This window comes from Pandoraea bronchicola (genome assembly GCF_902459805.1).
In the GTDB taxonomy this organism is placed as follows: domain Bacteria; phylum Pseudomonadota; class Gammaproteobacteria; order Burkholderiales; family Burkholderiaceae; genus Pandoraea; species Pandoraea bronchicola.
The window spans coordinates 1-56120 of the sequence record NZ_CABPST010000018.1; the positions used below are offsets into that span (position 1 = coordinate 1).

Annotated in this window: 57 protein-coding genes and 1 tRNA gene (1 of these 58 running past the window's edge); 27 read left to right on the forward strand and 31 right to left on the reverse strand. The window is 64.1% G+C overall.

Going from position 1 to position 56120, the window contains the following annotated elements:
• Window positions 1-273 precede the first annotated feature (273 nt).
• The 4 genes from PBR20603_RS22880 to acs form a co-directional block, all read right to left on the reverse strand.
• A tRNA-Ser gene (locus tag PBR20603_RS22880) sits at window positions 274-364 on the reverse strand.
• 86 nt (window positions 365-450) lie between these two features.
• Window positions 451-2469 carry a sodium:solute symporter family protein gene (locus PBR20603_RS22885; protein WP_150561754.1) on the reverse strand — a complete coding sequence of 673 codons (2019 nt, stop codon included), beginning with the start codon at window positions 2467-2469 and terminating at the stop codon, window positions 451-453.
• On the reverse strand, window positions 2466-2954 hold the full coding sequence (locus tag PBR20603_RS22890) for a DUF4212 domain-containing protein (protein ID WP_217425998.1): 489 nt from the start codon (window positions 2952-2954) through the stop codon (window positions 2466-2468). Before PBR20603_RS22890 ends, PBR20603_RS22885 begins: the two co-directional genes overlap by 4 nt.
• Before the next feature lie 21 nt (window positions 2955-2975).
• Complete coding sequence (acs, locus tag PBR20603_RS22895; RefSeq protein ID WP_150561755.1) at window positions 2976-4958, reverse strand: acetate--CoA ligase; 1983 nt, start codon at window positions 4956-4958, stop codon at window positions 2976-2978.
• Window positions 4959-5200: 242 nt separating this feature from the next.
• Here acs and PBR20603_RS22900 point away from each other — a divergent pair, with 242 nt between their 5' ends.
• The 13 genes from PBR20603_RS22900 to hemP all read left to right on the forward strand — a co-directional run bounded on the left by PBR20603_RS22900 (window position 5201) and on the right by hemP (window position 15542).
• Complete coding sequence (locus PBR20603_RS22900) at window positions 5201-6190, forward strand: DMT family transporter (RefSeq protein ID WP_281356104.1); 990 nt, start codon at window positions 5201-5203, stop codon at window positions 6188-6190.
• Window positions 6191-6375: 185 nt separating this feature from the next.
• Entirely contained in the window at window positions 6376-6948 is a 573-nt protein-coding gene (locus tag PBR20603_RS22905) for a TIGR00645 family protein (protein WP_150561756.1), read from the forward strand.
• A gap of 15 nt (window positions 6949-6963) precedes the next feature.
• The gene (locus PBR20603_RS22910) at window positions 6964-8487 is read left to right on the forward strand and encodes a fumarate hydratase (protein ID WP_150561757.1); all 1524 of its coding nucleotides are present in this window, start codon (window positions 6964-6966) and stop codon (window positions 8485-8487) included.
• Window positions 8488-8751: 264 nt separating this feature from the next.
• Window positions 8752-9231 carry a bacterioferritin gene (gene bfr / locus PBR20603_RS22915; protein ID WP_150561758.1) on the forward strand — a complete coding sequence of 160 codons (480 nt, stop codon included), beginning with the start codon at window positions 8752-8754 and terminating at the stop codon, window positions 9229-9231.
• Between the two features lie 112 nt (window positions 9232-9343).
• The gene (gene murI, locus PBR20603_RS22920; RefSeq protein WP_150561759.1) at window positions 9344-10213 is read left to right on the forward strand and encodes a glutamate racemase; all 870 of its coding nucleotides are present in this window, start codon (window positions 9344-9346) and stop codon (window positions 10211-10213) included.
• Window positions 10214-10326: 113 nt separating this feature from the next.
• Entirely contained in the window at window positions 10327-10587 is a 261-nt protein-coding gene (locus PBR20603_RS22925) for a (2Fe-2S)-binding protein (protein ID WP_150561760.1), read from the forward strand.
• A gap of 363 nt (window positions 10588-10950) precedes the next feature.
• Window positions 10951-11655 (forward strand): energy transducer TonB, encoded by a 705-nt coding sequence (locus PBR20603_RS22930; RefSeq protein ID WP_150561761.1) that lies wholly within the window; start codon window positions 10951-10953, stop codon window positions 11653-11655.
• 39 nt (window positions 11656-11694) lie between these two features.
• The gene (locus tag PBR20603_RS22935) at window positions 11695-12432 is read left to right on the forward strand and encodes a MotA/TolQ/ExbB proton channel family protein (RefSeq protein WP_150561762.1); all 738 of its coding nucleotides are present in this window, start codon (window positions 11695-11697) and stop codon (window positions 12430-12432) included.
• Window positions 12433-12459: 27 nt separating this feature from the next.
• Window positions 12460-12885 carry an ExbD/TolR family protein gene (locus PBR20603_RS22940; protein ID WP_150561763.1) on the forward strand — a complete coding sequence of 142 codons (426 nt, stop codon included), beginning with the start codon at window positions 12460-12462 and terminating at the stop codon, window positions 12883-12885.
• A gap of 239 nt (window positions 12886-13124) precedes the next feature.
• The gene (locus PBR20603_RS22945) at window positions 13125-14021 is read left to right on the forward strand and encodes a pirin family protein (protein WP_150561764.1); all 897 of its coding nucleotides are present in this window, start codon (window positions 13125-13127) and stop codon (window positions 14019-14021) included.
• Between the two features lie 159 nt (window positions 14022-14180).
• Window positions 14181-14591, forward strand: a complete 411-nt coding sequence (locus PBR20603_RS22950) for an OsmC family protein (RefSeq protein ID WP_150561765.1) — start codon at window positions 14181-14183, stop codon at window positions 14589-14591.
• Window positions 14592-14660: 69 nt separating this feature from the next.
• Entirely contained in the window at window positions 14661-15143 is a 483-nt protein-coding gene (locus PBR20603_RS22955; protein WP_150561766.1) for an SRPBCC family protein, read from the forward strand.
• Window positions 15144-15290: 147 nt separating this feature from the next.
• Window positions 15291-15542: a hemin uptake protein HemP gene (gene hemP, locus PBR20603_RS22960; protein WP_150561767.1), complete on the forward strand. Its 252-nt coding sequence runs from the start codon at window positions 15291-15293 to the stop codon at window positions 15540-15542.
• A gap of 394 nt (window positions 15543-15936) precedes the next feature.
• Here the strand turns inward: hemP and PBR20603_RS22965 are convergent, their stop codons facing one another.
• Both PBR20603_RS22965 and PBR20603_RS22970 read right to left on the reverse strand, forming a co-directional pair.
• Complete coding sequence (locus tag PBR20603_RS22965; RefSeq protein ID WP_150561768.1) at window positions 15937-16344, reverse strand: GlcG/HbpS family heme-binding protein; 408 nt, start codon at window positions 16342-16344, stop codon at window positions 15937-15939.
• A gap of 119 nt (window positions 16345-16463) precedes the next feature.
• A complete protein-coding gene (locus PBR20603_RS22970; protein WP_150561769.1) occupies window positions 16464-17252 on the reverse strand; it encodes a YdcF family protein in 789 nt (262 codons plus the stop codon).
• A 241-nt stretch (window positions 17253-17493) separates the two neighbouring features.
• On the opposite strand from PBR20603_RS22970, the gene PBR20603_RS22975 reads away from it, so the two are divergent.
• Window positions 17494-18144, forward strand: a complete 651-nt coding sequence (locus PBR20603_RS22975) for a thiamine phosphate synthase (protein WP_246174950.1) — start codon at window positions 17494-17496, stop codon at window positions 18142-18144.
• A gap of 115 nt (window positions 18145-18259) precedes the next feature.
• Here the strand turns inward: PBR20603_RS22975 and PBR20603_RS22980 are convergent, their stop codons facing one another.
• From PBR20603_RS22980 to recG, 3 genes are all read right to left on the reverse strand, one after another.
• Window positions 18260-19711, reverse strand: a complete 1452-nt coding sequence (locus tag PBR20603_RS22980; RefSeq protein WP_150561771.1) for a catalase — start codon at window positions 19709-19711, stop codon at window positions 18260-18262.
• A 360-nt stretch (window positions 19712-20071) separates the two neighbouring features.
• On the reverse strand, window positions 20072-21016 hold the full coding sequence (locus tag PBR20603_RS22985; protein ID WP_150561772.1) for a LysR substrate-binding domain-containing protein: 945 nt from the start codon (window positions 21014-21016) through the stop codon (window positions 20072-20074).
• Between the two features lie 141 nt (window positions 21017-21157).
• Complete coding sequence (gene recG, locus PBR20603_RS22990; protein WP_150561773.1) at window positions 21158-23467, reverse strand: ATP-dependent DNA helicase RecG; 2310 nt, start codon at window positions 23465-23467, stop codon at window positions 21158-21160.
• A 102-nt stretch (window positions 23468-23569) separates the two neighbouring features.
• On the opposite strand from recG, the gene queA reads away from it, so the two are divergent.
• From queA to PBR20603_RS23020, 6 genes are all read left to right on the forward strand, one after another.
• Complete coding sequence (gene queA / locus PBR20603_RS22995) at window positions 23570-24652, forward strand: tRNA preQ1(34) S-adenosylmethionine ribosyltransferase-isomerase QueA (RefSeq protein WP_150561774.1); 1083 nt, start codon at window positions 23570-23572, stop codon at window positions 24650-24652.
• Window positions 24653-24797: 145 nt separating this feature from the next.
• Window positions 24798-25928: a tRNA guanosine(34) transglycosylase Tgt gene (gene tgt / locus PBR20603_RS23000; protein ID WP_150561775.1), complete on the forward strand. Its 1131-nt coding sequence runs from the start codon at window positions 24798-24800 to the stop codon at window positions 25926-25928.
• 225 nt (window positions 25929-26153) lie between these two features.
• Window positions 26154-26420, forward strand: a complete 267-nt coding sequence (yajC, locus tag PBR20603_RS23005; protein WP_233179920.1) for a preprotein translocase subunit YajC — start codon at window positions 26154-26156, stop codon at window positions 26418-26420.
• Window positions 26421-26555: 135 nt separating this feature from the next.
• On the forward strand, window positions 26556-28448 hold the full coding sequence (secD, locus tag PBR20603_RS23010; RefSeq protein ID WP_150561776.1) for a protein translocase subunit SecD: 1893 nt from the start codon (window positions 26556-26558) through the stop codon (window positions 28446-28448).
• A gap of 24 nt (window positions 28449-28472) precedes the next feature.
• Window positions 28473-29450, forward strand: a complete 978-nt coding sequence (secF, locus tag PBR20603_RS23015) for a protein translocase subunit SecF (protein ID WP_150561777.1) — start codon at window positions 28473-28475, stop codon at window positions 29448-29450.
• Window positions 29451-29643: 193 nt separating this feature from the next.
• The gene (locus PBR20603_RS23020) at window positions 29644-30330 is read left to right on the forward strand and encodes a cytochrome b/b6 domain-containing protein (protein WP_150561778.1); all 687 of its coding nucleotides are present in this window, start codon (window positions 29644-29646) and stop codon (window positions 30328-30330) included.
• Window positions 30331-30412: 82 nt separating this feature from the next.
• Here the strand turns inward: PBR20603_RS23020 and PBR20603_RS23025 are convergent, their stop codons facing one another.
• Window positions 30413-30862, reverse strand: a complete 450-nt coding sequence (locus PBR20603_RS23025; protein ID WP_150561779.1) for a c-type cytochrome — start codon at window positions 30860-30862, stop codon at window positions 30413-30415.
• A 135-nt stretch (window positions 30863-30997) separates the two neighbouring features.
• On the opposite strand from PBR20603_RS23025, the gene PBR20603_RS23030 reads away from it, so the two are divergent.
• Complete coding sequence (locus PBR20603_RS23030; RefSeq protein WP_150561780.1) at window positions 30998-33334, forward strand: fused MFS/spermidine synthase; 2337 nt, start codon at window positions 30998-31000, stop codon at window positions 33332-33334.
• 97 nt (window positions 33335-33431) lie between these two features.
• On the opposite strand, the gene purB is transcribed toward PBR20603_RS23030, so the two are convergent.
• Entirely contained in the window at window positions 33432-34805 is a 1374-nt protein-coding gene (gene purB, locus PBR20603_RS23035) for an adenylosuccinate lyase (protein WP_150561781.1), read from the reverse strand.
• A gap of 164 nt (window positions 34806-34969) precedes the next feature.
• Here purB and PBR20603_RS23040 point away from each other — a divergent pair, with 164 nt between their 5' ends.
• Entirely contained in the window at window positions 34970-35581 is a 612-nt protein-coding gene (locus PBR20603_RS23040) for a glutathione S-transferase family protein (RefSeq protein ID WP_150561782.1), read from the forward strand.
• Between the two features lie 2 nt (window positions 35582-35583).
• On the opposite strand, the gene PBR20603_RS24430 is transcribed toward PBR20603_RS23040, so the two are convergent.
• The 12 genes from PBR20603_RS24430 to PBR20603_RS23100 form a co-directional block, all read right to left on the reverse strand.
• Window positions 35584-36780 (reverse strand): lytic transglycosylase domain-containing protein, encoded by a 1197-nt coding sequence (locus tag PBR20603_RS24430; protein WP_246174951.1) that lies wholly within the window; start codon window positions 36778-36780, stop codon window positions 35584-35586.
• Window positions 36777-37937 (reverse strand): EscU/YscU/HrcU family type III secretion system export apparatus switch protein, encoded by a 1161-nt coding sequence (locus tag PBR20603_RS23050; RefSeq protein ID WP_150561783.1) that lies wholly within the window; start codon window positions 37935-37937, stop codon window positions 36777-36779. Before PBR20603_RS23050 ends, PBR20603_RS24430 begins: the two co-directional genes overlap by 4 nt.
• Window positions 37938-37944: 7 nt before the next feature.
• Complete coding sequence (sctT, locus tag PBR20603_RS23055) at window positions 37945-38787, reverse strand: type III secretion system export apparatus subunit SctT (RefSeq protein WP_150561784.1); 843 nt, start codon at window positions 38785-38787, stop codon at window positions 37945-37947.
• Between the two features lie 5 nt (window positions 38788-38792).
• Complete coding sequence (gene sctS / locus PBR20603_RS23060; RefSeq protein ID WP_150561785.1) at window positions 38793-39059, reverse strand: type III secretion system export apparatus subunit SctS; 267 nt, start codon at window positions 39057-39059, stop codon at window positions 38793-38795.
• A gap of 19 nt (window positions 39060-39078) precedes the next feature.
• Window positions 39079-39729, reverse strand: coding sequence for a type III secretion system export apparatus subunit SctR (gene sctR / locus PBR20603_RS23065; RefSeq protein ID WP_150561786.1), 651 nt, complete (start codon window positions 39727-39729; stop codon window positions 39079-39081).
• Between the two features lie 184 nt (window positions 39730-39913).
• Window positions 39914-40963, reverse strand: a complete 1050-nt coding sequence (locus PBR20603_RS23070; RefSeq protein WP_150561787.1) for a hypothetical protein — start codon at window positions 40961-40963, stop codon at window positions 39914-39916.
• Window positions 40964-40979: 16 nt separating this feature from the next.
• On the reverse strand, window positions 40980-41426 hold the full coding sequence (locus PBR20603_RS23075; protein ID WP_150561788.1) for a hypothetical protein: 447 nt from the start codon (window positions 41424-41426) through the stop codon (window positions 40980-40982).
• Window positions 41427-41539: 113 nt separating this feature from the next.
• Entirely contained in the window at window positions 41540-41950 is a 411-nt protein-coding gene (locus PBR20603_RS23080) for a hypothetical protein (RefSeq protein WP_150561789.1), read from the reverse strand.
• A complete protein-coding gene (locus PBR20603_RS23085; protein ID WP_150561790.1) occupies window positions 41926-43290 on the reverse strand; it encodes a FliI/YscN family ATPase in 1365 nt (454 codons plus the stop codon). The genes PBR20603_RS23080 and PBR20603_RS23085 overlap by 25 nt, the downstream gene beginning before the upstream one ends.
• Window position 43291: 1 nt before the next feature.
• Window positions 43292-45364, reverse strand: a complete 2073-nt coding sequence (gene sctV, locus PBR20603_RS23090; protein WP_150561791.1) for a type III secretion system export apparatus subunit SctV — start codon at window positions 45362-45364, stop codon at window positions 43292-43294.
• Entirely contained in the window at window positions 45361-45750 is a 390-nt protein-coding gene (locus tag PBR20603_RS23095) for a hypothetical protein (RefSeq protein WP_150561792.1), read from the reverse strand. Before PBR20603_RS23095 ends, sctV begins: the two co-directional genes overlap by 4 nt.
• Window positions 45751-45905: 155 nt before the next feature.
• On the reverse strand, window positions 45906-46565 hold the full coding sequence (locus PBR20603_RS23100; protein ID WP_150561793.1) for a two component system response regulator: 660 nt from the start codon (window positions 46563-46565) through the stop codon (window positions 45906-45908).
• A 340-nt stretch (window positions 46566-46905) separates the two neighbouring features.
• Between PBR20603_RS23100 and PBR20603_RS23105 the strand changes: the two genes are divergently transcribed.
• The 5 genes from PBR20603_RS23105 (at window position 46906) to PBR20603_RS23125 (ending at window position 51193) form a co-directional block, all read left to right on the forward strand.
• On the forward strand, window positions 46906-47427 hold the full coding sequence (locus PBR20603_RS23105) for a hypothetical protein (protein ID WP_150561794.1): 522 nt from the start codon (window positions 46906-46908) through the stop codon (window positions 47425-47427).
• A 2-nt stretch (window positions 47428-47429) separates the two neighbouring features.
• Entirely contained in the window at window positions 47430-49073 is a 1644-nt protein-coding gene (locus PBR20603_RS23110) for an EscC/YscC/HrcC family type III secretion system outer membrane ring protein (protein ID WP_174978035.1), read from the forward strand.
• On the forward strand, window positions 49070-50374 hold the full coding sequence (gene sctD, locus PBR20603_RS23115; protein WP_150561795.1) for a type III secretion system inner membrane ring subunit SctD: 1305 nt from the start codon (window positions 49070-49072) through the stop codon (window positions 50372-50374). The genes PBR20603_RS23110 and sctD overlap by 4 nt, the downstream gene beginning before the upstream one ends.
• Window positions 50349-50588, forward strand: a complete 240-nt coding sequence (locus tag PBR20603_RS23120; protein WP_150561796.1) for an EscE/YscE/SsaE family type III secretion system needle protein co-chaperone — start codon at window positions 50349-50351, stop codon at window positions 50586-50588. Before sctD ends, PBR20603_RS23120 begins: the two co-directional genes overlap by 26 nt.
• A 191-nt stretch (window positions 50589-50779) precedes the next feature.
• Entirely contained in the window at window positions 50780-51193 is a 414-nt protein-coding gene (locus PBR20603_RS23125; protein WP_150561797.1) for an InvB/SpaK family type III secretion system chaperone, read from the forward strand.
• A gap of 82 nt (window positions 51194-51275) precedes the next feature.
• Here the strand turns inward: PBR20603_RS23125 and PBR20603_RS23130 are convergent, their stop codons facing one another.
• The 8 genes in view from PBR20603_RS23130 to PBR20603_RS23165 are tightly spaced (each overlapping or abutting the next) and all read right to left on the reverse strand, a layout consistent with a single transcriptional unit that may run on beyond the window.
• Window positions 51276-52415 carry a TyeA family type III secretion system gatekeeper subunit gene (locus PBR20603_RS23130; protein ID WP_150561798.1) on the reverse strand — a complete coding sequence of 380 codons (1140 nt, stop codon included), beginning with the start codon at window positions 52413-52415 and terminating at the stop codon, window positions 51276-51278.
• Window positions 52408-53097, reverse strand: a complete 690-nt coding sequence (locus tag PBR20603_RS23135) for a hypothetical protein (protein ID WP_150561799.1) — start codon at window positions 53095-53097, stop codon at window positions 52408-52410. The genes PBR20603_RS23130 and PBR20603_RS23135 overlap by 8 nt, the downstream gene beginning before the upstream one ends.
• The gene (locus PBR20603_RS23140; RefSeq protein WP_174978036.1) at window positions 53073-53717 is read right to left on the reverse strand and encodes a type III secretion system domain-containing protein; all 645 of its coding nucleotides are present in this window, start codon (window positions 53715-53717) and stop codon (window positions 53073-53075) included. The genes PBR20603_RS23135 and PBR20603_RS23140 overlap by 25 nt, the downstream gene beginning before the upstream one ends.
• Window positions 53714-54556, reverse strand: a complete 843-nt coding sequence (sctJ, locus tag PBR20603_RS23145) for a type III secretion system inner membrane ring lipoprotein SctJ (protein ID WP_150561801.1) — start codon at window positions 54554-54556, stop codon at window positions 53714-53716. The genes PBR20603_RS23140 and sctJ overlap by 4 nt, the downstream gene beginning before the upstream one ends.
• Complete coding sequence (gene sctI, locus PBR20603_RS23150) at window positions 54553-54909, reverse strand: type III secretion system inner rod subunit SctI (RefSeq protein ID WP_150561802.1); 357 nt, start codon at window positions 54907-54909, stop codon at window positions 54553-54555. The genes sctJ and sctI overlap by 4 nt, the downstream gene beginning before the upstream one ends.
• Window positions 54906-55286 carry a DUF1039 domain-containing protein gene (locus PBR20603_RS23155; protein WP_150561803.1) on the reverse strand — a complete coding sequence of 127 codons (381 nt, stop codon included), beginning with the start codon at window positions 55284-55286 and terminating at the stop codon, window positions 54906-54908. The genes sctI and PBR20603_RS23155 overlap by 4 nt, the downstream gene beginning before the upstream one ends.
• Entirely contained in the window at window positions 55283-55501 is a 219-nt protein-coding gene (gene sctF / locus PBR20603_RS23160) for a type III secretion system needle filament subunit SctF (RefSeq protein ID WP_150561804.1), read from the reverse strand. The genes PBR20603_RS23155 and sctF overlap by 4 nt, the downstream gene beginning before the upstream one ends.
• On the reverse strand, window positions 55498-56120 hold the 3' portion of the coding sequence (locus tag PBR20603_RS23165) for a helix-turn-helix transcriptional regulator (RefSeq protein ID WP_246174952.1). The gene runs 178 nt beyond the window's last position; only the last 623 of its 801 coding nucleotides appear in the window; its start codon lies beyond the right edge, outside the window; the stop codon is at window positions 55498-55500. The genes sctF and PBR20603_RS23165 overlap by 4 nt, the downstream gene beginning before the upstream one ends.

The following is a 56120-nucleotide window of genomic DNA, read 5'->3' on the forward strand; positions in this document are numbered from 1 at the left end:
ATCGGTACTAATTCGGGTGTAGGGTCAGAAGCCGGAAATTTCTACTTCTGATCGGTACTAATTCGGGTGTAGGGTCAAGGGTCACTAATTCGGGTGTAGGGTCATGGCGTACGGACCTAGGCGGTACCTACGCAAACGGGCCGCAGAAAAGCAAGGTTACCGCCTTAGACCGGAGCCCGTTAAACCGCGCCGGTAGACCCGCTGAATAGTAAACATCCGCCAGATAGTAAACGCACAAAGGGCCTCCCTACTGGGAAGCCCTTTGTTTATCTGTGGCGGAGAGAGGGGGATTCGAACCCCCGATAGGCTATTAACCTATACACGCTTTCCAGGCGTGCGACTTAAACCGCTCATCCATCTCTCCTGAAGAGTCGCGCATTATAGCAGGTCGGCAGCAACATCCCATACCCTTTCGTGCGAACCCGGAAAAATTTCTCCGTCATCCACTCGTCACGGGCGTCGCAAATGGTCCACCAGATGCCGGTCCCGCGCGCTCGGACGTCCGCCCAACAAGCTGAACGCGATCGCCACCGCAAACCCCACCGGTACCCCGAAAGCACCCGCCGAAATTGGATCGACCCCCCACCAGCGCGAGCCCGCAAACCCCGTCAGCCGTGTGAAGAACGGATATGTCGTCACAATGTAATACACGCAAACCAACAACCCACTCACCATCCCCGCCGTTGCACCCAGTCGCGTCGTTCGCTTCCAGAACACCCCCAGCACCAACGCCGGGAACAGGCACGACGCCGCCAGCGAAAATGCCGCCCCTACGAGAAACAAGATATTCCCCAGCTTCAACGACGTGACGTACGACGCAAACATCGCCACGCATAACAACAGAATCTTCGACGTCGTCACCCGCTTCTGGCTCGATGCATTCCTGTCCACCATGTGGAAATAAACGTCGTGCGACAACGCATTCGCAATCGTGAGCAGTAACCCATCCGCCGTCGACAACACCGCCGCCAACGCGCCCGCCGCCACCAACCCCGAAATGACATACGGTAGCCCCGCGATCTCCGGCCCAGCCAGCACCAACATGTCAGGCTGCATCCAGACCTCGCCCCACTGCACCACCCCATCACGATAAACGTCCGAGATGTCCAGTTGCACCGGCGTCGCATGCCGCCATTGCGTCACCCATCCCGGCAGATTCTCGTACCGCGCCCCCACCAGATGCAACAGCACGTCATACTTGAGCATCACCGCCAACGCCGGCGCACTCACGTATAACAACGCCACGAAGAACAGCGTCCACCCCACCGAACTCCGCGCTCCCTGCACCGTCGCCGTCGTGCCATAGCGCGTCAGAATATGCGGCAGACTCGCCGTTCCAATCATCAGGCACACCATCAGCAACAGGAAATTCAATCGCTGCGAGCCGCGCGTCGTATCGTCTCGCGCAGGGAATGGCTCCGTCATCGCATGCGGCGGCTCACTGCGCTCCACATACTGGTTACGCATCTCCAGCCATTGGTTCTGGGCCTCGCCGACATCACGCGGGAAGGCGTCGAGCTTCGTTTCCAGCACCTTCACGTCACGCAGCGGCCCGTTACGGCGCTTCGTGTCCAGCAGTTGCCGCTCCAGCTCCGCACGCTCGCTGTAAAAGCTGTCCGGCAAACCATCCAGACGACGCTGCATCTGCTCCGCCTGCTCGCGGTAATAGTCGCGCACCTCGCGCTCAGGCACCGACTGCTGAATCTCGCGCTCCAACGCCTCGACCTTCGCCAGCGCTTCGCCGTAGTTGAACTGCGGAAACCAGCCGTTGCCCGTCTGATGGCCAATCATGGCCGTCGGCACCAGAAACGCAGTAATCATGATGACGTACTGCGCGACCTGCGTCCAAGTCACGGCCCGCATGCCGCCAAGAAACGAACACACCAGAATGCCCGCCAGCCCGAAGAAGATGCCAATGGTGAACTCGACACCGATGAATCGCGACGCAATCAAACCCACGCCCTGAATCTGCGCCACCAGATAGACGAACGAACACAGAATCGTCGAGAAAACGCCCAGCGCCCGCACCAGATTGCTGTCATATCGCGTGCCCAGAAAGTCCGGCACCGTGTAACGCCCCATCTTGCGCAGATACGGCGCAAGCAAGAACGCCACCAGACAATAACCGCCCGTCCATCCCATGACGTACGCGAGGCCGTCGTAGCCAGACACGTACAACGACCCCGCCAACCCCATGAACGACGCCGCGCTCATCCAGTCCGCCGCGCACGCCATGCCATTGAACATCGGCGGCACACGTCGACCCGCGACGTAATACTCGGTCGCATCCGAAGTCCGCGAGATCAGGCCAATCACCGCATAGACGGCAATCGTCACAAAAAGAAAGGCATAGCCGATCCACACACCCGGCCCGTTGACCCGCTCGAGCAGACCAATCATCAGCACGAACGCAAGGAACCCCGCCGTGTAATACAGGTAGTAGCGCAGCAATCTACGCGTGAAACTCATCGGTAGGTCGGCGCCGATGCGGCGCGAGAGGAAACACTTCTTGACGTCGCGGAAACCGTCGCGCGACGCAGTCCGGCACCGTCGGCACCAAGACTGTCGCGATGCGCTTCGCGCAACACATGCAGCTCGCGGTGGTAGCGCGCATCATTGCGACGCTGCAGCCACGCATAAACGACGATCAGACCGATGTCGATCAGGATCGAACCCTGCGCGCCCATGTAGAACGGCAGCGGCCACCCCGCAAATCGCAGCGACGCCCACTCACGCGCCCAGAACTGCGGCACGAACGTCACCACGAAGCCAATCACCATAAGCACCGCCACCAGCCGCAATGTGCGCCGCCAGTGGCGCCCCGCAATGGCCGCCGCCGCCCCATGCCAATCGACATCGGGCGACGGGCCGCCAGAAGCAAAGTCCGACGGCGTCCCGCTGACATCCACCCTGTCAGCCATGCCGGCCGCGCCGGTCGGCGAGCGATTTGCCATAGCAGGCCGGGAACCCCGCGCTTACTGCGCCTGCTTGAGTTGCTCCAGAATGGCTGGATTCTCAAGCGTGGACGTGTCCTGCGTGATTTCCTCTTCCTTCGCAATCACACGCAGCAAACGGCGCATGATCTTGCCCGAGCGGGTCTTCGGCAAGTTATCCCCAAAACGGATGTCCTTCGGCTTGGCGATCGGCCCGATCTCCTTGCCCACCCAATTACGTAGTTCGAGCGCCAGTTGCTTGGCCTCGTCCCCCGTCGGGCGCGAACGCTTGAGCACCACGAACGCAACAATGGCCTCGCCCGTCGTGTCGTCCGGACGCCCCACCACCGCAGCCTCCGCCACGATCGGGTTCGCCACCAGCGCCGACTCGATCTCCATCGTGCCCATGCGGTGACCCGAGACGTTCAGCACGTCGTCGATACGCCCCATGATGGTGAAGTAACCCGTCTTGAGATCGCGAATCGAACCATCGCCCGCAAGATAGATCTTGCCGCCCAGTTCCGACGGGAAGTAACTCGTCTTGTAACGCTCCGGATCGCCCCAGATCGTCCGGATCATTGCAGGCCACGGACGCTTGATCACCAGCATGCCACCCTGACCGTTCGGCACGTCCTGCCCGGTTTCGTCGACGATGGCCACCGCAATGCCCGGCAGACCCAACGTACACGACCCCGGCACCAACGGCGTGGCGCCCGGCAGCGGCGTAATGATGTGGCCGCCCGTCTCCGTCTGCCACCACGTGTCGACGATGGGGCAACGCGTGCCGCCAACGTTCTCGTAGTACCACATCCACGCTTCCGGGTTGATCGGCTCACCCACCGACCCGAGAATGCGCAGCGACGACAGGTCGTACTGCTTCGGATGCACGTCAGGCGTCTGCTCGGCCGCCTTGATCAGCGAACGGATCGCCGTCGGTGCGGTATAGAACACCGTCACCTTGTGCCGGCCGATCATCTCCCAGAAACGGCCTGCGTTCGGGTACGTCGGCACACCTTCGAAAACGACCTGCGTCGCGCCCACGGCCAACGGGCCATAAGCGATGTACGTGTGCCCCGTGATCCAGCCGATGTCAGCCGTGCACCAGAAAACGTCGTCCGGCTTGATGTCGAACGTCCACTGCATCGTGAGCGACGCCCACAGCAGATAGCCGCCAGTGCTGTGCTGCACGCCCTTCGGCTTACCCGTCGAGCCCGACGTGTAGAGAATGAACAGGGGATGCTCTGCACTCACCCACTCCGGCTCGCACTGGTCCGACTGACCCGCGACGAGTTCCTGCAGCACTTCATCGCGGCCCGCCTGCATCGTCACGTTACCGCCCGTGCGTCGGTAGACGATCACGGACTTCACATGGTCGCAGCCGCCCATCGCGAGCGCTTCGTCAACGATGGCCTTCAACGGCAACGCCTTGCCGCCGCGCATCTGCTCGTCAGCCGTGACGATGGCCACCGCGCCAGCATCGATCACGCGCTCATTGAGCGATTTGGCCGAGAAGCCACCGAACACGACCGAATGCGTTGCGCCGATACGGGCGCACGCCTGCATGGCAACCACGCCCTCCACCGACATCGGCATGTAGATGACCACGCGGTCACCCTTCTTCACACCCTTGGCCTTGAGCGCATTGGCGAACCGGTTCACTCGCGCCAGCAGGTCGCGATAGGTGACAGGCGTCACCGTGCCGTCGTCGGCTTCGAAAAGTATGGCGTTCTTGTCGCCCAAACCTGCCTCGATCTGACGATCCAGGCAGTTGTAGGAAGCGTTGATTTGTCCGTCTTCGAACCACGTATAGAACGGGGCGTTGGTCTCGTCGAGGACTTTGGTGAACGGCTTGTGCCAGGCCAGATTCTCCCGCGCCTGACGCGCCCAGAATCCCTCGTAATCCTTCTCGGCCTCGGCGCAAAGCGCCTCATAGGCTGGCATGCCGGAGATTTTCGCTTTGGCGACCAGCGCCTGCGGCGGCGCGAAGACGCGCTGCTCCTGCAATACCGATTCAATTGCTGCCATGAGTTGTCCCCTCTTATGGATATGCAAAACGATTGCAATCAAGCCAAAACAAATCGCTAACGCCACATTAAGACGAGCGACTTACTAACGCCTTACACTGTTGCACGCGACTTCCGACTTCCGTATCCCACGTGCGGGACTCACGCGGACCCGTCACCGCATTGCATCAGACTGTGGCGTATTCGCTACAATCCTACCCGTATCATCCCTATCCCGCCACCCCGGACTCGCCCGGAGCGCCCGTGAATTCGACATCTGCGTCCCAACCGTCGGTTGATACTCCCCCGGCGCCCTCGGCCACCGACCGCCTCTTCGCCCGCTTCCCCAGCTTCGCGCTAGCGCTCGCCATGACGTTCGTGGGCATCAACGTCGGCATCGGCAAGACGATGGTCGCGGTCATGCCCGTGGCCGCCTTCGCCCTGTGGCGCTTCGTGATCGCCGTCATCGCCCTCGCCCCCCGCTACCGCCCAGCGGTCATGCGACGCGTCACGCGCAGCCAATGGGGCCACCTCTTCGTGCAGACGTTCTTCGGCACATTCCTCTTCACCCTGCTCATGCTCTCGGGCGTGCGAATGACGACGGCCAGCGCCGCTGGCGTCATCACCGCCACGCTGCCCGCCTGCGTGGCGCTGCTCTCGTGGGCCGTGCTACGCGAACACCCATCGCGTCGCACGCTGGTGAGCGTCGGTCTGGCGATTGCCGGTGTGGCCCTGCTGAACCTCTCGCGCGGCGACGCCCACGGCACCGGTGCCTCCGAATCAGGCAACGCCTGGCTGGGCAATGCCCTCGTGCTGGGCGCCGTCGTGTGCGAGGCCATCTACGTGATCGTCTCGAAACGGCTTTCGGCAGAACTCTCCGCCATCGATATCTGCGCCTATACCCACCTGATCGGCGGCGTGCTGATGCTGCCGCTCGGCGTGGTGGGCCTGATGGCCGTGGACTACGCGTCGCTCACGCCCGGCCATTGGGCGCTCATCGTCTGGTACGGCCTCGCCGCCAGCGTGTTCTCGTTCTTCCTGTGGATGCGCGGCATTCGACACGTCAGCGCACAACTTGCCGGGGTTTTCACGGCGATGGTGCCCGTGGCCGCCACGGCCTACGGCGTGATCTTTTTGGGCGAGCGGCTGACGGTGCCCCAAGGGGCCGCATTGGCCCTGACGGTGGCCGGGATCGTGCTCGCCGCATTGCCGTCCGCCGCTGCGCGCAAGACGCCATTGCCGGTCCGGGACTGAATCGGACGCGGCGCCCCGGGCAAGACGTTGTAAAATGCGCGGCATGCCGATTTTGGCGACGCGCGATCCGTGACGTATCAGCGGTGAGCCCATTGCCCGGTGTTATCTCGTTTGCTTTGCGTATTTGATAACTACAGTCTGCGGCTTTACCCGCAGGCCAATGTCTCCACTCCGTCAAAATAGCCATGTCGACTCCCGGCCGCCCGTCCGACGCGCCGATGCGCCCCCTGCCCCGCGTCATTTTCTTCAGCCGCTGGCTCCAACTGCCGCTGTATCTGGGCCTGATCGCCGCGCAGGGCGTCTACGTCTACAAATTTCTGGTCGAACTCTGGCATCTCGTCTCCCACGCCACGACGTTCGACGAAACGCAGATCATGCTGGTCGTGCTCGGTCTGATCGACGTGGTGATGATCTCGAACCTGCTCATCATGGTGATCATCGGCGGCTATGAGACGTTCGTCTCCCGCCTGGGCGTCGAAGGCCATCCGGACGAACCGGAGTGGCTCGATCACGTGAACGCCGGGGTGCTCAAGGTGAAGCTGTCGATGGCCCTCATCAGCATCTCGTCGATCCATCTGCTCAAGACGTTCATCGACGCGGCCCAGCAAACGCCGCACACGATCATGTGGCAAGTGATCATTCACTGCGCCTTCCTGCTTTCCGCCGTGGTCATGGCCGTCGTCAACAAGATGACGAACGACAGCCATGCCCCGGCGTACGCGACCCCGCAAGTCATTACCAACACCAGTCCCCACTAAGTCGAGAGCCGTTTCATGTCTACCGTCATTAAAGAAGACGACGTCATTCAGAGCGTCGCCGGTGCCCTTCAGTACATCAGCTACTACCATCCGGACGATTACATCCAGGCGCTGGGTCGCGCCTACGAGGCGGAGCAAAGCCCTGCCGCCAAAGACGCCATCGCGCAGATCCTGACCAACAGCCGCATGTGCGCCGAAGGCCGCCGTCCGCTGTGTCAGGACACCGGTATCGTGACCGTGTTCGTGAAGGTCGGCATGAACGTGCGCTGGGACGCCAAGCGCAGCCTCACCGACATGATCAACGAAGGCGTGCGCCAGGCTTACCTGCATCCGGACAACGTGCTGCGCGCCTCGATCGTGGCGCCGCCCGAAGCCGGCCGCAAGAACACGAAGGACAACACGCCCGCCGTCATCCACTACGAAATCGTGGAAGGCGACAAGGTCGACATCACGGTCGCAGCCAAGGGCGGCGGCTCGGAGAACAAGTCGAAGTTCGTGATGCTCAACCCGTCCGATTCGATCGTCGACTGGGTCGTGAAGACGGTGCCGACGATGGGCGCTGGCTGGTGCCCGCCGGGCATGCTCGGCATCGGTATCGGCGGCACGGCTGAGAAGGCCATGGTGCTCGCCAAGGAGTCGCTCATGGACCCGATCGATATCCAAGACGTGATCAAGCGCGGCCCGCAGAACTGGAACGAAGAGCTGCGTATCGAGCTGTTCGAGAAGGTCAACGCACTCGGCATCGGCGCCCAGGGTCTGGGCGGCCTGGCCACCGTGCTCGACGTGAAGATCCTCGACTACCCGACGCACGCTGCGTCCAAGCCGGTCGCCATGATCCCGAATTGCGCGGCAACGCGTCACGCACACTTCACGCTGGATGGCTCAGGCCCGTCGTTCCTCGCCGCACCGTCGCTCGACGCCTGGCCGAACGTGCACTGGGCACCGAACACGGAAACGAGCAAGCGCGTCGATCTGGACACGCTCACGCCGGAAGAAGTCGCAAGCTGGAAGCCGGGTCAGACCCTGCTGCTCTCGGGCAAGATGCTCACCGGTCGCGACGCCGCCCACAAGCGCATCGCCGACATGATCGCCAAGGGTGAGCCCCTGCCGGTCGACTTCAAGGGCCGCGCGATTTACTACGTCGGCCCGGTCGATCCGGTGCGTGACGAAGTCGTCGGCCCGGCCGGCCCGACCACGTCCACCCGCATGGACAAGTTCACCGACATGATGCTGTCGAAGACGGGCCTCACCGTCATGATCGGCAAGTCGGAACGTGGCCCTGCCGCCATCGAAGCCATCAAGAAACACAAGGCTGCGTACCTGATGGCTGTCGGCGGCGCCGCTTATCTGGTGTCGAAGGCCATTCGCGCCGCCCGCGTGCTGGCCTTTGAAGACCTCGGCATGGAAGCGATCTACGAGTTCGACGTCAAGGACATGCCCGTGACCGTGGCCGTCGATTCGACCGGCGTATCGGTGCACCAAACCGGCCCGAAGGAATGGCAAGCCAAGATCGGCAAGATCCCGGTCGCAGCCGAGTAATTCATTCCCGGCAACAGCAAGACAGGCTGCATGGGGCCCGCTGATGGCCTCGTCAGCCCGTAGAACCAAGCCCGGCATCGTCCGGGCTTTTTTTCGTCCGTCGGCTGTCGGTTCCGATGACATCAATGTCATGTTGCGCAGCGCGAATGGATCGTATTTCCATTCGCACCTCGGTTCACGAAAAGCCTTGTGGAGCTTGGCTTTCCGGCCGTTTCAGGCTACTCTTCAACCGCTTGTAAATTGCGTAAAACACAGGGATCCAAAATGAAAGGCGACAAGAAAGTCCTCGAACTCCTCAACGCACAGCTCACGAACGAGCTGACGGCGATCAATCAGTACTTTCTGCACGCCCGCATGTACAACCACTGGGGCCTCAACAAGCTCGGCAAGCACGAGTATGACGAGTCCATCGGCGAGATGAAGCACGCCGACAAGCTGATCGAGCGCATCTTCATGCTCGACGGCCTGCCCAATCTGCAAGATCTGCACAAGTTGCTCATCGGTGAGAACACTGAGGAAATCCTGAAGTGCGATCTCAAGCTCGAATACCTCTCGCAGAAGACGTGCAAGGAAGGCGTCGCGCATTGCGAGAGCGTGCAGGACTTCGTCTCGCGTGAAATCTTCAACGAAATCCTGCACGACACTGAAGAACACATCGACTGGCTCGAAACGCAGATCGAACTGATCGACAAGGTCGGTCTTCAGAACTACCAGCAGTCGGGCATGGCGTCGTTCGAAGAATAAGCCCGTCACACCCCACAAGACACATAACAGGCGCACCGCCGGGCCCGTATCGGCCGACAGAGTTTGCGCTAAAATTTCGGGGCCGGCATTTGCCGGCCCTTTTTCATTTGCCATGCCCTCCAACGCGCCGATTGGCGTTTTCGATTCCGGCCTCGGCGGCCTGTCGGTCCTTCAGGCCGTGCGCGCCCTGCTCCCTCACGAGTCGCTGCTCTACGTGGCCGACTCCCGCTTCGCGCCTTATGGGGAGCGTCCCGACGCATTCATCGAACAACGCAGCCTCGCGATCGGCCGATGGTTGCGCGAGCGTGGCGCCAAGGCACTCGTCGTCGCCTGCAATACCGCGACAGCACATGGCGTAGCGGCACTGCGCGCCGACGCACCATGGCCGGTCATCGGCGTCGAACCCGGCATCAAGCCCGCCGCGGCGGCGTCTCGCAGTGGCGTGATCGGCGTGCTCGCCACGGCAGCTACGCTGCGTAGCGCCCGGTTCGCCGATCTGCTGGCACGTCACACCGCGCAGGGGCAGCGCTTCCTCTGCCAACCGGGGCACGGTCTCGTCGAACGCATCGAAGCGGGCGACGTCGATTCCCCTGAAGTCATGACGCTGCTCGACCGATTCGTCGAGCCGATGCTGGCGCAAGGGGCCGACACGCTCGTGCTCGGCTGCACCCACTACCCATTCCTGATACCCGCCCTTCAGCGGCGCTTCGGCACGGCCCTCACCTTGATCGACACCGGTGCGGCTATCGCCCGCCAGCTTCAGCGGCGTCTTGCAACCGATGGGCTCAATGCTTCCCAACCGCCTGGCGGACACGGCGACCTGCAACTGATGACGACCGCCAACGCGAATGCGCTGCAAACGATGGCGGATCGACTACTGGCTAACGCCCCACGCGTTCAAACGGTCGAGATTGCCGAGATCGCGTCGCATGGCCCTGCCCGTCTCGATCTAGCGCCCAACCTTCCCATCATTCCTGCCTAAGACCGCTGGCGTATATCCCTGTGCGGACTATGGGATAGGTCGATGGGGCTTGCAAAACGTCATAACTTAAATAATAATTATTCTCATTAGTGTTACATTTTGACGTTTTCACCATGATCGTCTGTGTCTGCAAATCCGTCTCCGAGCGCCAGATCAAGGCCTGTCTCGACGCTGGCGCCTCCACCATGGAAGATCTCCAGATCGACCTCGGCGTTGCGCTATGCTGCGGCAAGTGCGGGCCGTATGTTCAAGAAATGGTGTCGGGCGCCACGCCGTGCTGCGGCCGCTCGTGCGGTGGCTGCTGCCAGTCGGCTCAGGTCGAGACCTCGACGGAAGCCGTCGTCATGACGCAGGAACTCGCGCTGGCGGCATAATCACGGTAGTCGTCGCCAAGTGTCACCCGTTTCGATTTTGCCGTCTTGAGCGGAGCGCATCCGGATCACGGCGGTTTCGAAGCCAGCCAGGCGCCCGGCGGCGTCATGCGCCAGCCAGCGATTCGTCACCCTGGAGGTGTCAGATGGAACTCCTGATTGGCTTTGTTTCGACGATATGTTTGTCGTTTTTTCTGTTTCGAAGGTGAGTCCGAGCAAGGTTTTTGACTCGCTGCATCCGTCGGCCGCGCCCCTTGGCGCGGTTTTCCTTTGATCGTACGTCCGGCCATCCCGAACCCCGAGGCTTCGCGCATCGCGCTTCACTCATCGTTCATCGCCGCAATTTAGCGTACTCTAGCCGTCATCATGTCGACCGCCGTGCCCCCTTCTGGCCTTGCGCTCAAGCCGATCCAAGATCCGCTGACGTCGCCGCGAGCCATCGCGATCGCGGCTGCGATCGTCGCTCTTCACATTGCCGCTCTGGTCGGTTTGTCGCACCTGCGCAACGACCCCGAGAAGGCAACGATCGAGCCGACGACGTTTACCGCCACGATCATTCCGCTCACGCCGGCGCCGACGCCGCCACAACCCGCGCCGCCCAAACCGCAGCCGGAGCCACCGAAGCCGAAGGTCGCCCCGCAGCCGCCCAAGCCGCGGGAGCAACCGAAGAACGCCATTACCCAAAAGGCCGAACCGGTCGCGCCTCCGCAGCAGCAAGCCGAGCCGGTCGCCAACGCCGCGCCGACGCCGCCAGCCCCGCCCGCACCGACCCCCGCGCCGGCGCCATCCGGTCCGATCGAGGGCCTCGCTGTCAAATGCGAAGAACCGCGCGTGGTCTATCCTACGCAGTCACGTCGCGTTGGCGAGGAAGGCACCGTCACGTTGCGTCTCGTGATCGACACCCGAGGTGTGGTCTCGAGCGCCAATGTCGTCAAGTCGAGCAGCTTCCCCCGTCTCGATCAGGCTGCCCGCACCGCCGCACTGGCGATGCGCTGCGCGCCCCCGATGCAAAATGGCCGCGCGGTGGAAGCCGCAGCGACCAAACCGTTTAATTTCAATCTGAACGATTAACGTAACGATTTACGAACTGGATCTCCCGAGGAACGCAAAATGCAAGAGTATGGTTTGAGCCACGTCTGGGCGCAGGGCGATTTCGTGACCCGCGCTATCGCGATCGTGTTGTTGGTGATGTCGGTGCTGTCCTGGACGGTCATCATCATCAAGGGCACGCAAGTCCTCCGCCTGAGCCGACTGACGCGCACCGCCGAGCCGGACTTCTGGCACTCAGAGAACTTCTCCGCCGGTCTGCAGAAGCTGGGGGAATCCGGTCAGAACAACCCGTTCCTGGCACTGGCCCTCGCCGGTCAGGACGCCGCCGAACATCACCGTCAAAGCCAGCCGCATCTGCACGACAAGATGGACGTGAGCGACTGGATCACCCGCGCGCTGAAGAACTCGGTGGACGACACGGTGTCCCGTCTGCAAAGTGGCCTGGCCATGCTGGCATCGATCGGCTCGACCTCGCCGTTCGTCGGCCTGTTCGGCACGGTGTGGGGCATCTACCACGCCCTGCTGGCCATCGGCGCGTCGGGTCAGACGACCATCGACAAAGTGGCCGGCCCCGTAGGTGAAGCGCTTATCATGACCGCCTTCGGTCTGTTCGTCGCCATTCCGGCCGTGCTCGGCTTCAACGCCCTGACGCGTGCCAACAAGGGCGTCGTCTCGAAGCTCAACCGTTTTGCCCACAGTCTGCACGGCTACTTCCTGACCGGCGCCAGCCTGCACTCGACGCAGTTCGCCCCCAACGTCACGCCGGTGCGCAAGCCCACCCCGGCCAGCGCCAGCTAAGCGGTCGCGCAAGAGAAGGAGTTCGCTATGGCTATGGGTTCATACAGCAGCGACGATGGTGCCGATGACGCCATGATGAGTGAGATCAACATGACGCCGCTCGTCGACGTCATGCTGGTGCTGCTGATCATCTTTATCGTGACGCTGCCGGTGCTCAATCACTCGGTCAAGCTCGACCTGCCGCAGGCGAGCAGCCAGCCGGAAGACACCAAGCCGGCCAAGGTCGATCTGTCGATTCAGGCCGACGGCACCGTCTTCTGGGACAAGCAGGCCATCGACGACGCCACGCTCAAGGCGCGTCTGGCACAGGCCGCCCAAGCGCAGCCCCAGCCGGAGCTGCATCTGTTTGCCGACAAGAACGTGCGTTACGAAAGCGTGGCCAAAGTGCTCTCGGAAGCACAGACGGCTGGCGTGACCAAACTCGGCTTCGTGACCGAACCGGAAACCAAGTAACGCCGGGCGCGTCACGAATCGCAGGAGTCCAAGCGCGGTGTTCGTCACCGCGCTTTTTTTTCGGCCATACGATCCGCGCCCCTCGCAACTCGCCCGAGTTTTCTCGATATTGTTCCAATCGGGTAACAATCCTTCCTGTGTTACGGGCTACTCCCGGTGCCATCCGCCCCGATATAGTCTGGGCATGACATTGGACGCAAGACGCCATCTCGGCGTCCGTCCCCACAGGAGAATTCCCCATGAGCACCCCCTACGCCCGCCCGGTCGCCCGCGTCTTCACGGCGGCGCAAACGCAGGAAGGCGCCGGTTTCCACGTGAATCGCCCGTTCCCTACGCGTATGCTGGCGGACTTCGATCCGTTCCTGCTGCTCGACGAGATGGGTCCGATGCAAGTGGCTCCCGGCGACGCCAAAGGTGCGCCCGATCACCCGCATCGCGGCTTCGAGACGGTGACTTATCTGCTTGCCGGCGAGATGGAACATCGCGACTCGCAAGGTCACGCAGGCAAGCTCACGCCCGGCGACGTGCAGTGGATGACGGCCGGTGCAGGCGTCATCCACTCGGAAATGCCTTCGCAAGCCTTCCAGCAGCGAGGCGGCGAGATGCACGGCTTCCAGCTCTGGGTGAACCTGCCGCGTGTGGACAAGATGATGACCCCGCGCTATCAGGAGCTGCCGGCGGCAGGCATTCCGAGTGCGACGAGCGTCGACGGCAAGGTCTCAGTGCGCGTGATTGCCGGCGAGGCACTTGGCACACGTGCTGCCATCGAGACACGCACACCGATCCTGTACCAGCACTTCACGCTGCAACCGCAAGCCTTGCTCGAGCACCCGGTGCCTGGAGATTTCAACGTGTTCGCCTACGTGATCGACGGCGAAGGGCATTTCGGCCCCGACGCCACGCCGGCCAAGACGCATCAGATGGTCGTCTTCGGCAACGAGGGCGAAGGCGTTACCGTTCGCAACGATAGCGACAAGCCGATGTCTTTCCTGCTGATCGGCGGCAAGCCACTGGGCGAGCCGGTGGCTCGTTATGGCCCGTTCGTCATGAACACGGAAGGCGAGATCCGTCAGGCGATTCTCGACTTTCAGGCGGGCCGGATGGGACGCATTCCCGCCACGGGCGCTGGCGCCTGAATCTGCGTCGGCGGGGAGCGCCCCGCCGTTCGCACCGGCCCGGCGAAATTGGGTCACAATGACACCCAGAGTGCGTTGTGGCCCGAGATCTTCGCCGGGCCGTTTTTGTCATCTCTCGATACGTTTCATTACGTTCATTGAGCCCCCACAGGAGTTGCCATGGCCGCAGACGCGATTGTCACCGCCCATTTGGGCGCCTCAGGTTTCACCACCCATCTCTCGGATGGCAAGCACGAATGGATCGCCGACGAGCCCGCGACGCTTGGCGGTGGCGACCTGGGCCCGGCTCCGGCCGCGTTGCTGCTGTCAAGCCTCGGCGCTTGCACGTCAATTACGTTGCAGATGTACGCGCGCCGCAAGGAGTGGCCGCTCCAGGAGGTGAAAGTGACGCTCGCGATGAACCCGGATGGCAAACCGTCCGCTGGCACAACGCAGATCACGCGCAAGATCGAACTGGCGGGGGATTTGTCGGAAGCGCAACGTCAGCGCCTCTTGGAAATTGCCAATGCGTGCCCAATTCACAAGGTGTTGTCGGGCACCATTGCTATCGACAGTACGCTGGTCGAGTGACATCCAGCGCGTTGCCGGCGTGTTGTCACGACAACAGGCCGGCAGTCATCGTTTGAAGGGGAAATTGTCTTGCAGTACGAACACCTGATCGAGGTCAACGACCTCCTGAATCCGCTGGCCTTCGCGCTGACGCGCGATCAACTGTGGCGTGGCCTGGTGCTACGCGCCGAACAGCCGGAATCCTTCGTGCTGGGACTCGACAAGTGCATCGTGCACGAACGCACTGATGACACGCTCACCCGTGAGCTGCGTTTCGGTGAAGCGGTGGTGCACGACCGGGTTGTCTTCGACGCCCAGCAGTCCGTTCGCTACGAGACGGCAGCCACCGAGCAGCATGCGGGCGGCTCCCTCACGATGCGTATCGAAGAGCCAACGCCGACGCACTACTTCGTGCGCTTTACGTACAGCACGACCCTACCGGAAGATGCGGCCACCGCCGACACGCGTTATAGCGAGTTTGTGAAGTCCGCTTATCGCGAGGCCGACATCGATACCATCGGGCAGATCCGGGCGCTTGCCGAGCAAGGCGCACTGGGCGGAATGACGGATTGAGGCAGCCCATTCGCCGGGCGATGACGATCACCGTCCGGCGAATTCATGGTTTAGCAAAAATCTATTTCGATAAAACACCAATAGCCAAATTCAAATACAAATGGGAATGATTCTCATTTAATATTCATCTCACAGTCAGCCATACGGATGAGCGAGATGACCGCAAGCCACACCACTGCCCGCCACAGCCAGCCCGCCACAGCACCGCGCCGCACCTTGTCGGTGTCGCGCACGCAAGTGGCCAGCCCGGCGGCAGACAAGCCGGCCAGCCACGCCACGGGCCGTGTGCTGACAAGCGATCACCTGCTGCAAGGCACGCAATGCGTGAATATCCTGCACAACGGTCAGACCTACCAGTTGCGCGCCACGCGTTACGGCAAGTTGATCCTGACGAAGTGAGGCTTTTTAGCGATCCGGAATTTTGGCGGCGGCATGACCACGACCGTGCCGTCACCTTCACCGAGTTTTGTGGGGACCACCTCGCCTAAGAGGTGTTTGGCAGTAGCCAGCGAACGCAACGCGATCCCATGTAGTTACGGCAAGCCCCTCTCTACCTGCGTTGCGCGCCAGCCAAGCCGCTTTTTTTGTCCATCCACTCGGGTTTCATTGATGTTCTCCTCGTGGCCCAGCCTGCCAAGCCTCAGGCGGGGCCATCCGGCCTGACAAGCCTTTGACCCGTCCTCGCGGACGGGTTTTTCTTTTGGCGTAACGAAAAAAAAGCATCGCCGACTTTCCCGGCGATGCTTTTTTCCTTTCCGTCCCGGGCGAAAACCCGGACACGCTCACGCGTCGATCAGGCGCGCGTCACGACGGCGATGCCCGCGCGCGCGATCTGTGCGTCCTGCGCCGACTTCACGCCCGACACACCCACCGCACCGATGACGTTGCCATCCACGATGATGGGCACACCACCCTCGAGCATTGCGGTGTTCGGTGCGCTCAGGAACGCAAAGCGCCCACCATTGATCATCTCTTCGAACGCGCCGCTTTCGCGGCGGCCGACCGCCGAAGTCTGTGCTTTGCCCAACGACATCATGGCAGTGCTGGGGGCAGCGCCATCCATGCGATGCAGCGACAGGGCATGACCGCCGTCGTCGACGATCGTGATGCATACGTTCCAGCCGTTGGCCGTGGCTTCGGCCACAGCGGCGGCATTGATCTTCTGCACATCTTCAACGCTCAGGACTGCTTTCGTCTTCATACGTCTCTCTCGTTTAGGGTTGGCAATTCAGGGAGCCCGCGCCAACGCGTGGCGCCGAACAATTCATCTTGCGGCACACGAAGCCGGTGCTTCGCGACATCTTCGGCATACGGCTCGGGTCAATGCCCGACCGCCAGACCCATCCATTCGCGCAACGCCTGGTGCGTCGTGCGCAGGCCACCGACGGTCGGCCACCAGCCCGGGACGATATCCGGCTCGAATGCGTTCGCGTTGCAGCACGGTGCGGGTACCACCGTGAGCCCGGCACGTTCGAACTGATCTCGAGCACGGCGCATATGCCATGTGCTCGTGACCAGATAGATGCGCGATACGCCAGAGTTTGTCAGCATACGCGCGCTAAAAGCGGCGTTTTGCGCCGTGTTCAATGATTGCGCTTCAATCCAGCGCACCGGGACACCCAGCTCGTCGGTAGCGATTTGCGCCATCACACGCGCTTCGACGGCTCCGCCCGCCGGACTACCGCCCGAGACGAGCACCGGCAACTGCGCCCGGCGCGCGAGAAACGCACCGTAACGCACGCGTGCCAAGGTGGCATCGTTAGCATCTGCGCTGTTTTCGCGACCGAATTCCGGCGCGTGAAGGCTCGAGCCTCCGCCAAGAATCACCACCGCCTGAGGCAGCTTTGCCGCGGCACCGGGTACCTGACGGGCGGCGTCGAGCGCCTTGAGATCGACCGGGGCTCCTACCTCGAGCGGATGGGCCAATTGGCGGCCGAACCAGGGCATCGCCTGTACCCAGAGCGCCAGCACGGCGGCGCCCGCCAGCGTTTTGCCGACGCGCGGCCAGCGCCGCCAGACGACGAACGCAAGCCCTGCGAGCACCAGCACATTGACCGGTGGCAGAAACAGGCTGACGAGGAGGTTGCGGGCGAGCCAATCGAAGGGCATCCGGCGAGTGTACTGGACTGCACTGGGGAGCGCACCCTTTCTCTATGATGTTTCCCGCCTGATAGGCGGCCGAGACTTGCCCGCCTGAGAATGTCGCCAATGTGAATTCGTCTCCGTACTTTCCTCGAGACGTTCACTCCGGCATTCCGGTTACACTGCGCGCATACCCGCCGCTACCGCGGATTCTGCAGATTCCGCCTACTGCCTGTCGATGCCCACCCATCTCGCCGGAACGTCACGCGTGAGCGCCGTCACAAACGATGCCTCAAGCCCCGCTCAGATCGCGCTGCCCCGCCAGCTTCTGGTCACGCCCGACGTGGCATCGCGCACGCAGATCGCTACGTTTGCGTCGCAACTCGCGCAAGCTCTCGCGCGCGGCACACGGCTCGTGCAGCTTCGCAACCGATCGCTCGATGCGGACGGCTACCGCGCCTTGGCAGAGAGCGCGTTGGCGTTGACGCACGCGGCAGGTGCGCAACTCATTCTGAATCCGCCGCAGGATGTCGCAGATCTCTGGCTGGACGCCGCGAGCGGCGCGCATGCCGGCACCGTACCGCAGGCGGATGGCTGGCACCTGACCAGCGCGCGGCTCATGGCCTGTGACGCGCGTCCTGCCGGATGGAAGTGGGTGAGCGCCGCTTGTCACGACGCAGCGCAACTCGCCCATGCCACGCGTCTAGGACTCGACTTTGTCACGCTGTCGCCGGTGCTCGTCACGGCGACGCATCCGGACGCCACGCCGCTCGGCTGGCCCGCGTTCACCGCACTGGCCGCGCAAACCGCGCTGCCGGTCTTCGCCCTCGGCGGCATGCGCGCCGACACGTTGACGAGCGCGCGCCACGCCGGGGCCTACGGCATCGCGGCGATACGCGCCTTCTGGCCGTCTGCCTGACCCGTATCCCACAACAACCTGATCGGCAACGCCTGCGCGGGGACGATATAGGCCGCCCCCGCCAACTTGCCGAACGTCTTGTTCCAACACTACTGGGCGGTTACGCGACACCCGCTCATGACTTCGCCAGCGCCTTGCGTGCTGCAATCACGCCTTGCGCGTATGCCGGATCAATCTTGGCGAAGTGTCCGATCTGACGCTCGGCGACATCGTCCGGCACGCCCTGCATGGCGGCTGCGATGTTGCCGAACAGCCGTGACTTCTGTGCGTCGTCGAACAGATTGAACAACGCGCGCGGCTGCGAGTAATAGTCGTCGTCTTCGCGATGGTCGAATCGATCGGCGACGGCGCCCGCCGCTTGAGGCGGCTCGCGGAACTCCGGTTGCTCGGCAAACGCACCGTAACGATTCGGCTCGTAGTTCGGCGTGCTGCCCAGGTTGCCATCGACACGCATCGCACCATCGCGATGGAAGCTGTTGTGGAACGGGCACTTCGGCGCATTGACCGGAATCGCACCGTGATTCACACCGAGCCGATAACGCTGCGTGTCGCCGTACGAGAACAGGCGCCCCTGCAACATGCGATCCGGCGAGAAGCCAATGCCCGGCACCACGTTGGCCGGATTGAACGCCGCTTGCTCGACGTCGGCAAAGTAGTTCTCCGGATTGCGGTTCAGCTCCAGCACGCCCACATCGATGAGCGGGTAATCCGCGTGCGGCCACACCTTCGTCAGATCGAACGGGTTGATGCGATAGGTCGCAGCGTCTGCCTCGGGCATCACCTGCACCTGCATGCGCCAGCGCGGGAAGTCGCCAGCCTCGATCGACGCGAACAGGTCACGCTGCGCACTCTCCCGATCGCCTGCCACGACCTGCGCTGCCTGGGCGTTGGTCAGGTTCTCGACACCCTGCATCGACTTGAAGTGAAACTTCACCCAGAAGCGTTCGTTTGCGGCGTTGATGAAGCTGAACGTGTGCGAGCCGAAACCGTGCTGCTGTCGATAGTTCGCAGGCAAGCCGCGATCGCTCATGAGGATCGTCACCTGATGCAACGACTCGGGATGGCGTGACCAGAAGTCCCAGGCGGCCGTCGGGTTACGCAGGTTGGTTTTCGGATCGCGCTTTTGCGTATGGATGAAGTCAGGAAATTTGAGCGGATCGCGCACGAAGAACACGGGTGTGTTGTTGCCCACGAGATCCCAGTTACCCTCGTCGGTATAGAACTTCAGGGCGAAACCACGCACATCGCGTTCTGCGTCGGCCGCACCGCGCTCGCCCGCCACCGTCGAGAAACGCAGGAAGACCGGTGTTTCCTTGCCCACCGCCTCGAACACGCGAGCGCGGCTGAACTTCGTAATGTCATGCGTGATGGTGAGCTTGCCAAATGCCCCCGAGCCCTTCGCATGGACACGGCGCTCGGGAATCACCTCCCGATCGAAGTGCGCGAGCTTCTCGAGGAACCACACATCCTGCAGCAACGCCGGTCCGCGCGGTCCGGCCGTCATGGTGTTCTGGTTGTCGGGCACCGGCGCACCCGCGGCAGTGGTGAGTTTTTTCGTATCTGACATGTGACGCTCTCCTGTTTCCTGATCGTGGAATCTCGCGAGACTCAGGCCCCCATCAGGGCGAAGTCGGCAAGTACTTGTTCCAGCGTGGTTTCGATGTCGTGCAAGTAGGCCTTCAGTTGGGTCATCGTCGGCACCTCGAATGCGGTCCCGCTGCGGGGGCAGCGAACGGCGTCTGACGGCCCGGCATCTCGTGCGGCACCGGCTTCAAACGCGTGACGTCAGATTAATTATTTTTATTAAAACGGTCAAATAAACGTTTTTATATATTCAATAGACAAAAGCAATACGCCGCGGCACGAGGCAGCGGCGTATTGGATCGTCGGAGGGCGGGGCGTGTTTGCCCGCTGTGTCAGCGCGACATCAGTTGGATGTTGCGGGCAGATCGAGCGGAATTACGCCCGGCAGTTGGCAACGGGCAATGGCCTGTGCCACCGCTTCGATGGCCGGCAGACGCGTAAAGCTCTTGCGCCACGCCAGCACCACACGACGGTCGGGCACTGGCGCCGAGAACGGCACGTAGCGCAGCAGGCTGTCAGGCGCCTGCGTGTCGGGTACCGACGTCTTGGGCAGCACGGTGATACCGACGCCGCTTGCGACCATATGCCGGATCGTCTCGAGCGAGGAGCCTTCGAACGTCTTCTGAATGCCATCGGCGTTCTGCGAGAAGCGCATCAGTTCCGGACACACGCCGAGCACGTGATCGCGGAAGCAATGCCCGCTGCCGAGCAACAGCATGGTTTCCTGCTTGAGATCGCCGGCGTCGATCTGCGAACGGTCGGCCCAGGGATGCGAGCGCGGCAGCGCCACCACGAACGGCTCATCGTACAGCGGACGCACCATCAGGCCGCTCTCCGGGAACGGCAGCGCCATGATCGCCGCGTCGATTTCCCCTTGCTTGAGCAGTTCGATGAGCTTGAGCGTGTAGTTTTCCTGCAGCATGAGCGGCATCTGCGCCGTGGTCTCGATCATCTCCTTGACGAGCGCCGGCAGCAGATACGGTCCGATCGTGTAGATCACACCAAGCCGCAGCGGCCCGGCGAGCGGATCACGACCCTGCTTCGCAATTTCCTTGATGGCGATGGTCTGCTCGAGCACTCGCTGCGCCTGCGCCACGATTTGCTCGCCGAGAGGCGTCACGCTCACTTCCGCGGCGCCACGTTCGAAAATCTGTACGTTCAGCTCGTCTTCGAGCTTCTTGATGGCCACCGAGAGCGTCGGCTGGCTGACGAAACAGGCTTCCGCCGCGCGACCGAAATGGCGTTCACGCGCCACCGCCACGATGTACTTGAGTTCCGTGAGGGTCATGTCGTCCTAACCTGTGTAAATTAATCGAATTACAGCAATCGATAGATTTTCTTTTTTATAGCACAATCGGGCGGCAATTGCCCGTTTTCAGGCGACGCGCTAGCCGTTATCCTCCTGCCCCGCTGCCCGTGGACGCCGGGGTCACGCTTTCAGATAGTCTTCCCGCGCGCCTAGCCAGCGCTCCAGATGTGCCGCCACCGCCCCGGGATGGGACTTCAGCAGCGCATCGGCCGCTTCTTGCGCCCCCGGAATCAGCCAGGCGTCCTCATTCAGGTCGACGAAGCGCAACATCGCCGCGCCTGATTGCCGCGCCCCGAGAAACTCGCCAGGACCGCGAATTTCCAGATCACGTCGCGCGATGACGAAACCGTCGGTGGTCTCACGCATCGTCTGCAAGCGGGCCTTTGCGCCCATCGACAAGGGCGATGCGTACATCAGCAGACAGACGGATTCTGCGGAGCCTCGCCCGACGCGCCCTCTCAACTGGTGCAGTTGCGCCAGCCCGAAGCGCTCGGCGTGTTCGATCACCATCAGCGACGCGTTGGGCACGTCCACGCCCACTTCGATGACGGTGGTCGCCACGAGCAGATGCGTGTCGCCGCGTGTGAAGTCGTCCATCACGGCGGCCTTCTCGGCCGGTGACAGGCGTCCGTGCACGAGGCCTACGCGCAATTCGGGCAGCGCCGCCACCAGCTGCGCGTGCGTGTCGACGGCCGTCTGCAATTGCAGCGCCTCGCTTTCCTCGATCAGCGGGCACACCCAGTACACCTGACGTCCGGCAAGCGCTGCGGCGCGAACACGGTCGATCACCTCCGGACGCCGCGTGTCGCTGATCAGTTTCGTGACGACCGGGCTGCGGCCCGGCGGCAACTCGTCGATCACGGAGACGTCGAGGTCGGCGTAATACGTCATGGCGAGCGTGCGTGGAATGGGCGTCGCGCTCATCATCAACTGATGCGGCATCGCGTTCGCCCCCATTCCCGCCGTCTGCATCTTGCTGCGCAGGGCCAGACGTTGCGCCACCCCGAACCGGTGTTGCTCGTCGACGACCGCCATGCCAAGACGCGCAAACGTGACCGTGTCCTGAATGATGGCGTGCGTGCCGATGACGAGTTGCGCCTCGCCGCTCGCCACGCGTGCGAGGGCTTCGCGCTTCTCCTTCGCCTTCATGCTGCCCGCCAGCCACGCGACGTCGACCCCCAGCGGGGCCAGCCACGCCGAGAGCTTGCGCAGATGTTGCTCGGCCAGGATTTCGGTCGGCGCCATGATCGCCGCCTGGAAACCGGCATCGATGGCCTGTGCAGCCGCCAGCGCGGCGACGATCGTCTTGCCGCTGCCCACATCGCCTTGCAGCAACCGCTGCATCGGGTGCGGCTCTGCCAGATCGGCCTGAATCTCGGACCACACACGCTGCTGTGCGCCAGTCAGCCGGAACGGCAACGCGGCTTCAAAGCGCTCGAGCAAACCGCCCGGCACGGGTTTGCCAAAGGAGGGCGCGGCCAAACGCCGGCGCGCGGCCTGCGCCCGCTTGAGCGACAGTTGCTGCGCGAGCAGTTCTTCGCACTTGATACGCAACCATGCAGGATGCGAGCGCTCGATCAGCGCTGTCTCGGAAACGTTGGGCGGGGGCGCGTGCAGCAGGCGCACCGCGTCGGCCAACGCCGGCAGCGGATGATCGGGACCGATGGCGTGCTCAAGCAGTCCCGGGGGCAGCAACTCCGGCAAAGGCGTGCGCTCCATCGCGTTGTGAATTGCCTTGCGAAGATAGGCTTGCGACAGCCCCGCCGCGCTCGGATACACCGGCGTGAGGGACTCCGGCAACGGCGCGGCGGCGTCTTGCACCACGCGATACGCGGGATGCACCATCTCCAATCCGAAAAAGCCCCCGCGCACTTCGCCGCGCACTCGAACGCGAGTGCCGATGGCGAGCTGCTTCTGCTGGCTGCCGTAGAAATTCAGAAAACGCAGCACGAGTTCATGGCCTTCGTCAGCAATGCGTACCACCCACTGACGTCGAGGCCGATAGGCCACTTCGCTCGATGTGACAACGCCTTCGACCTGCGCCAGTTCACTCGGTAACACGTCTGCGATCTTGCGCAGCGTGGTTTCGTCCTCGTAACGCATCGGCAGATGCAGGATCAGGTCGATGTCGCGCTTCAGACCAAGCTTGGCCAGCTTGTCGGCCGTGCCGGCGCCTGCCGTCTTGCGCGCGGCGGGCTTGGCACCCTTCGACGCTTTGGCGGATTGGGAAGATTTCGCAGACTTGCCGTCCTTGGCAGACGCCGGAGCGTCGGCGCTAGTCGCGGTCCCGGCCTGCGCAGGAGCGCGCCGCACGCGTTTCGCTGCGGGTCGTGGCGAGGTGTGCGCCTGTGCCGCGGCGGCATCGGCAAGATCCACGAGGTCGGCAGGGGCGTCGTCAGGCGCGGTGGCGGGCATTCTGCGTTCGGTCATGCAGTCGCGAGTCGAGGGCGTTCACCCGTGCGGCGCACGCCGTGCCGGCAGGCCTTCGGGCGAACCAAGTAAAATGTCGGTTGCTACGCATTGTAAACGCTGATGTATACCCTTTCCGATTTCGACTTCGACCTGCCGCCCGAACTGATCGCGCAGACCGCCCTCACCGAGCGCACTGCCAGCCGCTTGCTGGAGGTTGACGGCAGCGTCACGCCTGCCCATTTGTACGACCGGCGCTTTGCCGATCTGCCCGGCCTGCTCGCGCCCGGCGACCTGCTCGTGTTTAACGACACGCGCGTCATCAAGGCCCGGCTGTTCGGCCAGAAGGCGAGCGGCGGCAAGATCGAAGTGCTCATCGAGCGCGTGATCGACAACCGCACGGCCCTCGCCCAGATTCGCGCGAGCAAGAGCCCGGGGCCCGGCACGGTGCTGCGTCTGGCCGATGCCTTCGAGGTGACGGTCGGCGAGCGCGTCGAGCCGTTCTACACCCTGCACTTCCCGGACGACTGCTACACGCTGCTCGAGACGTACGGCCGCCTGCCGCTGCCGCCTTACATCGAACACGACGCCGATGCGGCCGACGAAACGCGCTACCAGACCGTCTACGCCCGCAACCCGGGCGCCGTGGCCGCGCCGACGGCCGGGCTTCACTTCGACGATGCCCTCTTCGCCCGCCTTGACGCGCTGGGTGTCCACCGCGCCGCGCTCACGCTGCACGTCGGCGCAGGCACGTTCCAGCCGGTGCGCGTGGAGAACATCGGCGAGCATAAGATGCATTCGGAGTGGTACGAGATCACGCCATCGCTGGTAGACGCCATTGCCGCCACTCGGGCGCGCGGCGGGCGCGTGATTGCGGTCGGCACGACATCGATGCGTGCGCTGGAGTCTGCGGCCCAGGCCACGCTGTCGGCGGGCGGCGCACCGGGTATCCTGCGCCCGGGCAGCGCCGAGACGGACATCTTCATCACGCCGGGCTACCGTTTCCAGGTGGTCGACCGTCTCATCACCAATTTCCATCTGCCCAAATCGACGCTACTCATGCTCGTGTCGGCATTCTCGGGCATCGAGACGATCCGCGCGGCCTACCGGCATGCCATCGAGCAGCGCTATCGCTTCTTCAGCTATGGCGACGCCATGATCCTCTCGCGCGTGGAACTTCACGACGCACCGAAAGCCGCGGCCTGAATCCGCACGGCCGTCAGATGCGCGATCGACGGCCGCTCGACCCGGTACAATAGCGCCTTGGCCGCGCATGGGGCGCTGGCCGCTTTTTTTGACGTCCCGCGCGGGCGCCGGCTTGTGTTGCCGGTGGTGCCGGGGCGCACGACACATGCTCAAGTTCGAACTCATCACCACCGACGGGCAAGCCCGCCGGGGGCGCGTCACGCTCAACCACGGCGTGGTCGAGACGCCCATCTTCATGCCGGTCGGCACCTACGGCTCGGTCAAGGCGATGTCGCCGGCCGAACTCGTCGAGAACAACGCCCAGATCATCCTCGGCAATACCTTCCACCTCTGGCTGCGCCCAGGACTGGAGACGATTGCCGCCCACGGCGGCCTGCACCGCTTCATGGGCTGGGATCGTCCGATTCTCACGGACTCCGGCGGCTTTCAGGTGTTCAGCCTTGGCGAACTGCGCAAGATCAGCGAAGAAGGGGTGAAATTTGCATCGCCCGTGAACGGCGACCGCCTTTTCCTCTCGCCGGAAATCTCGATGCAGATCCAGCGCGTGCTCAATTCGGACATCGTCATGCAGTTCGACGAATGCACGCCGTACGAAATCGACGGCCGTCCGGCCACGGAAGTCGAGGCCGGCCAGTCGATGCGCATGTCGCTGCGCTGGGCCAAGCGCTCCATCGACGAATTCAACCGCCTTGAGAACCCCAATGCGCTGTTCGGGATCGTTCAGGGCGGGATGTACGAACATTTGCGCGACGAGTCGCTCGCCGGGTTGTCCGAACTGGACTTCCACGGCTATGCGATTGGCGGGCTGTCGGTCGGCGAGCCGAAGGAAGACATGATGCGCGTGCTCGAGCACGTGGCGCCGCGACTGCCGGCGAACAAGCCTCACTACCTGATGGGCGTGGGCACGCCGGAGGATCTCGTGGCCGGTGTGGCCGCAGGCGTCGACATGTTCGACTGCGTGATGCCCACGCGTAACGCCCGCAATGGCTGGCTCTTCACGCGCTTTGGCGACCTGAAGATCCGCAACGCTTCGCACAAGAGCGATACACGCCCGCTGGACGAAACTTGCGGCTGTTACACCTGTCGAAACTTCTCGCGCGCCTATCTGCACCACTTGCAGCGAGCCGGGGAGATTCTGGGCGCGCGGCTCAACACCATCCACAACCTGCATTACTATCTCACGCTGATGCAGGAAATCCGGGATGCCATTGAAGCGCACCGCTTCGACGCGTTCGTCGCCCAGTTCCGGGCCGATCGCGCGCGTGGCGTGCAGTAATGGCCGGGGCCCGGAAGCGGGCACCGAATCCCCGGGGGAACGGGGTCGGGCAGTGGTAAAATGCCGGGCTTGGATCCTGCATCCTCGCACCGAAACACACGCCGCGCGTGTCCGGAGACCCGGCCACACGCGGCTTTTACACGTCTTACATAAGGAGAACCGAACGTGCTGATTTCCGAAGCCTTCGCTCAGACGGCAGGCGCCGCCAGCCCGACCAGCAACCTGATGAGCTTCTTGCCGCTCGTGCTGATGTTCGTGGTGTTGTATTTCATCATGATCCGTCCGCAAATGAAGCGCCAGAAAGAGACCCGCAACATGCTGGCAGCGCTCGCCAAGGGTGACGAAGTCGTGACCTCGGGCGGCCTGGCCGGTCGTATTTCGAAGGTCGGCGAGACCTTCGTGACCGTGGAGATCGCCGAGAACGTCGAGATCAACGTGCAGAAGGGCGCCATCACGACCCTGCTGCCGAAGGGCACCATCAAGGCGCTCTGATCCTTCGCGCAACCGAACGCGGCCGCCCTCACCGGCGGCCGCAGTGCATGGCGACGCCGGTCGTGGCGACCCGCGTTGCCATGCCAGCCGGTCCGAAGCACGGTTTGCCACGAGGCATCACCCTAGCCCGCTGCTATGAATCGCTATCCTCTCTGGAAGTACATCCTCATTCTGGTGGCGCTTGCCATCGGGGTGCTCTATACGCTGCCGAACCTGTTCGGTGAAACGCCGGCAGTACAGATTTCCAGCGTCAAGGCGACCGTCAAGGTCGATCCCTCGACGCTTGCGCGCGCCGAAGACGCGCTCAAGGCACAGAACATCGCCTATCAAGGTGCTGCGTTTGACAGCACGGGCAATAACCCGAGCGTGCGCATTCGCTTCTCGGACACCGACACCCAGCTTCGCGCCAAGGATCTGCTTCAGGCGTCGCTGAACACCGACCCGACCGATCCGACGTACGTCGTCGCGCTCAACCTGCTCTCGGCCTCGCCGGAATGGCTCACCCGAATTCACGCGCTGCCGATGTATCTCGGCCTCGACCTGCGCGGCGGGGTCCACTTCCTGCTGCAAGTCGATATGGCCGGCGCCATCACCAAGCGTCTGGATGCGGCCGCCGCCGACGCCCGTACGCTGCTGCGCGACAAGAACATCCGCCACAACGGCGTGACGCGCACGGATACCGGCATCGAAGCCGCCTTCAGCAGCCAGGACGACGCAGACCGCGCACGCGCCGCCCTCTCCGACGGCCTGCCCGACCTCTCCTACACCACGCAAGCTGGCCCGAACGGCACGTTCAAGGTGGTTGGCGCGTTCACGGAAGTCGCGCGCCGCGCCGTGCAGGACAACGCCGTCAAGCAGAACATCGTCACGCTGCATAACCGGGTGAACGAACTCGGCGTGGCCGAACCGGTGATTCAGCAGGAAGGCCCGGACCGCATCGTCGTGCAGTTGCCCGGCGTGCAGGACACCGCCAAGGCGAAGGACATCATCGGCCGCACGGCAACGCTCGAAGCGCGCCTGGCGGACCCGGATGCGCCGCGCCTCGTGACGGCCGACACGCCGGTGCCGCCGCAGGACGAACTGTTCCTGCACGGCAATGGCGCACCCGTGATGCTCAAGCGCCAGGTGATCTTCAGCGGCGACCGCATTACCAGCGCGTCGGCAGGCTTCGACGATCACCAGCAGCCGTCCGTGAACATCAAGCTCGACGCTGCGGGCGGCCGTGTGTTGCGCGATGTCTCGCGCGATAACATCGGCAAGCCGATGGCCATCGTGCTGTTCGAGAAGGGCAAGGGCGAAGTGCTGACGGTGGCGAACATCCGCAGCGAACTGGGTCAGAGCTTCCAGATCACCGGCATGGGCTCGGCGCAAGGCGCCAACGATCTGGCACTGCTGCTGCGCGCCGGCTCACTGGCCGCCCCGATGGAGATCATCGAAGAGCGCACGATCGGCCCGAGCCTCGGTGCCGATAACGTGCACAAGGGTGTCGACTCGGTGCTGTACGGCCTGGCCGCCATCGCCGTGTTCATGATGCTGTACTACATGCTGTTCGGCGTGTTCTCGGTGATCGCCCTGCTGTTCAACCTGCTGCTGCTCGTGGCCGTGCTCTCGATGATGCAGGCCACGCTCACGCTGCCGGGTATCGCGGCTATCGCGCTCACGCTCGGTATGGCCATCGACGCCAACGTGCTGATCAACGAACGTATCCGCGAAGAACTGCGCGCAGGGGCATCGGCGCAGAAGGCGATTTCGCTGGGCTTCGAACATGCCTGGGCGACGATCGTGGACTCGAACGTGACCACGCTCATCGCCGGTCTGGCGTTGCTGGCGTTCGGTTCGGGCCCGGTGCGTGCGTTCGCTGTGGTGCACTGCCTGGGTATCCTGACCTCGATGTTCTCGGCCGTGTTCTTCTCGCGCGGTCTGGTCAACCTGTGGTACGGCGGCCGTCGCAAGCTCAAGACGCTGGCGATCGGTCAGGTCTGGCGCCCGGACGGTGCGACGAACGCACCCGACGCAGGCGAGCAATAACCGCAGGCGCGAGAGGAAACAGTCATGGAATTTTTCCGCATCAAGAAAGACGTGCCGTTCATGCGGCACGCCCTGATCTTCAACATCATCTCGGCGCTCACGTTCGTGGCGGCGGTGTTCTTCCTGCTCACGCGGGGCTTGCACCTGTCGATCGAGTTCACCGGCGGCACGGTCATGGAAGTGGCCTACACGCAGGCGGCCGATCTCGAGAAGATCCGTGGTGAAGTCGGCAAGCTCGGCTATCGCGACGTGCAGGTGCAGAGCTTCGGCACCTCGCGCGACGTGATGATCCGTCTGCCGATTCAGACCGGTTCGGACGGCAAGCAAGTCACCAGCGCGCAACAGAGCGACGCCGTGATGACCGCGCTAAAGGCCGACGCCCCCGACGTGCAATTGCGCCGCGTGGAATTCGTCGGTCCGCAGATCGGTCACGAGCTGTTCACGGACGGCCTGCTGGCCCTGACCTTCGTGGTCGTCGGCATCATCATCTATCTGTCGTTCCGCTTCGAATGGAAGTTCGCCGTGGCCGGCGTGATCGCCAACCTGCACGACGTGGTGATCATTCTGGGCTTCTTCGCGTACTTCCAGTGGGAGTTCTCGCTCGCGGTGCTGGCGGGGGTGCTGGCGGTGCTCGGTTACTCGGTGAACGAGTCGGTCGTTATCTTCGACCGGATTCGCGAGACGTTCCGCAAGATGCGCAAGGCGACCGTGCAGGAAGTGATCGACCACGCCATCACGACGACCATGTCGCGTACGATCATCACGCACGCGAGCACGGAAATGATGGTGCTGTCGATGTTCTTCTTCGGCGGCCAGACGCTGCACTACTTCGCGCTCGCCCTGACCGTGGGTATTCTGTTCGGTATCTACTCGTCGGTGTTCGTGGCTGCGGCACTGGCGATGTGGTTAGGCGTGAAGCGTGAAGACCTCATCAAGCACAGCAACAAGGACGAGGAAGAGGGTATCGATCGTAACGACCCGAACTTCGGCGCACGAGTCTGACCGGCTCGCAGTGCCTCGTCAGAAAGACTGAAGAGCCGCCGGCACGTCCGGCGGTTTTTTTTCGCCCCTGATTCGTCCGGCGCGCCGTTGTGTGTGCGCGTTTGGTTCGGCTCGCGGGTGACATCCGAACGTGCATCCATGGCGGGCTTACGGTAATCTCGCGGAATTCGTCAATTACCCAACCGTCACGTCAATGAAGCCGATCCGCATCTGGGACCTGCCCACGCGCCTGTTCCACTGGTCATTCGTCGTGCTCGCCGTCGCCGCTTATGTCACCGCCAAGACCGGCGGCAATGCAATGGTCTACCACTTCTGGTGCGGCTACGCGGTCCTCGCGTTGTTGCTCTTCCGGCTGGTGTGGGGCATCACGGGGCCGCGCTATGCGCGCTTCAGCGCGTTCATTACCGGGCCGCGGGCGTTCGTCCGGTCGTTACGCAACGCGCCGGACACCGACGCGCGCTTCGCCGGCCACACACCGCTGGGCGGCCTGTCGGTCATCGCCATGCTGTTGTTCTTCGGCATGCAGATCGTGCTCGGCCTGTTCTCGAACGATGACATCTTCAACGACGGCCCCCTCGTCAAATTCATCGACAAGGACACGAGCGACATGCTCACCGGCTGGCACCTGCGCAACCAATGGGTGCTGGTGGCACTGGTGGCGTTGCACGTGCTTGCGATTCTCTACTATCGCATCGCGCGGAAGAAGGATCTGATCAAGCCGATGATCGTGGGTGACAAGCCGCTCGCCGCACCGGCGCATCCCGCACGTGACGACTGGCGAGTGCGGGCCGGCGCGCTGGTGCTGATCGTGCTGGCCTCGGCGCTGGTGTACCGGATCGTGCATCTGACACCGGCCGTGGCGGCGCTGCCGTCGTATTGACGGCTCACCGGCAAGAAGCGCTGCCCACGAAAAAGCCGGTCGCTGAAAACGACCGGCTTTTTTATCGGAGTACGAATGGCGCTTACTTTGCGCGGAAGTTGTCGTGGCAGCTCTTGCAAGTCTGCGCGGCTTCACCGAAGGCCGTCTTGATCGACGCGAGATCGCCGCCCTTGGCTACCGTGTTGAGCTTCGCCACGGCCGTTTCCATCTTCTCGGCCGCTTGCTGGAACTTCGCCTTGTCGGAGAAGACCTCCGGCTTGGCCTTGCTCCTGGCCGTCGTCTGGCCGCCTTCGAACGCCGGCCACGGCAGCTTCGACATGGCGGCAACGAGTTCGGCGTTCTTCGCCACGTCGTCCCTGTTGAACGGGGCGTCGCCCTTGACGACGGCACCGATGCGGCCGAAGTGATTACCGAGCAGGAAGAGTGCCGACTGACGATACTCCACGGCGTCGTCGGGCTTGGCGAACTGGGCTTGAGCGAGGGCCGGCACAATGGCGGCGGCGAGCGCTGCAACGGCGAAAATCAACTTCATTTGCGGGGGTTCTCCTTATGAGTTATGCGGCTATGATACACAGCAACCCGACCTCGCGTATGACACCCCCGGCCACCTGAGGCTTCGCCGCCGGACATCCGTTTTCCCGTGTCGTTTTCACTTCGGAAACCGAACATGACGATGGAATCGCTTCCGCACTCCCCTGCGGCCACCGGCAGCGCGCAAGTCGCCGAGGACGCTTCGGGATCAACGAGAGAGGCTACCCTCATCAGCCTGATGTTCTTCGGCTCAGGCATTCCGGCGCTGATCTACCAGCTTGTCTGGCAGCGCATGCTGGCGGAGATCTTCGGTGTGCAGATCGAGGCGGTCACGGTGATCGTCACTGCGTTCATGATCGGGCTGGGGTGCGGCAGCCTCGCGGGCGGCTGGCTCTCGACCCGCACCGGACTGGCGACGTTGCGCGTGTTCGCGTTGATCGAACTGTCGATTGCCGCGCTCGGTGCGGTGTCGTTGCCCGTACTGGCATGGGTGAGCGATAGGGTGCTGGGAGCATCGCTGCTCACCACGGCGTTGGTCACGCTCGCCCTCGTCATTGTCCCGACAATGTTGATGGGGGCAACACTACCGCTGTTGGTACGCCATTGGGTCAGCCGTTCAGGCAGCACGGGGGAGAGCGTGGGACGTCTCTATTGCATGAACACGCTGGGCGCGGCGTTCGCCTGCGTGCTGGCGGCGTTCGTGATATTTCCGCTCTCGGGCATGCGAACGGCGACATATCTGGCGGCATTGCTCAACGCAACGGTCGCCATCGCGGCACTGACAACCTATATCCGCTCGCGCGCCTCGGCAAGCCGCATTGCATGGGCCTCCCGCACGCCCGCCGCAGCGGGTTTCGCTTCGGCTTCGGCCTCAGCTTCGACCATGGTGGCCGCCCCGCTCGCCGTAAAATTCCGCGCCTGCCTCTGGCTCGCGGCATTGGGCGGCGGCGTCTCTATGTCGTTCGAAGTGTTCCTCTTTCGCACGATCTCGTTTTCCAGCGGCGGCAGCGCGAGCGCGTTCGCCACAACGTTGGCAATGTTTCTCGCCGGGCTCGCCATGGGCGCTCAGGCAGCAGGGCGCTGGTGCGGCGGCTCCGCCGTCAGCCTGCCTCGTCATGTCCTCAACACTCAGCTCGCTGGCATCGCTGTCAGCGCCGCGTTCCTCCCGATCGCGAAGCTGCTGTCAGCGTTCGGTCCGGCGGCCCTATTTCCGTTTCTGTACCTCGCAGTCTTCGTCATCGCGACAGCCTGGGGAACCTTGCTGCCGCTACTTTCACAATTGTCCATCGCCCCCGATCACCGCTCGGGGCTGCGGACATCCCAGCTTTATCTCGCGAACATCGTCGGCAGCGCGAGCGGCAGTCTCTTCACCGGCTTCGTCGCAATGCAGTCCTTCGGGCTCGTTCACATCTCCATCGGCCTGACACTCGCGAGTGCCGCAACGCTAGGTCTGTTCGCATGGATGCTGCCGGGCGCGCACCATAACCTGCGGCGCCGATATACGGCCACTGCGCTGGCGCTTGCGCTGTGCGCCGCGCTGGTCGTGCCCGCCATGACAAGCAACCTCTTCGGTTCGCTCGAGTACAAGAACGCACCGGCGACCTCGCCTGTGGTCGATGTCCTGGAGAACCGGCATGGCATCGTGACCGTTGCCGCCGACGGTTCGGTCTACGGCGGCGGGATGTACGACGGCAAGTTCAACGTCGATCCGATCCACGACACCAATATGGTTTTCCGTCCCTATGGCCTCGCGGCGGCCACTCCCGCGCCGCGCCGCGTGTTGATGATCGGATTGTCGTCCGGATCGTGGGCTCAGGTCCTGGTGAATATGCCGGGCGTGGAATCGCTTACCGTTGTCGAACTCAACGACGGCTATGCAACGCTGATCGGCCGGCATCCGAACGTCGCTTCGCTCTTGCGGAACCCCAAGGTCACGCTGATCACGGACGACGGCCGACGATGGGTGCGGCAATATCACGAGCCGCCGTTCGACATGATCGTCATGAACACGACCTTCTTCATGCGGGCGCAGACCTCACTGCTGCTGTCGCGCGAGATGGTGACGCTGCTGCGCGACCGGCTCGTGCCCGGTGGCCTGCTGATGTACAACACCACCGAATCAAAGCGGGTGCAGCGCACGGGATGCGAGGTATTTGGCAACGGCGTTCTGCTGGGCAACAACATCGTGCTGTCGACATCGCCCATCATCTGGGACGTTGCCCGCTGGCGCCGCGCCATGCTCGCGTGGCGCATCGATGGCAAGCCAGTCATCGATCCGGGTAATCCGGCACACCAGGACTTTCTGCGCCGGTTTGCGCAACACTTTCCGGGGCCGGATATCGCGACGGCCGACACCGGCACGCCATCGCCCATGCCGTCGTGCCAGACGATTCTGGCGCAGACGCAGGGATTCGCCCCGGTGACCGACGACAACATGGGCTCGGAGTGGCGTTTCCGCTACGGCGTCGAGTGACGATGCCCGGCGCATCATGCAAAACGGGCCGCAGAAGCGGCCCGTTTTCGTTCAAGCGCAGGAGCGCTTATGAGCGCTTATGAGCGCTTAGACGCGCTTAGACGCGCTTCGCGAGCGACTCGGCGATACCGATGTAGTTCGCCGGCGTCATTTCCAGCAGGCGGGCCTTCGCGTCCGCCGGAATCTCCAGCTTCTCGATGAAGGCCTGCAGGGCCTCACGCGTGATGCCCTTGCCGCGCGTGAGCTCCTTGAGCTGCTCGTACGGGTTGGGAATGCCGAAGCGGCGCATCACGGTCTGCACCGGCTCGGCCAGCACTTCCCACGTGTTGTCGAGGTCTTCGTTCAGGCGCTGCGGATTGACTTCGAGCTTGGCCAGACCGCGCAGGCACGAGTCATAGGCAAGCAGGCTATAGCCGAGCGCCACGCCGATGTTACGCAGGACGGTCGAGTCCGTCAGGTCACGCTGCCAGCGCGAAACCGGCAGCTTGTCGGCCAGATGGCGCAGCACGGCGTTGGCCAGCCCGAGGTTGCCTTCCGAATTCTCGAAGTCGATCGGGTTGACCTTGTGCGGCATGGTCGACGAGCCGATTTCACCGGCCTTCGTCTTCTGCTTGAAGTAGCCGACCGAGATGTAACCCCAGATGTCGCGGTTCAGATCGAGCAGGATGGTGTTGGCACGGGCGACGGCGTCGAACAGCTCGGCCATGTAGTCGTGCGGTTCGATCTGGATCGTGTACGGGTTGAACGTCAGGCCCAGGCGCTGCTCGATGACGGCCTTCGAGAAGGCTTCCCAGTCATACTCCGGGTAGGCCGAGAGGTGGGCGTTGTAGTTACCGACCGCGCCGTTCATCTTGGCGAGCAGTTCGACGCGGCGAACGCGCTCGAGCGCACGCGCCAGACGCACAGCCACGTTGGCCAGTTCCTTGCCGAGCGTGGTCGGTGACGCCGGCTGACCGTGCGTGCGCGAGAGCATCGGCTGCGACGCATGCTCGCGCGCCAGTTCGCCGAGCTTCGTGACCAGCGATTCGAGCGCGGGCACGATCACCTTGTCGCGAGCGCCCTTGATCATCAGGCCGTGCGAGGTGTTGTTGATGTCTTCCGACGTGCAGGCGAAATGGATAAATTCGCTGGCCTTCTCGAGTTCGGCCTGGCCCTGCACCTTTTCCTTGAGCCAGTACTCGACGGCTTTCACGTCGTGATTGGTGACTTTCTCGATGTCCTTGATACGCTGCGCATCGGCGTTCGAGAAGTTCGTGGCCAGATTCAGCAGGAAAGTCTCCGCATCGGCCGAGAACGGGGCGATTTCAGCGAAACCGGCCTTGGACAGGGCTATCAGCCAATGGATCTCGACTGTCACGCGGTGACGCATGAATGCCGCTTCGGACAGCCACGGACGCAGGGCGTCGGTCTTGCTGGCATAACGGCCGTCGAGCGGGGAAAGCGCGGTCAATGGGGAGAATTCGTCGGACATGGCACTGGGCACCGAAAAGGAAAACCGGGGAGCCGGCGAGGCGCCAACTCGGAAAGGCCAGTATTTTACCATTCCCTGCCCGAATCCTCCCGGTGCCGGCCACGATCGGCCCGGAGCGCACGTTATACTCTGTCCCGCGCTAAAGCGATTTATCAAGGATTCACATGAAGTTGATCGGTGCCCTCGCCAGTCCCTACGTTCGCAAAGTCCGCATTGTGCTGGCTGAAAAGAAGCTCGATTACAAGCTCGAGCTGGAGAATGTGTGGGCCGACGACACCCGTATCCAGCAGTCCAACCCGCTCGGCAAAGTGCCGTGCCTGGTGATGGAGGACGGCGAAGCCGTGTTCGATTCGCGGGTCATCTGCGAGTACATCGACACGCTCTCGCCGGTCGGCAAGCTCATTCCCCCTTCCGGGCGTGAGCGCGCCGAAGTGCGCTGCTGGGAAGCACTCGCCGACGGCCTGACGGACGCCGCCGTGCAGATCCGCGTCGAGGCGATGTTCCACGACGAAGCCTCGCGCTCGCAGGCACTCATCGCCCGGCAACGCAGCAAGATCGATGAGGGTCTGCGGGCGATGGCGCGCGGGCTAGACGAACGCCAGTGGTGCGCAGGCAACCGCCTCACGCTGGCCGACGTGGCGCTCACCTGCGCTCTCGGCTATCTCGACTTCCGATTCCCGGAAATCAACTGGCGCGACGCGCATCCGAACCTCGCCCGTCACTTCGAGCGCATGTCCACCCGCGCCTCGGTCGCCGACACCGTCCCCACGCTCTAAGCCTACCCACCGGCCGGGCCGACGCTCCGGCCACGCCCGCCCGACGGCATGAGCACCGCCGGCTGGTCGCGTCCGCGGCCCCCGGCCGCCTCGACCGACGGGCTGCGCGTGAGCAATGTTCCCAAGCCTCGAAGCAGACGCCAGGCGGGATCCGCCGGCACTTCGTTCTCCGGGGGCGCTGCACGCGCCGCCGTCGGCGCAGGCAGGGGCTCCCGAGCGGACGTCACGATGTCCCTGGGCGCCGGGCGAGGCGCCGATTTGTCCGGCGTCCCGGCGTGACGCCGACCCGCGACCGCCTCCGGTGCCGGCGTGGCGCGCAGACGCGCGTATCCCGCCATCACCTTGCGAACGTAGTTCCGGGTCTCGGGAAACGGCGGTATCTGACGCCCGTAACGCAGCACAGCGCCTTCCCCCGCGTTGTAGGCGGCCAGCACGAGCGGCAGGTCGTCATCGAAACGCGTCAGCAGCCAGCGGAGGTAGGATGCCCCGGCACGCACGTTCTCGGCGGGATCTTCGAGGCGGCGCACGCCGAAGCGCTCCCCCGTGCGCGGCAGCACCTGCATCAACCCGATTGCCCCCCGCCCGGACAACGCCTGCGGATCGTATCCCGACTCGACGTCGATGATGGCGTGCAGCAGCGCGGCATCGACCGACGCCGCCTCTGCCGCATGTCGCACCAGTGAGTCGAACGGCAACGCTCCCTCTTCCGGTGCCAGCGCTGTTGCCGGTGCCGTTGCCGGTGCCGGGGCTTGCGCCGGTGCTTGTGCCGATGCTTGTGCCGGTGCTTGTGCCGGTGCTTGTGTTGGGCCTTGTGTCGGGCCTTGTGTCGAGCCTTGTGTCGGGCCTTGTATCGGTGCCGTCACCAAGCCGGATGCTGGCGCTTGTGCCAAAACCGCAGCCGACGCTGGCGCCGCCGGGACAGATGCGCGTACCACCTCGGGGGCTTCGGGCTCAACGGTAAGCAGGCCATCCGGGAGAGCGCTCGGCTCGACAAGGGGCGGTGCCGGACTGGCCATGGCGCGTCGCTCTGGCACCAGAAGCTGGGTATCGGCCACGCGCGGATGAAGCGGCAGCAGCCCCCGGTTGGCCGCCGACGCGGGCATCGGCAGACTCAGCGCGCCCAGCACGAGCACAACGAGCCGTAACGACCAGCGAGCGTGCGCCCTCCGGCGCGAAGCCGGATTCGGAGGAACGCTCATGCCCCCCTCCCCTCGTCGGCACGCTTCGAAATATCCCCGGCGCCACTGTCGTCAGGGCTTTCGGCCGCCTTCGCATCGACGCGCTGTAGCGCCTGTTCGTCCTGCGCGGCTTGCATCTCGTATGGCAAGTCAAGTGCGAGGCGCAGAATGGCCGCGACGGCGTCGAACAGATCCGTCGGAATCGGCGCATCGATCTCGACATCGTTCATCAGACGGCGGGCCACCGGCACATGCTCGACCACCGGCACGCCTGCGCGCTCTGCGAGCCGGACAATGGTCCGGGCGCGCGCGTTGCGCCCCTTCTCGATCACCAGTGGCACCGGCGTTTCACCCGGCACGTAGCGCAGACAGATGGCGATGTGCGCCGGGTTCCGCACAACGGCCGTCGAGCGCTTCACGTTGTCCGACAGACTGCCGCTCTCGATCGTCTCCCGGTGAATATCGCGCCGCTTGTTCTTGATGTCCCGGTTGCCCTCGACCTCCTTCGACTCCCGCTTGATCTCGTCGTGGGACATCCTCAATTGCTTGTGCAACTGATACTTCTGGTACGCAAAGTCCAGCCCGCCGAACACCACGTAGGCGACGACAAGCACAGCCATCAACCAGAACAGCAGTTTGGACGTGAGTGCAATGCCGCAGGCCGGGCCGCATTGGGGCAGCGCCGCAAGCGAGGGCGTGTATTGCCGGATGAGATAGAAGAACACCATCCCCAGTACCCCGACCTTGACGAGCGACTTGCCGAACTCGAACAGCGACTGCATCGAGAACAACTGCTTGGCTTTGGCGATCGGATCGATGCGTTCGTATTTGGGACGAATGACCTCCGGTGCGACCAGCGCGCCCACTTGCAGCACCATCGCGAGCCACGTCGTCACGATCAGCAGCAGCGCAAGCCCGCCTCCGAAACGCACGAGCAGCAGCAGCGACGGTCCCAGCATGCCGCGCACGGCGTCGTCCACCGGGTCGCGCAGCACGAGCAGCATGCGTGACACGAGCGCCTCCATGGCCTGGTAGAGCGCCGGGCCTTCGAACGTCAGCCATGCGAGCACCACGCCAAGCTGCATGCACACGGCAAGGTCGGCACTCTTCGCGACCCGCCCTTTGGCGCGTTCGTCCTTGATCTTCTTGGGCGTTGGCGGCTGACTCTTCTCGCTCATATCCGCCTCACGATGCCGGCAGCGCCAGCGCAGTCCAGGCGCGAAACACATCGGGCAAGCGATACCAGCCCGCAAGCGGCACGGCGACGGCGAACGGCAGGCTCGCCACCGTCACCAACAGCGCCATCGCGCTCTTCACGGGCATGGCGAGGAAGAACACATTGAGCTGTTGCGCGGCCCGATTGACGAACCCCATCGACATGTCGACGAGCACCATCACGACCATCGCCGGTAACGCAACGGCCACGCACATGACCTGCATCGCCTGCCAGAGCGCAAGCAGCCATGCCACGCTGTCATCGTGCCACCGCCATGGCTGGCCGACCGGCAACGCAACATAAGAGTCATACAGCGCGGTGAGCAGCGCGTGCGCCGCGGGCGTAATGAAGAACAACACGCAGAGCATTTGTGTGAGCGCGACGCCGAAGACCGACGACTGCGCCCCCATCAGCGGATTGAGCACACTCGCCATCGATGCGCCGCGCATCGTGTCGATCACATATCCCGTCATATCGACGGCCCAGAACGGCAGCGCCGCCGCAAACCCCAGCAGCCCGCCGACGCACAACTCGCGCAGAATCAGCATGACCCAGGCGCCCCAGTGGGAGGGCAGCTCCGGCGTGGCATGCACCAGCGCCACGACCGGTAACGCGAGCGCGAGTACCAACGCGTTGCGCAGCATGCCGGCACCGAGCATGCCGACGGAGAGCACCGGCAGCAGCATCGCTATGCCCAGCGGGCGTAGCATTGCCACGCCCCACGCGACCAGCCAGCCCAAGATGTCGCCCCACAACGGCGAGAGCAACGTGTCGACGGCGGGGTCGATGCCTGGCACGAGGGAGGTTGCCATGCCGCTCACCGCATCCGGCTGATCTGCTCGAACGCGCTGCCCGCGTAGTGGAGCAGCACGTGCCCCATCCACGCATAAGTGGCGGCCAGCGTGACCGACACGGCGATGAGCTTGATAAGGAACTGCACGGTCTGGTCCTGCACCTGCGTGAGCGCCTGCACCAAGGAGACGAGCACACCGACCACCGACGCCACCACCACGGTCGGCAGGGACATCAGCAGGGTGAGCCACAACATCTCGCTCGTCAGATTGACAACAACGGCTTCACTCATTGGCGCGCTCCCTGAACCGTCATGCGTACGAGAGCATCAACTGGCGCACCAACTGTTCCCAGCCGTTCATCATCACGAAGATCAGCAGCTTGAACGGCAGCGCGATGGTCATCGGCGAGACCATCATCATCCCCATCGCAAGAAGAATGTTCGAGATCACCAGATCGATGACGACGAACGGCAGATACAGCAACAGGCCAATCTTGAAGGCCTCGGCCAGTTGGCTCAGCGCGAAAGCCGGCATCAGGACGAGCAGAGAATCCGGCCCCAGACGTTCACGATGCGCCTTCGGCCACGTCTCGCCAGCGATGTTCGCAAAGAAGTCGCGCTGTCTCGCGTCGGTGTGCCGTGTGAGAAACGCGCGGTACGGCGACAGGATGCTCGCGTCGACATCGGTCACAAAGCTCTTGGACGACAGCGACACGGGACGCGTCTCGAGATTCGCTTCGATATCGAACGCCACCGGGGCCATGATGAAGCAGGTGAGCACGAGCGATAGCCCGTAAATTGCAATGTTGGGCGGAATCTGCTGCGTACCCAGCGCATTGCGTAGCAACGCGAACACGACGGCCAGTTTCAGAAACGCAGTCCCCAGCACCACCAGCAGCGGCATGATCGATAGCAGCGACAGCAACACGATAAGCTGCACCGGGTGGTCGAGCAGGGACATGCGAACTCCAATGAGCGGGGTTGACTGCCGAATGCACATGCCGGCCGGCGCCGATACCGGGGCACGAGGCATAACGGAACAGAGCAGCGCAGGACGAATCGGCCCGAAGAGGTCACCACGAGAACGCGCGGTGATGCGCTGCGCCGACGGACGACCGCGCACCGCGGCAAAAGCACGACCGATGTTAGGTCGCCGCCGGATGCACGCCCATCAGGTCACGACCCGAAATATCGCCGGACGGATCGTCGCAGGCGGCCGTGCCGCGCGCGATCCGTGCCGCGGCTTCCCCCTCGATATGCACCGCGAGCCGCCCGTCTTCGAATCGCAGCAAACGCCCGTCAGCACGCGGTAAGCGTTCGCTCCAGAGCGTGATGCGTCCGGCATGCAGCACACCCGCTGCCGGCAGGCGAAAGGAGGTCACAGCGATGCCCGAGCGCCAGGCCATCAACAGTGGAATGGGAAATCGCCTTTCGGCAATGACGGCGTACCACCGGGCCGCGTCGGTACTATCGAACTGCACGACGGGGCGATCGGAGCGCTGGCCATCCCGCATGGCGATAGCGTGGTCGCCATCCACCAGCCAGTACTCGCCTCGCTCGATATCGGCCGCCATGTCGAGGAGAACCGCGTCGCCCGGGTGCAGGTCACCGCATTGCGCGGCAGGCAGCACGACCCACCCCGCCACGAGCGCGCACCGGCGCTCCGGCCAGCCCGCCGGATCCAGCGGAACATCGCAAGGCGTCGCCCGTTTGCAGCGCTCGCGCAGCCACGAAATCGCCCCGTCAAGGTAGGTCAACGCCAACTGACGCCCCTCGCGCTGCAACACCATGCCAACGCGCCACGCCGGCTCGACATCGTCTTGCGAAAGGGAGGTCGCACACGGCCAGGATGTGACATCGCGGGTGTCGAGTTGCGCCTCGCGAAGGGCATCGTTCGACGGGCCACCACTCTCACCGCTCAGATCCCTCACGCCGCCCGTCGCCAGCGTGAGCGATGCGGCGCTCGCGTGCCATGCCGGCGGCAAGGCATCCCACGACGGCACGGGCAAGGTCGGGGCAAGCCAGTTGCACCACTGCTGCGCGTCGCACCAGAAGCGCGTCTGGCCGATGACCCCCTCATCGACGCGCGCCGTCACGATAAGGCCGTCGCCCCCTGCACGAAGCCAGCCAACGCGCACTTGCATATCGCCCTCAGTGAAGGCCAGACTGCCCTCGCCCGTCAGAAGATCGTCCATCGGCCCGATGTCCGGCTCAGGGTGCATAGCGCGCCTCGACTTCGATCGTGACGGCCAGTCTGAGGCGCGACGTCAGTGCGCGAGAGAGTTGACCGCGATGCGTCAGCAGGCGCCGGTACATCGCGAGCCGGACACACAGCAGACTCACCGTGACGCCCTGCCGCCCTCGCCGGGCCTCAACGACCAACGTGTCGAGCGCGCCCCCGTGCACGATGACGCGCAACGAGCTGCCGCCGTCCCAGTTGGCGTCCTGACGTGCGTGCCAAACCCGCAGCCAGCGCAGCACATCGGCCGGCCCCGTCACGCGCGCAGCGGTTTCAGAGGCCAGAGAGAACGCCGGCTCGCCATTGTCGTCATATCGCCTGCCACGGCTCGTTGTCGTGTCACGCTGATGCGATGCCGATCTGTCCGACAGGCGGATGAATGCGTCGGCCGACAGGGCACTCCGTTGAATGGTGGTCATCGTCAAGTCCTCGTGATGGCGAAGGTTATGAAGGCATTTCGTGTGATGTACGGTTTCCATCTTCTCGACGTCGCGCGACCCGCTGGAACGTGTCCCGTAGTCCCGCCGCCGGTTCAACTGCGGTAAAGCATCAGCAACTCCCTCAACTTCTCCTGCTTGCGGGCATTGGCCTGCAGTCGTTCACGCTGCTGACGCAATGCCGACTCGGCCTGTTGTGCCTGTTCGCGCGCCGTGCCGTGGCGGGCCGTGGCTTCGACCAGCGCCACGCGCTGCGCTTCCACAGAACGCGTCGCGCTGTCCGCTTCGCGTTGCCCGTAGACGCCGCCGCGCGACAGGGCGTCCTGCCACGCACGACGCTGCGTAACGCACGCGCGCTCGCACTCGGCGACGGCCTCGCTGGCGTCGCGCGCTGCCACCGTCATGCGCGCCAGTGCAGCGCGCAGGCTGGCTTCGCGGCGCCTTGCAAGAGCGGCCAACGCGGCGATGTTCCCGTGAGCCTTCAACTCGCCAGATGATCGAGCCATGAGCAGGTCTCGTCGAATGGCGCCACGTCATGCTGCGACTGACAGAGAAACGCGCGAATATCCGGAGCCCGCGCGAGCGCATCGTCCGTCTCCGGATCGTGACCCACCTGATACTCCCCCACGCGAACCAGCAATTCGACTTCCGCCGCCAGCGCCATGGCACGCCGGACACGCGCAGCAGCGTCGACATGCTTCGAATCGGTTACCTGGGACATCACCCGCGAGAGGCTCTTCGCAACATCGATAGCGGGATAGTGGTTCTCCTGCGCGAGACGCCGCGACAGCACGATATGACCGTCGACGATCGAGCGCACCTCGTCGGCCAGCGGCTCGTCCAGGTTGTCACCTTCGACAAGCACGGTGTAGAACGCGGTGATGCTGCCGCGTGCCGCGGTGCCGGCGCGCTCCAGCAATCGCGGCAAACGCGCATAGAAGCTCGGCGGCAAACCGCTCGTCGCGCCGAGCGGCTCACCGGCGGCCATGCCGATATCGCGTACGGCACGCCCGAATCGCGTCAGGGAATCCATGAGCAGCAGCACGTCTTTGCCCTCATCGCGAAACGCCTCGGCGATTGCCGTCGCGGTGTAGGCCGCCTTCATCCGCTCCAGCGCCGGGCGATCGGACGTCGCCACCACACACACCGTGCGTGCGCGTGCCTCCGGCGTGAGCGCCCGTTCCAGGAACTCCCGCACCTCCCGGCCGCGCTCTCCGATCAACGCGAGAACGATGACATCGGCATCCGCGCCCTGGCACATCATCGACAGCAGCGTGCTCTTGCCGCCTCCTGCCGCGGCAAAGATGCCCAGCCGCTGGCCGCGGCCACAGGTGAGCATGCCGTCGATCGCGCGAATGCCGATGGGCAGACATCTGGACACGAGCGCACGCGTCATGGCGGGCGGCGGTTCCGCGTCCAGCGCCCGCCACGCGGCGCCGTTCGATGGCGCCTCTTCGGGCGAGGCCGCCGGAACCAGCGGCCGCCCCAGCCCATCCAGCACTTCGCCGATCAGGTAATCGCCCACAGCGACACGCGACGCTGTCCCCAGCGCCTGCACCAGCGCGCCGTTCGCTACGCCGTTCGGCTCGGCATACGGCGCCAGCCAGACATGCCGCCCCTCAACGGCAATGACCTCCGCATCCAGTGCCGGCGACACGATCCGGCACTGCTCGCCAAGCGCAGCACCCGGCAAGCGGGCACGCATCGCATTCGGGGTGATCTTGTCGATGCGTCCATAGCGCACCTCGCGGCCCGCAACCCGGCGCCAGTCGTCACAGGCTTTGCGCTGCGCATCCAGCGTCCGGCGTAGTCCATTGGCGATGCGAGCGGCGTCGGGGCGGCGCATCTCAGTACGCTCCCTGCACGTCGATGGTCCCCAACACGCGAACGTGCGGCTCGTCGGCTACTTCCTGGAACGACAAGACCGGCAGGTCCGCCCGGTCGCGCTCGATCAGCTTTCGCAGGAAACGGCGCACGTCCATCGCCGTGAAGAGAACGGCGGGCGTGCCATCGTGGGCCTTCAGAACGTTGTCGATCGCGCTCATGATCGCGTCGGTCTGCGTGGGATTCAGATCGGCATAGGACCCCGACGACGTCTGCCGCACCGCTGCGCGTACAGTGTCTTCGATGCCGCGTCCGACGTTCCACCCCGTGATGTGCTCGGTGCCCCGGCGAAAGCGTCGCGTGATGTGACGGCGCAGACTCAGCCGCACATACTCGGTCAACATGATCTGATCGCGCTCGCGCGGCGCCCATTCGATCAGCGCCTCGAAGACTCGCCGCAGGTCGCGAATCGAGACCCCCTCCGCCACCAGCCGCTGCAGAACTTCCGCCGTCCGGCTGATCGGCAGTTGACGCTGCAATTCCTTGACGAGTTCGCCGTAGCGATCTTCCATGCCATCCATCAGGAAACGCGCTTCCTGAACGCCGAGGAAGTCGGCCGCATGGGCATCGATGACGAGCGACACACAGTGCGACACACGATCGGCGCCTTCGATGACGGTGCCCCCCTGCGTCAGCCACGCCTGGCGCTGTGCGTCGTTCAGCCAGAACAGAATCTGCCCGCCGAACGGCAGCGGGGTTTCGCGCGGCGCCCCGGCGTCGAGACCTCGCAAAGCGCGTATCGGATGGGTCGCATCGTGAAGCGCCAACGCAACGTCGGCAGCGACGTCGATGGTCATCACACTCTCGTGGTAGAGCTGAATATCCAGCGTGCCGGCGGGCAGTGTCTTGTCGACGTCGACCTTGACTTCCGGCATCGGCACGCCAAACTGCTCGAACTTCTTTTCGCGCAGGGCATCGATTCGCCCGGTCAGTGTCGCGGCGTCGGCGTCGGCCAGTGTCGAACTCACACGCACGAGCAGCGGCTGTGCCCCCGGCCGTCCCCCCTTCGACTTCCCGGCGTCGCCGTCCTTCGCGCTCGCCGCATCCTTCGCCCCTTTGCCATCCCGTGCGAGGCGTCCCGCCCACCAGGAGGCGCCGCCGGCCAATGCCGCCAGCAGGAGGAAGTAGTGCATCGGAAAGCCGGGAATCAGGCCGAACAGCACAAGCACCACAGCAGCCAATGTCAGCGAACGCGGCTGTGCAGCGAGCTGATCGGTGAGCTCTCGCGCCAGATTGCGACGCTGCTCGCCGGGCACGCGCGTGACGATAATGCCCGCTGTTACCGAAATGAGCAGCGCGGGAATCTGCGACACGAGCCCGTCGCCGATGGAGAGAATCGCGTAAATCGCTGCCGCATCGCCCGCACTCATGCCGCGCATGAACACGCCCACGCCGATACCGCCCAGCAAATTCACGACGATGATGACGAGCCCGGCAATGGCGTCGCCCTTGACGAATTTCATCGCCCCATCCATCGCCCCGTAGAACTGACTCTCCTTTTGCACGGTGCGTCGCAACCGCTTGGCCTCGGCGGCATCGATGGTGCCCGCGCGCAGATCGCCGTCGATGCTCATCTGCTTGCCCGGCATGCCGTCGAGCGAAAAACGCGCCCCCACTTCCGCCACGCGCTCGGAGCCCTTCGTGATCACGATGAAGTTCACTACCGTGATGATCAGAAAGACGATCATGCCGACGACGATGTTCCCCCCGGCCGCGAAATCACCAAACGTGTAGACGATGTCTCCTGCATCGGCGTGCAGCAGAATCAGGCGGCTCGTGCTGATCGTCAGCCCCAGCCGGAACAGCGTCGTCATCAGCAGAACAGAGGGAAACGCCGAGAAATCGAGCGGCTCGTTGATGTAGAGCGCCACCATCAGGAGCAGCAGCGACAGGCCGAGATTGAGTGCGATGAGCAGATCCATCACCGATGGCGGCATCGGGATGATGATCATCAGGACCGTGACCAGCAACAGCGCCGCCAGCACAATGTCCTGCCGCCCGGCGGCCAGGCGCAGCCACGTCAGCAGACGTGTCATGGACGGGTCTCCCGTTGCTGCTGCGCGTCGATCCGCTCGAGCAGCCGGCGCATTCGGGTGACGCACGACAACCATTCGACCGCTTGAAAACCGGCGCTCGCCGGTGGACTGGCGATCAGCATCGGACGTCCCTGCGCCACACAGGCCCGCACAGGAATGCCGAAACTCCACTCCGGGGCGCACGTCTGGATCAGCAAAGGTAACCAACGCTGCGCGCGCTCGGCGCGATGGGCGAGCGCCAGCACCAACGTCACACCGTGCGCATCGACCTCCGTCATCAGCACACAGGGGGCGAGCGCGATCCGCATACGGGGTGCGACGCGTTGCGGCGGCAGCGCCAGCAATTCGAAGAGCAGCTCGAGCTTGCGTTGGGTCTGGGTGTCCATCGGCGATCTTGCGTTGGGATCGTGCTGGCAGGGATTGCCAGGCACGCTGAGCGTTCGGAAAGCGGCAGCGGGCATGGTCGCCCATTCACAGGGGGGCGGCTATCCGGCGCAGACCTGAATTTCGGTGCGTGTCGCTCGGCGAACGGCGTGCTGCCTCACAACATCATTCGCAGGCGATGCGCCCAATTGACGATATCGGCGACGTTGTGCGCGTCGAGCTTGCGCATCATGTTCAGCCGGTGTGTCTCGACCGTCTTCACACTGATCGACAACAATTGCGCGATGTCGCGGTTGCGTTGCCCTTCCGCGACCAGCTTGAGCACCTGACGCTCGCGCAACGTCAGCGAACGTTCGGGCATCTCGACGGTGCACGGGCGCGGCGCATACGCCACGCTCGCCGGATCATGCATGCCGCCGAATACGGCCGGATCGACAAACCGCTCCCCGCGGATCCCCTGACACGCCGCGTGAATCAGCGTCTCGCGAGCGCTGCTTTTGAGCACGAACGCCAACGCGCCAGCTTCCAGCGACTGACGCGCCCGCTCGCTGTCGTCGCTCGCGGAATTGACCACGATGCGCAAGTCCGGCCAGCGTTGGGCGCATTGCCGGATCACGTCCACACCGTCCATGCCGGGCAGCCCCAGATCCAACACCATCAGCGCCGGTCGATGGACTACGCAGGCCCGGTACACGTCGAGTCCGTTGACAACCCGCGCCAGCACGGACCATCCGAGATCCTGCTCGATCAGACGGCAAAGACCGTCGGCCAGCAATTCGTGATCCTCCACAACGATGACACCGATACACCCCGTCATTCGTAGCTCCTCGATTGTTAGTCATTAGCGTTCATGCAGATTTTTGTTCACTTTCTTTCGAATTCGGGCCAACCGCTGGAAACTTGTGCCATCGCCTGACAATCCGCTTGGGAAAACGTCGCAAACCGCGATCGGCGGCGGCGACTTCAGGTCTGCGCCGGATGGCGGCATCGAAGCAACGCTTGATAATGACGATCCTTGAACGGCGCCATATCGATCGGCGGCGCCAAGCGATGACGCACGTCGTCGAGGCCGCGTCGATGCTTCGTCGATGCCTCATTGATGCCGCGCGTCCCTCGTTTCCCGTGCCCTTGCATTGCATTGCCTCCTTCAGATACCTATGCGTTTGCCATTTGCGCTTGCCGCGCTAGACTGGATTGCCCCGCGCGACGTTCAGGGTGCGCGCATTACGCTCAATCTCGACGGCCGGCGCGGCTGGACTTGTCCCGCCAGTGGCGGCTACTGCGTGGCGACGGCGGTGGCACTGCCACACGTGCCACACGCACCACACGCACCACACGCGCCGCAAGGGCAGCAGACGCAGCCGCTCGCGATGGCGCTCGACGGTGACACCGCGCTCTCACGCTGGCTCATGCGTCTCGCGCTCGTGATCGCCGGTCAACCGGCGTTGCGTGACGACAGTCTGTGCATCGCGAACGACGTCCTCTGGTGGGTTCACCGTTTCGACGGCGACGAACCGGCAGCGCGCGTGGAAGCGCAACTCCGGCGCCAGCTCCTGGCCTGCACGATGGTGGCGTCGCAGGGCATGCAGGGTCAGGCGGCGCCGCCTGCATCGCTGGTGTCCCACGCCGCCGGCGCGGCAGACGCCAGCCAGCGCCTTGACGTCCTGCGCCGTTGCTGACCATGCGGTCTCACCTCACGCGCGTCACGCTACGCCTGGCTGCCCTGCTTGCCGGGCTCCCGTCGGTCACGCCAGCCATCGCGTCTTCGCCCGCACCACACGCGGAGCGTGCGGCGCTCGCGTCATCGGTCATGCCGGTTAGGCAGATCACGCCGGCCACGCCCAAGTGGCGCGGCGGCCCGTTCGTCTTTCAGAGCGCGGGCACGCCGCTTGCGGAGTTGTTACGCGACTTTGGCGCGCATCACGGCATTCCGACGGTCGTGAGCCCACAGGTCGACGACCGCTTTATCGGCACGCTGCCTGCGGGCGCGGCCCAAGCAACGCTCGACGCGCTATCGGAACGTTATCGGCTTTCGTGGTACTTCAACGGCCAGACGCTGCATATCTATAAGTCCAGCGAGGCAACGCGACGCGCCATGTCGCTGCGTCACGCGTCGCCCGGCGACTTGCTCGGGCACCTTGGCGACGCAGGTGTGCTGCACCCGCGGCACTGCGTCGCACGGGCGATTCCGGCGACACACGCGCTCGAGATCGCCGGCGTTCCGGCCTGTCTCGAGACGGTGTCGATGCTCGCCGAATACGTCGAACGCGACGCCCGGGATCAGCAGGAAAGCGAAGAGACCATCAAGATATTTCCCCTGAAATTCGCCACGGCAGACGACACGAGGTACTTTTATCGCGGGCAGGAAGTGGTCGTGCCGGGCGTCGTCAGCGTATTGAAGGATTTGATTCTCGGTGCCGGTCCGCTCATCGCCACCTCGGCCGCGCCCCCGACATCCCCGACATCCGCCGCAGCGATCACAGCCGCCCCCGTCACACGCACCGGCACGCCGCGCTTCTCGGCCGATCCGCGCCGCAACGCGGTCATCGTGCGCGAGCGCCGGCAGAATCTGCCCATCTATGGCGACCTGATCGCACAGCTCGACATCCGGCCCCGGCTGGTCGATATTTCGGTGGCGATCATCGACGTCAATGCCAGCGATATTGCCGAGCTTGGCGTCGACTTCTCCGGCAGCGCACGTCTGGGCGGCTTTGGCGCCGTATCGCTCAACGGGCAGTTGCAGGATGGCGACAGCAGCACGTTCACGACCGTGGTCGGCGACACCAACAAGTTCATGATCAATCTGAATGCTCTGGAGCGAAACTCCAAGGCACGTGTGCTCTCCCGTCCGTCCATCGTCACGCTCGACAATATGCAGGCCGTGCTCGATCGCAGCGTGACGTTCTACACAAAGGTCTCCGGCGAGAAAGTCGCCAAACTGGAAAGCGTGACGTCGGGCTCACTATTGCGTGTCACGCCGCGACTCGTGCCCAACGAAGGCGATGGTGCCGGTCGCGAACAGGTGATGCTCACGCTCAACATCGAAGACGGTGGCGAGGTGCGCAGCGAGCGCAACGCCCGCAATGAAGTGCCGACCATCCGCAACTCGTCAATTTCGACGCACGCCACGTTACAAGCAGGGCAAAGCCTGCTGCTCGGCGGTTTCGTGCAGGACGCGCAGCACGAGCAGGAGCGCAAGATTCCGCTGTTGGGGGATCTGCCGCTCATCGGCCGTCTGTTCAGTTCGACGAGTAACCGCAACGACAGTGTCATGCGCCTGTTTCTGATCAAGGCCGAGCCAGCGGCCGACGTGCCGAGCGCATGACCATGCTGACGCTGACGCTGCTCGACGGCCCGCTCGCCGGACGTCCCATGCCGTTGCCGCAGGGCGCGCTCACCATCGGGCATAGCGATTCCGACATTGCGATGACGCTCGAGCACGACATCCAGATCGTGCTGCACGTCGACGACGATGGCGTCCGGCTCGCGAACTCAGCTCCCGTCTGGGTCGACGGCACCCCGCTTGCCTCCATCGGGGACGACGCCGTCGCTCCTCCGGTGCTGCCCCTTCACGCGGTAATCGATCTTGCGGGGCTGGGGGTCTGGCTCGCAACCGTGGCGGACAGCCCGCCTGTCCCAACGCCGAAGCGTCCCGAGCGCTGTGCAGCGCATGCGCCATCGCCGCAAGCGCCGGCGATTGCCGTATCGCGCGGCCGCGCCCCGGCGGCGTGGATCGCTGTCACGGGAATGTCGCTTCTGATCGCAGCGGCCGGCGTGGCCATCTGGCGCACGGGGACAGCCAATGTCATCTCTGAGCCGCCTCAGCCCGACGCCTTGAAAGCCCTCGCGGCGCGCATCGCTCCTCAGGTCGCACTGAATACGACCGGCGACGCCGTGCGATTGTCCGGCGGCTGCATCGACGACGATACGCGCGCGCGGTTGCGCGCCGAAGCACGTTGGCAGGGAAAGGCGCTGAGCGATGAGACCTGGTGCCCGGAAGACTCGTTGCAGACGGTCGGCACGCTACTGCGTCTGCACGGCTTCGGTACCGCACGGGCGACTGTGGCGCCCGGCGGTGAAGTCGTGATCAGTGGACCCATAGTGGCGGACGCTCGCTGGCGCGCCACATCCGACGCGCTCGATGCGCTGTCGTTACCCCATGGATGGCGTGTCGCGCAAGGTGCCGCTCAGAGCTTCGAGCAACTGGTGAGCACACTGCGCGACGCCGGCCAGTTGCGCGGCATCGACATCTCCCGTGACCGCGACGGGTGGCGGCTCACGGGGGCGCTCACGGCGGGGCGGCATGCGTCGTTGAAGGGGGTTGTCGACGCCTGGAATACAGGCGCAAACACGATGCCCGTGCGCATTGAACCACTGCCTGCGCCAACGCCGACACTGGCAGACACAGGCTTCTCCGCGCCACTCGTGAGCATTGGCGGGTCCCCCGACGAGCCTCAGCTCACCCTTGCCGACGGCACGCGCCTTGCGCAAGGCGTGCGCTTGCCGGGTGGCACACGCGTGCTCGCCATCCATCCCGACGGGGTGTCGATCAGGGCGCACGACCGGCTTTTCTACTTACCACTGACTTCGGGGAATTTGCATGGCGATTCGTCTGACCCGGCTTGAGGACCAACTGGCGGCGTCCCCGGCGCCTGTCGCCCGCGAGGTAGGCACACAGCTCGACGCGGCACGACAGTCGTTGCAACAAGCGCTGCGCAAGCCGCTCGCCCCTGCACAACACGCACTGGTGCAGACGCAGATGCAAGCCGTCGAGGCCGCCGCAGCGATTCTCGACGGCATGGCACAGCGGTACGGCACGTCGTACGGACGATCGTCATGACGATGAAGGCGACCGATGGCGGATCAAGCGTGCGCAGAAGCCACAACGGGGCTCGCGCGACCAAAGTCCGCACCGGCTGCCCGTGAGAACCTTCGGCATCGCGCGCGCCCGCGCGAACGGGTCGCACGCCGGCCATGCCGGATAACGCTCGCTCGGGTGCATATCGATTTTTTCCACTCTCCACGTAAATCATGCCACGTTACGACCTAGCGCAGACTCTCGTCGAAGCTCTGAAGTTGATCGGCTGCGACCCCTGCAAGATCGACGCTGTTGACAATCACTCACCCATCGAGCTGACGTTCAACGCCTCGCCCAACATCATTGTGGAAACGCTGGAAGACAGCGCATGCAGTATTCACGCCGTGGTAGCCACTGACGAAGCCGCGCGGCTGCATCGCGCGAATAGCGAGCGCCTTCTGCAGTTCCTTATCGAACCCGCAGAATGGGCTGTCACGGGACATGTGCAGTTGAGCGAGCGCGACAACCGGCTCATTCTTCACGCCCAAGTCAAAGAGAAAACCGCCGCCGAGCCCGAACCGTTCGCACAGGCACTCACCGATTTCTACGACCGTATCAAACTCTGCCGGGAGCATTTGCGCGCCTGAGCGCCGTCACCCGCAGGTCTTGGCGCATTCCATGCGCCAATCGTCCCCCCTCTCCCGCCTCCCTCCACCTCCCTCCTCCCGGTCACCCGCCGGCCGAATCGCCTTCGTGGGCGATCTCCGTGCGCCAGACATCGAGCGCCTCGGCGAGCGTCTCACGTTGCGTCTCGTCGCGAAAGCAACCGTCGTGCGCCGCCTGAACCAGCCGCGTGAGTTCTCGCGAGAGCGCGTAACGAGCTTCAACCGTCACGACCCCCAGATATGCCGCCCGCTGCGCGAGCCATTCAGCGCCCGCCCAGGGCTGATCCAGCAACGTCAGCACTTCCGCGATCATCGTGTCCGTCTCGAACACACGAGAACCAGTTGCCCGCATGGCCTGCGCCGATTGCTCGCACGCCGACTCCAGCGTGAGGAACAGCACCACCCGGCGCAGATCGTCAACGACGGCGGCCAGACGCTGCGTGTCCGCGTCGGCCTGCTGTGCGCCCAACTCCAGACCCAGCGCCTGCAAGAGCGCACGCAAACGCGCGCGTCGCTGCGGAAAGCGGCGGCATTCGTCGAACCATTGCGTGAGCGAGCGTTGCGGACCCTGCGACTCGCGAAAGAGCGACTTGAGCTGCTGCAACAACGCCATGCCCGGGCCGCTCTGCCCAACGTCGCACTCGAGCGCCGCGAAGGCCTCGATGGCCCATGTTTCCGAGGATGTCAGTGCATCGAGCGTTCGGCGCAAACGCGTGCGGGTTCCGGCATCCAGCCCGCCATCGGCCAGCCACGCGGCGACAACCAGCGCGGCGTGCCCGGCCGACATTTGGGTTTGCCGTATCAGCAAGTGAGGATCGGGGACGAAAGGAAGATCGCGCAATTGTCCGCGCAAGGTCTCGAACTGCGCGCCGTTCACACGCGCGAAGCGATGCATCTGTTGCTCGAACAAGGCACGTGCACGCTGCTTGTCGTCGCGCACGTCGCGCTCGCCTGTGCGGCGGAATCGCACCCCCAGCGCGAAGCTGAGATTTTCCTGCGACTCGGCGAAGGCGGCCTCTTCGTTCTGCGCGATCGCGGCCTCGATCAGCGCGATATGCCCCGGCACCTCGGCAGCGCCCCCGCGCGATGGCCGAGCACCACCTTCCAATGCCTGCCACTCGTCTTCGAGCATGTGCTCGAGTGGCTTATGGTCTTGCGCTGTCCGAGGCAGTGTGTTGCCAGATGACGGCAGACGTTCAACCATAGGCGACCTCCAGACTCGGACTGATGTGCAAGCGCTCGATCACCGCCGCCAGATCTGCATCGAGATCCAGACACACGGTCACCCATTCGCTCTCGATGCGGGCCTGCCGATCGCCGAGCGTTGCATCCGGGGTGCAAGCGAGCACGATATCGGCATTGCGCAGGGCAAGCGCCACAGCGTCGAGATGCGCCGGTGGCACACGCAGCACCAGCGCCCCTTCTCGGACCACCCCCGGCAACGCGCGCCCGACACGCTGCGCGAAACGCTCGCCGATGTCGAGCGCACCGACGAAATTCGACAGCGCACCGGTCAGGGCATCCGCCACGCGACGCTCCAACGAGCGAATGACCTCGCGTTCCAGCGCGGCCTCGTCAATCAACCATTCGACGGTTTGCGCGACGGCCTCGCGATGTGCCGCTTCCGCCAGCGACGCCGCCTCCTGCTGTGCGCGCTCGCGCGCTGCGTCCTGCCAGGCGTCGCGCATGATCTGCGCGTCGAGTCTCGCCTGCTCGCGCTCGACCAGTGCGGCGTCGCGCTCGGCCTGCGCTTGCGCCATCCACTGGGCTCGCATGCCCGCCTGCTCGCGAAGCCGCTCAAGCGCCACGCCGGAAATTACCGGCCCCGCAGGCGCAGGGCCATCGATCATTTCGATAGACGTCAATGCAAAGTCGATGACATACATAGCATCTTCTCCAACGCGACGAGCCGCGGCCAGACGTCGTCCATCGCCGGCATGCCGTTTGGCATCGGGCCGGCTTCGACCGGTGGCGGCAACAGAATCCGTGCGGCTTTGCCCACCGTCGCCAGGTCGACCGCCATCGGCGCCGGTGCGCCATCCAGATACGCGCCGGTGGTCGCCAGTGCCGCCTCGACAATTTGACCGGGCGAGAACGTGGAACGCGCCGGCCACTCGCGCCGCGTGAGCAGCAAACGATCGCATTGCCAGGCATCGAGCCATGACGACAGCGCGCGGCGATAGGTGCCGAGCAACAGGTAGTCCGGACACCCCAGCATACGCAAGCCGTAGGCCAGCGAAACCCGTCGCAGACGCGGCACCAGCCGCAACACGGCATGCGCGATATCACTCGCGGGCGGCGCACAATCGTGCGTTAGCGCGCCGGGCCATCCCCGGCGGGCAATCAACAAGCGATCGATGTGCGCCCGGCAGACGACATGGCGCTGATAGGCTTCCCGCCACGAGAGCATGTCGAACGCTCGCCACCAGCCATCATCCATGTGCAAGCCGGGCTGCCAGATCAGGCGCGCCAGTTGGGCGACGGCACCATTGTGCAGACAGGTCACGCCGCCCTCGCTACCCGCGCACGCAAGCGCTGAACCCACGCGGCACGCCTTCGCCAAGCCATGGCGCCGGCAGCGATCAGGCCAATGCACGCCGCGGCCACCATGCCCCATCCCAGCGCGGAGCGCCAGCGTCCGTGCGTCACCGGGGTGCTCGCCTGCGCCCCCGAAGACGCATTGAGGGCCGCTCGCGGCAGGCGATAGTCCGAAGGCTGCAATACGATGCTGATGCGCTCCGGCGTTACCCCCGGCACACTGTCATGCACCAGACTGCGAATGTCGGTCATGCGCTGCGTCATGTTGACCTCGGGGCTGTACTTTACGAAGACCGCCACGCCAGGTGGCAACGTCGACCGCCCTGCCGAGTCCACCGGCACCTGCGCGATGGAGACCTCGGCCACCATCACACCGTCGAGCGCCGCCAGCATGCGCTCCAGCCGTTGCTCCTTGAGATAGGTGAGCTTCGCCTGCTCTTGCACGGGCGAGCTGACCAGTTGTCCCGGCGGAAACACGTCCTCGACCGAAGCCCGCTTCTGGCGCGGCAATCCGTGCTGACGAAGCACTTCGACACCGCGCACGAAGTCGCTGCGCTCGATACGCACCGTCATGCCGGTCGTGTCGGCACGCTTGTCTGCCTGCAGTCCCGAGACAAGCAACAAGGCCAGCATCTGGTTGGCCTCCGTCTCGCTCAATGCGCGATGCAATTCGACCTTGCACCCCGCGAGCGTGAACACGAGCGCGAAGCCGATCCACCATCGGCCAACGAGACGCCGCCTTGCCGCAGACCTCGCGCGTTGCGCCAGCGTCGGCGCCACGTCAGCGATGCGAATACCGTACGTCATTGCATGTGAACCAGCTTGTTCACGCCTTGCGTCGCAGCGCCTGCTGCCTTCGCGACCACCTCGAGCGTCAGCACGCGCTCGGTCAGCACGCGCTGCACACCGAGCATGCGGCCCGGATCGTCGAGCGCACGCTCGTCCAGCGCCACCCGCTCAACAAGACGTTCCGTCTTGCCGGACAGCTTGCCCGCCGCGCTGAGCAGGTGATGTTCCGGCAGAGATGGCGCGCTCGCCAACGCATGACCGAACCGCACGGCGTCGCTTTCGCTGGCGGTGGGGACCGAGAGCGCAGCCTTCGCGGGCGCCGCATCCGTGGCGACCTGAGCCGCGATATCGAAGATCAGGGAAGTCGTCATGACAAGAAAGTCGGAGAGGAGGAGGAAGAAGCGCACCCGCCTGAGACAGAGCGGCGCGCATCGATCGCATCGATCGCATCGAGCCAGCGCGCGAGCACATCGGCCTCCGGGTCGCCCTCGCGCCCGGAGGCCATGGCGTGCGTCAGGTACGCGCGTGCCGCGACGGCATCGCCTAGCGCAATGAGAAGCGCCACATGCAGCCACTGGCGCGCCTCGCAATCCGTCACGAGCGACGGCAAGGCTCGCAGGATCACGCGGGCCTGCGCCTGCATGCCGTGATGGGCGCCAGCGATCGCCAGCTCGACGATGCGCTGCCGGACCGGCGCGTCGAGCCACTGGCCAACGGCGTCGCACGACGTCTGTTCGGCGAACGTCATGCGATCTTGGCGATGATGCCCATCAGCGTATCCTTGATGAGCTTGATCGCCGAACTATGCAGGCCAACCATCGTCGAGAACTGCTGCAACTTGAACTGCACGTCGAGCATGTGCTTGGGGTCGTTGACCTCCCGCGCACGGACGGCTTGCGTGGCTTCGTCCGACATGTGCCGCACGCCTTCGGCCATGCCGCGATGGATCTCTTCGACGTTCATTGCACGCCTCCGTCGGTCACGGCGCCGTGGCCGGCCACCAGATCGGCGCGCATGGCGGCATAGGCGTCGGCGCGCGGCATGGCGACACGGCGCCCGCCGCGCTGCGGCGGTGTGCCAAGACGAATCTCCGTCGGGGCACAGTCGAAGCGTTTGCGGAAGGTATCGGTGAAGTGCGCGTGATTGGTGAAGCCGCACTCGAGCGCAATGTCGAGCACCTTGTGACGCGTGGAAAGCAGCAGATCGCGCGCCAGTCGAAGGCGTCGCTCGAGCAGCCACTGCTTCGCGGGCATGCCGTACGTCTGCTGAAACAGGTAACGAAACTTGCGCAGCGGCATCCCGAACTCTTCGGCGAGCCGCCCGACCGGCCACGGCCGGTGAAAATTCGCCTCGACGAAATCGAACAGCGAATGGCTGCCTGCAATCGTCTGACGCAACATCGCGGAGAAGTAGCGCTGATCGCGACAGAGGCAATACACATAGAAGAAGCGCAGCATCGCCATGCGGTCGACGTTTTGCAGCGTCATGGCCACGTCCACCATACTGGGCTCGAGTATCAGCGTGCGTGCCGCCTGCCGGTGGAAGACGCCAAGCGGGCGGCGATCGAGCAGATCGACGACGT

Bases quoted from the DNA above. Each gene is read 5' to 3' on its own strand.
- PBR20603_RS23050 (WP_150561783.1), bottom strand. From the start codon at position 37,937: ATGAGCGAGAAGAGTCAGCCGCCAACGCCCAAGAAGATCAAGGACGAA.
- PBR20603_RS22985 (WP_150561772.1), bottom strand. From the start codon at position 21,016: ATGACCCTCACGGAACTCAAGTACATCGTGGCGGTGGCGCGTGAACGC.
- PBR20603_RS23120 (WP_150561796.1), top strand. From the start codon at position 50,349: ATGGCGATTCGTCTGACCCGGCTTGAGGACCAACTGGCGGCGTCCCCG.
- recG (WP_150561773.1), bottom strand. From the start codon at position 23,467: ATGACCGAACGCAGAATGCCCGCCACCGCGCCTGACGACGCCCCTGCC.
- PBR20603_RS23070 (WP_150561787.1), bottom strand. From the start codon at position 40,963: ATGGACGATCTTCTGACGGGCGAGGGCAGTCTGGCCTTCACTGAGGGC.
- PBR20603_RS22910 (WP_150561757.1), top strand. From the start codon at position 6,964: ATGTCTACCGTCATTAAAGAAGACGACGTCATTCAGAGCGTCGCCGGT.
- PBR20603_RS23130 (WP_150561798.1), bottom strand. From the start codon at position 52,415: ATGGTTGAACGTCTGCCGTCATCTGGCAACACACTGCCTCGGACAGCG.
- PBR20603_RS22890 (WP_217425998.1), bottom strand. From the start codon at position 2,954: ATGGCAAATCGCTCGCCGACCGGCGCGGCCGGCATGGCTGACAGGGTG.
- sctD (WP_150561795.1), top strand. From the start codon at position 49,070: ATGACCATGCTGACGCTGACGCTGCTCGACGGCCCGCTCGCCGGACGT.
- PBR20603_RS22905 (WP_150561756.1), top strand. From the start codon at position 6,376: ATGTCGACTCCCGGCCGCCCGTCCGACGCGCCGATGCGCCCCCTGCCC.
- sctF (WP_150561804.1), bottom strand. From the start codon at position 55,501: ATGAACGTCGAAGAGATCCATCGCGGCATGGCCGAAGGCGTGCGGCAC.
- PBR20603_RS23025 (WP_150561779.1), bottom strand. From the start codon at position 30,862: ATGAAGTTGATTTTCGCCGTTGCAGCGCTCGCCGCCGCCATTGTGCCG.
- queA (WP_150561774.1), top strand. From the start codon at position 23,570: ATGTATACCCTTTCCGATTTCGACTTCGACCTGCCGCCCGAACTGATC.
- secD (WP_150561776.1), top strand. From the start codon at position 26,556: ATGAATCGCTATCCTCTCTGGAAGTACATCCTCATTCTGGTGGCGCTT.
- sctS (WP_150561785.1), bottom strand. From the start codon at position 39,059: ATGAGTGAAGCCGTTGTTGTCAATCTGACGAGCGAGATGTTGTGGCTC.
- PBR20603_RS23110 (WP_174978035.1), top strand. From the start codon at position 47,430: ATGCGGTCTCACCTCACGCGCGTCACGCTACGCCTGGCTGCCCTGCTT.
- PBR20603_RS23135 (WP_150561799.1), bottom strand. From the start codon at position 53,097: ATGTATGTCATCGACTTTGCATTGACGTCTATCGAAATGATCGATGGC.
- PBR20603_RS23075 (WP_150561788.1), bottom strand. From the start codon at position 41,426: ATGACCACCATTCAACGGAGTGCCCTGTCGGCCGACGCATTCATCCGC.
- yajC (WP_233179920.1), top strand. From the start codon at position 26,154: ATGAGCTTCTTGCCGCTCGTGCTGATGTTCGTGGTGTTGTATTTCATC.
- PBR20603_RS23155 (WP_150561803.1), bottom strand. From the start codon at position 55,286: ATGACGTTCGCCGAACAGACGTCGTGCGACGCCGTTGGCCAGTGGCTC.
- PBR20603_RS22930 (WP_150561761.1), top strand. From the start codon at position 10,951: ATGTCGACCGCCGTGCCCCCTTCTGGCCTTGCGCTCAAGCCGATCCAA.
- PBR20603_RS22885 (WP_150561754.1), bottom strand. From the start codon at position 2,469: ATGAGTTTCACGCGTAGATTGCTGCGCTACTACCTGTATTACACGGCG.
- PBR20603_RS22950 (WP_150561765.1), top strand. From the start codon at position 14,181: ATGGCCGCAGACGCGATTGTCACCGCCCATTTGGGCGCCTCAGGTTTC.
- PBR20603_RS24430 (WP_246174951.1), bottom strand. From the start codon at position 36,780: ATGAGCGTTCCTCCGAATCCGGCTTCGCGCCGGAGGGCGCACGCTCGC.
- bfr (WP_150561758.1), top strand. From the start codon at position 8,752: ATGAAAGGCGACAAGAAAGTCCTCGAACTCCTCAACGCACAGCTCACG.
- PBR20603_RS23085 (WP_150561790.1), bottom strand. From the start codon at position 43,290: ATGCGCCGCCCCGACGCCGCTCGCATCGCCAATGGACTACGCCGGACG.
- PBR20603_RS23125 (WP_150561797.1), top strand. From the start codon at position 50,780: ATGCCACGTTACGACCTAGCGCAGACTCTCGTCGAAGCTCTGAAGTTG.
- PBR20603_RS22935 (WP_150561762.1), top strand. From the start codon at position 11,695: ATGCAAGAGTATGGTTTGAGCCACGTCTGGGCGCAGGGCGATTTCGTG.
- PBR20603_RS22965 (WP_150561768.1), bottom strand. From the start codon at position 16,344: ATGAAGACGAAAGCAGTCCTGAGCGTTGAAGATGTGCAGAAGATCAAT.
- PBR20603_RS22945 (WP_150561764.1), top strand. From the start codon at position 13,125: ATGAGCACCCCCTACGCCCGCCCGGTCGCCCGCGTCTTCACGGCGGCG.
- purB (WP_150561781.1), bottom strand. From the start codon at position 34,805: ATGTCCGACGAATTCTCCCCATTGACCGCGCTTTCCCCGCTCGACGGC.
- PBR20603_RS22970 (WP_150561769.1), bottom strand. From the start codon at position 17,252: ATGCCCTTCGATTGGCTCGCCCGCAACCTCCTCGTCAGCCTGTTTCTG.
- PBR20603_RS23100 (WP_150561793.1), bottom strand. From the start codon at position 46,565: ATGACGGGGTGTATCGGTGTCATCGTTGTGGAGGATCACGAATTGCTG.
- secF (WP_150561777.1), top strand. From the start codon at position 28,473: ATGGAATTTTTCCGCATCAAGAAAGACGTGCCGTTCATGCGGCACGCC.
- murI (WP_150561759.1), top strand. From the start codon at position 9,344: ATGCCCTCCAACGCGCCGATTGGCGTTTTCGATTCCGGCCTCGGCGGC.
- sctT (WP_150561784.1), bottom strand. From the start codon at position 38,787: ATGGCAACCTCCCTCGTGCCAGGCATCGACCCCGCCGTCGACACGTTG.
- sctR (WP_150561786.1), bottom strand. From the start codon at position 39,729: ATGTCCCTGCTCGACCACCCGGTGCAGCTTATCGTGTTGCTGTCGCTG.
- PBR20603_RS23030 (WP_150561780.1), top strand. From the start codon at position 30,998: ATGACGATGGAATCGCTTCCGCACTCCCCTGCGGCCACCGGCAGCGCG.
- PBR20603_RS22940 (WP_150561763.1), top strand. From the start codon at position 12,460: ATGGCTATGGGTTCATACAGCAGCGACGATGGTGCCGATGACGCCATG.
- PBR20603_RS22980 (WP_150561771.1), bottom strand. From the start codon at position 19,711: ATGTCAGATACGAAAAAACTCACCACTGCCGCGGGTGCGCCGGTGCCC.
- hemP (WP_150561767.1), top strand. From the start codon at position 15,291: ATGAGCGAGATGACCGCAAGCCACACCACTGCCCGCCACAGCCAGCCC.
- PBR20603_RS23095 (WP_150561792.1), bottom strand. From the start codon at position 45,750: ATGGACACCCAGACCCAACGCAAGCTCGAGCTGCTCTTCGAATTGCTG.
- tgt (WP_150561775.1), top strand. From the start codon at position 24,798: ATGCTCAAGTTCGAACTCATCACCACCGACGGGCAAGCCCGCCGGGGG.
- PBR20603_RS23020 (WP_150561778.1), top strand. From the start codon at position 29,644: ATGAAGCCGATCCGCATCTGGGACCTGCCCACGCGCCTGTTCCACTGG.
- sctV (WP_150561791.1), bottom strand. From the start codon at position 45,364: ATGACACGTCTGCTGACGTGGCTGCGCCTGGCCGCCGGGCGGCAGGAC.
- sctJ (WP_150561801.1), bottom strand. From the start codon at position 54,556: ATGACGTACGGTATTCGCATCGCTGACGTGGCGCCGACGCTGGCGCAA.
- PBR20603_RS23105 (WP_150561794.1), top strand. From the start codon at position 46,906: ATGCGTTTGCCATTTGCGCTTGCCGCGCTAGACTGGATTGCCCCGCGC.
- PBR20603_RS22925 (WP_150561760.1), top strand. From the start codon at position 10,327: ATGATCGTCTGTGTCTGCAAATCCGTCTCCGAGCGCCAGATCAAGGCC.
- acs (WP_150561755.1), bottom strand. From the start codon at position 4,958: ATGGCAGCAATTGAATCGGTATTGCAGGAGCAGCGCGTCTTCGCGCCG.
- PBR20603_RS23040 (WP_150561782.1), top strand. From the start codon at position 34,970: ATGAAGTTGATCGGTGCCCTCGCCAGTCCCTACGTTCGCAAAGTCCGC.
- PBR20603_RS23080 (WP_150561789.1), bottom strand. From the start codon at position 41,950: ATGGCTCGATCATCTGGCGAGTTGAAGGCTCACGGGAACATCGCCGCG.
- sctI (WP_150561802.1), bottom strand. From the start codon at position 54,909: ATGACGACTTCCCTGATCTTCGATATCGCGGCTCAGGTCGCCACGGAT.